This window comes from Pelagimonas sp. (genome assembly GCF_058892305.1).
On record NZ_JBZXVN010000007.1, the window covers coordinates 1 to 57,671 of the forward strand.

Below are 57,671 nucleotides of genomic sequence, written 5' to 3' on the forward strand. Positions count from 1 at the left end.
CGGGCCTGCTGTACAGCCTTATCCAACAGGAAATGGGCACGATCTGCGCCGTCACGCTGGATGACGTCTTCGACCGCCTCCTGCCATTCCTGGGATTCGACCGGATCAATGTCTTGGGAATGATCTGTCATATGTCCTCTCCCTCATATGCGCCGCTGGCGCGTCTAATTGATTTAACATTAAATCAATTGGCGTATTGCCGCGAATACAGGAAGGTTACCCAATGCGAGCACCTTCTGCAATCGCGTTGGGATTGTGATCTAACAGGTCAAGCGACGTTACGGCAGATATGCAGGCGCATAACATCCATGCGCCACGCGCATAGCAATAGTTTAACGTTAAACTTTAGATCATTTCTAAGTCAGGATTTTTCAGGCAATGTCACAACATTGCTTGGTTCGTCTTTTGCCAACTCTTCAAAATCAAAATTATCCAACCGACGCGCACGTTTACCGGCCTTGTCGGAACTGATTTTGATGTCTTCGATATCCTTAGCCGCCTGACCGAAATGCCGATCAAGGTTGCCAACACGCGTTCCCAAGCGCTCAACATCCCCTGACAACAGCCCAAGTTCTTTGCGAATGGCCCCAGCCTGTTCGCGCATGCGTGCATCTTTGAGAATCGCCCGCATCGTGTGCAGAGTCGCCATACATGTCGTTGGTGACACAATCCAAACGCGTGCGGCGAATCCCTCGCGGACCAAATCGGGGAAGTTTGCGTGCAATTCGGCATAGACCGCTTCGGACGGCAGGAACAACAACGCCCCGTCCGCAGTTTCGCCATCAAGGATGTATTTCTCGGAGATATCTTTGATGTGTTTGCGCACCGACGTCTTTAACATCCGCGCCGCTTCGACCACCTGACTGTCCGTCGTTGCATTGCGCAAGGCCTCATACCCCTCGAGCGGGAATTTCGCATCCACCACAATCGGGCCGGGAGGATTGGGTAAATGGATCAAACAGTCGGCCCGCTTGCCATTTGATAGTGTCGCTTGCAGCGTATAGCTATCCTTGGGAAGCGCCTTGGACACGATATCCGTCAGCTGAATTTCCCCAAAGGCACCGCGTGTCTGTTTGTTCGACAAGATATCTTGAAGCGTCAAAACATCCCCGGACAGCTTGGTGATATTTTCCTGCGCTTTGTCGATGGTTTGCAAACGTTCCTGAAGCGCCGACAAAGACGTCGCGGTGTTTTTGGCACTACCAGTTAGCGCGACACCCATCTTTTCTTGCATATCGGTCAAAGAACGCGCCGTCTTCATCTGAAGATCGGCCATATTCTCTTGCAACCGCATTTGATTTTGGCCCAGCGTTTCAGACAGTTTGAGCTGCTGTGCGGCCATATTGTCAGACAAAGACTGCGTCATATGCGCAAGGTTTTCGCCGGTGTTCCGCTGAACTTTGGACAGGTCCTCGTGCAACCTGAGCTGCACCTCTCCAAGACGTTGTTCCATCAAAACAGTCACTTGCGTTGCCGCTTGGGTTTGTTGATGCGCGACGGAATTCAAACTCCCCTCCAACTGCCCCTGACCATTGGCCAGATGTTCAACACGCGTCGACATGTCGGTCAATGCATGCGCCAGCATTTCCGCCGTGTGCGCCGTTTGGCCCGCACGACGCAGGCTAGACATCAGCAGGATCAGCATCAACAGCAAGGCAACCCCTGCTGCCACAACCATTAGAACCAGAGGGTCCTGCAACGAATACGTCTGCTCACCAAGTTGGATCATGTGCGTCCAAACAACCTTTCGATATCGCTCAGCTTGAGCTCAACATACGTAGGGCGACCATGGTTGCATTGGCCGGAATGCGGCGTGGCTTCCATTTCGCGCAAAAGCGCGTTCATCTCTTCGGCGCGCATCCGACGGCCCGACCGGATCGACCCATGACAGGCCACGCGGCTTAAGATCGCTTCGATCTTTTCGCGGACAAGCTGACTTTGCCCGACGTCGGACAACTCATCCAAAATATCAAGGATCAGCGCCTTGGCGTTGACCTCACCCAAAATCGCCGGAGTTTCACGCACCGCGATCGCATCACCACCAAAAGGTTCGATCCTAAGCCCCATTTGGGCCAGATCATCAGCAACCGCCAATATCTGCGCCTGATCATCAGGTGACAGATCAACAACTTCGGGGATGAGCAAAGCCTGAGCCGCCACGCCGTTTTCTGCCATCTGGTTTTTGAGCTTTTCATAGACCAGCCGCTCATGCGCAGCGTGTTGATCAACGATTACCATCCCGGTTTCGGTCTGGGCGATGATATAGTTTTCATGCACCTGCCCTCGCGCGGCCCCTAGCGGCAGACCCTCGTCGTTTTGGATAGCTTGAGGATCAGCATCAACCGGATCAACCACACGGGCCGAATAGCTTTGCGCCAAATCCGAAAAGCCCGGGTTCACCGGTTGCGGGGCCTGCGCCTGATAGGCGGCGGTGCGTGCGCCCAAGGACGGGCGATCCATTTGATACACCCGCGGCTCTGTCACTTCGGGCCGCATCGCCCCCAATGTCATGTCCGCCACAGTCGTCGACGCCCGGTGCCCCGCTTCGGCCAAGGCGTGTCGCAGGCTAGAAACGATCAGGCCCCGCACAATACCGGGATCGCGAAACCGGACTTCGGATTTCGCCGGGTGCACGTTGACGTCAACCTTGTGCGGGTCACAATCGACAAAAAGCGCAACAGCCGGGTGGCGATCACGCGACAGAAAGTCGTGATAGGCCCCGCGCAACGCCCCAATTAGCGTTTTGTCGCGAACCGGGCGCCCGTTGACAAACAAATGCTGCGCCACCGCCGTTCCGCGCGAATAGGTCGGCAAGGCCGCATATCCGGTTAGGCGAAATCCTTCGCGCTCGGCATCAATGGCAAGGGCATTTTCGGTGAATTCTGTTCCCATGACGCGGCCCAAACGCCCCCGCAGCGCATCAAATAGATCGCCGTTTTCGGCCTCAACCCGAAAGGTCACACGGTCTTTGCCCCCCGACACGTCGCGCAACGTAAACCCAACCGAGGGTTCCGCCATCGACAAGCGTTTGATCACATCGGTGATCGCCATGGTTTCCGAACGGTCGCTGCGCAGGAATTTCAACCGCGCGGGCGTGGCGAAAAACAAATCCCGAAGGGTGACTATCGTTCCACCATTGAGCGCACAGGGTTTGACGGCGGACATCTGACCACCCTCAACACTTAGCTCAACGGCGTCAAAGCCATGAGCCCGGCTTTGAATGGTCAAACGTCCAACCGCGCCAAGGCTTGGCAATGCTTCCCCGCGAAATCCAAAGGAGTGGATGTTTAACAAATCCGAGCCGTCGATTTTGGACGTCGCGTGGCGCGACAGGGCCAGCGGCAGCTCATCACCTGTCATCCCACAGCCGTCATCGCTAATGCGGATTAGGGTTTTTCCGCCATCAGCGACTTCAATCTCGACCCGACGCGCGCCTGCATCAATAGCATTTTCCACCAGCTCTTTGACCGCCGAAGCCGGGCGCTCAACCACCTCACCGGCGGCGATACGGTTAATAGCTGCATCGTCCAGCTGGCGGATAACGGGGCGCATATTGGGGGCTTGGGTGTTCATGCCACTAAATTTAGCAGACCCATTGCGATTCTGGAACGCAGAAAGAACAAAACGCGCACTCTATCAAATGGCTCTTGTGGGGGAATGACAGTCCGAAGGTCGCATATCAGATCAAAGATAATTTCCTTAACGTTGTTTTTGTAAGATTTGTAACGAGCAGTGCACAAGCAGGAGCATCCACATGCCAGTTAACTTGATCACCTACGAAGCTATCTCAAATATCTACGGCGCGGCCTTTGCCAAGACATGGTTCCGCCCCTTTTCGCCCGTCCGCAAACCTTAACCGCCTGTTGCCGCCGCATACCAATCCCGGATTGCGGCCCGCTCCTCTTCTTCCATCCATGATAAATTGGCCGGCGGCATCGCCCGGCTAAGCCCGGCATGCATGTAAATTGCGCGGGCATTTGTGGCGATGTGGGCTTCGGTGTCTAAACGAATGCCCTTTGGGGCCCATAGCAGACCGTCCCAATTCGGCTCTTCTGCGTGGCACATGGAGCACCGCCCCATAACAATGTCCTGAACATCCTCAAACCCTTCCGCTTGCGCAAATCGCAACGCAGGGCCCGAGGCTTCTTCGGGGGCGTCCCGCCACATCGGCGCGGTCGACAAGGCCATCACCAAAATGAACAAGATCGCCGTTGCCGCCCATGTCCACCATGGCGTCCCTTTGCGGGAATGCATCGAGTTAAAGAAATGCCGGATTGTGACGCCCATCAAGAAGACCAAACAGGCGATCAACCACGTGTATTCCGTGCCAAAGGACAACGGATAGTGGTTTGACAGCATCATGAAAATAACCGGTAACGTCAGATAGTTATTATGCGTAGATCGTTGCTTGGCAATCTTGCCGTATTTCGGATCAGGGGTGCGCCCGGCAATCAAATCCGCAACAACGATTTTCTGGTTGGGAATGATGATCATAAAGACATTTGCGCTCATCACCGTGGCCGTGAACGCACCAAGGTGAAGCAAAGCTGCACGGCCGGAAAACACGCTGGTGTAGAATATCGCCATTGCGACCAACACCACATAAAGCGCAACCATCAGGGCGGTTTGATTTGCGTTCACAAACAGGTTGCACAACCCGTTATAGGCCAGCCAGCCAAACGCCAAAGACGCAAGGGAAATCGCGATCGCCTGCCAGGCGCTAAGTTCCATGACAGCGGGGTCTATCAAATAGAATTCCGCGCCGAGATAGTAGACCAAGGCCAGCAAAGCAAAGCCCGAGAGCCAAGTCGTGTAACTCTCCCATTTGAACCAAACCAAGTCCGCTGGCATTTGATCCGGGGCAACCAAATATTTTTGGATGTGGTAAAACCCACCACCATGCACCTGCCATTCTTCGCCATCCGCGCCAGTGGCCAGATTGCGGTCACGGTGCAAGCCGAGATCCAAAGCAATGAAATAAAAAGAAGAACCGATCCAAGCCATCGCTGTGATGACATGCAGCCACCGCACAGCAAACTCTGCCCAGGCACCCATTGCAGCCAAATCATACATCGCGGTTCTCCCTTTTGAACCCAAGGCTATACGGATCGACGTTTCAAGTTTATCCATATAATCACAACACACTTTCAATTCTGTCCAGAAAAAGCAGCCCTAAATCGACCATGGCCTATATCGACAACATAAAAATGTTCGTGCGTGTCTATGAATTGGGCAACATGTCCGCCGCCGCGCGCGATCAACGCACGTCGCCGGCGGTTGCCTCGTCTCGCATTGCCGAGTTGGAGCGCCATCTGGGCGTGCGACTTTTCAATCGGACCACGCGCGCCCTTCATGCCACCGAGCACGGGCGGTTGTTCTATGATGGGGCACGCAATATTCTGGAATCAATTTCCGAGGCCGAGGGCACGGTGATGGAGGCGTCGCAAAACCCCCGTGGCACCCTGTTTGTCGCGGCCCCCTTGGGGCTTGGACGGCGGGTGATCGCCCCCGCTATCCCTCAATTTCAACAGCAGTTTCCAGAAATTGACATTCGCCTCCGTCTATCGGATCGGGTCGTTGACGTGACCGCCGAAGGGCTCGACCTCGCCTTTCATCTCGGCCCCTTGGCTGACAGCGACCTAAAAGTGCGCGGTATTGCCGACTGCGAACGCCTGTTGGTCGCCTCCCCAAGCTATGTTGAAGAATATGGGCTCCCTGCGGATGGAGAGGCCCTGATCCGCGATCAACACGCCTGTTTGAACCTCCGGTTTCCTGGCGCTCAGGAGTTTCAGTGGACCTTGGAAACCCCTGACGGACCAAAGCGTTACGACATTTCTGGCCCACTTGAGAGCGACGACGGAGATGTGTTGACGGATTGGGCCATTGCAAGCAGCGGCATCATCCTGAAGCCGCGTTTTGAAATCGCCCATCTTCTGGCCAATGGGAATTTAATCCCCGTCGCCACAGCGACTCCGCCTTATCCTGTGCGGTTGGCCTGCCTGTCACCTTCACGCCGCCATCGCGACCCGAAGGTGCAGGTTTTCACTGAGTTCATGGTGCAACAATGCAAAGAGGCCCTGCGTCAAGCCGAGGTTGTTTAACCCTCAACCATCAACCCTTTCTGCTGTAGAATTGCCAAGGTTTCATCAAGGCTCAAACGGGCGCGGTCGATAAGAATGTCGATCTCTTCGCGCGAAATCACCAAGGGCGGCGAAATGATCATCCTGTCTCCGACGTGGCGCATGATGAGATTGTTATCAAAGCAACGCTCCCGACAGATAAATCCAACGGTCCCGGCCTCTGCGGCAAAAGACGCGCGATTGTCTTTGTTCGGGGTCAAGGCAACCGACCCCATCATGCCAACAATCTTGGCCTCACCCACCAGCGGATGGTCAAGCAAGGTCTCAAATTTTTCCTTTAGATACGGGCCGGTATCGTCCCGAACCTGCTCAATCACCTTGTCCTCTTCCAACAAGCGAAGGTTTTCCAAGGCCACGGCACAGGCCACGGGATGCCCGGAATAGGTGTAGCCGTGGTTGAATTCGACGCTGGCGATCACCTCGGCGACCTCGTCACAGACAAGCGAGCCACCAATCGGTTGGTAGCCTGAGCTTAGGCCTTTGGCGATTGTCATGATGTGCGGACGCAGGCCCAAGGTTTGAGACGCAAACCAATTCCCGGTCCGGCCAAACCCGCAAATCACCTCGTCCGCAATCAACAAGATTCCGTATTTCTCAACGATCCTCTGCACTTCGGGCCAATAGCTATCAGGAGCAACAATAACGCCACCCGCCCCTTGCACCGGTTCGGCGATAAAGGCCCCAACCTTGTCCGGCCCAATCTCAAGAATCTTTTCCTCAAGCTGACGCGCCCGTTCAAGACCGAATTCTTCGGGGCTAAGATCGCCCCCTTCGGCCCACCAGTTGGGTTCATCAATATGTTCGATCCCGTCCAAAACGCCGCCCTGAGCGTGCATCCCTTTCATCCCGCCAAGGCTCATCGCGCCGACGGTCGAACCGTGATAGCCATTCCAGCGCCCGATAATCACGGTCCGCTCCGGCTGCCCTTTGGCCTGCCAATATGTACGAACCATGCGCAAATTTGTATCATTTGCCTCTGATCCGGACCCGGCAAAAAAGACGAGATTCAAGTCACCCGGGGCCAACTCGGCCAGTTTGGCCGCCAGCGCAATCGCCGGCACATGGCTGGTTTGAAAGAAGGTGTTGTAATAGGGCAGTTCCTGCATTTGGCGCGCGGCGGCGGCGGCAAGTTCATCGCGACCATAACCGATATTCACACACCAAAGCCCGGCCATCGCGTCCAAAATGCGGTTGCCATCGCTATCCGTAAGCCAACATCCCTCGGCCCGCGTCACAACGCGCGCGCCTTTTTCACCCAACTCGGCGTTGTTGGTGAACGGGTGCATATGGTGGGCGGCGTCAATGCGGCGCAATTCTTCGGTCGGGGTGTTGGTGGACAAAATGGTCATGAATCGGGCCTCTGATACGGGTCGCGACCAGAATATGATCAAATTCCAAACTGTCAATCTCAGCGATCACCGGAACTATTGCTTTGCGAATTCTCCTACAACGGGTATTCAGCCCGCAACCAAGGATTAACCAGTGCCAAACTCGTCATCAGACCTCCGCCATTGCCTCAGCGCCGTTTTGCGCTGTGCTTTGGTTGTGGCGGTGGCTATTGGTCTTTTGCTGCCGCGCATGTCCGCCGTTTTGGCCGAGGTGCTACCGGGCGTGCAGACCGTGGTTATTTGTACCGGTTACGAAATCACCACGTTGACCCTTGGACCGGACGGCACCCCGATTGAAACCGATGTCATCGCCACACCGCATTGCACCTTGGGTGACGTCGTCGAAACGATGGAAACGCCGACGCCCGATTGGGTGGCTTTGGCGGCTCCGGACACCATTCACCCCCCAGTTTTGTTGCACCCCGAAGCGGATCAGGATCGTCTGAACCAACTTCGCCTGTCACGGGCCCCGCCCCGGTTGAGCTAACTCTCACCTCAACCAACCCCTTAAAATGACAGGAATACCTGATGACCGATGCAACCGTATCGGCTTTGCCCGAGTCGCGTGCGACCACTGGCGGAGCCTTTTATCGACTGGTGTGGAAGTGGCACTTCCTCGCCTCGCTCTATGTCCTTCCCTTTATGATCATGTTGGCGATCACCGGCGGGATTTACCTCTTCAAACCCCAAATCGAAGAGGTGATTTATGCAAGCCGCCTCAACGTCGAAGCGACCGGCGACACATTGCCCTATGAAACCCAAGTCGCCGCCGTCACCGAGGCCGTAGGCATAAAGCGACTGCGCGGCGTAACAATCGAAGACACGCCGGGCCGCACGACATTGATCGAGTTTAACGATGCCAACAACACCCGCAGCTACGCTTGGGTAAACCCCTATACTGCCGAGGTTTTGGCCATCACCCCGCGCGACGAAACCGCGATGCGGATGCTCAAGAAATTCCATGGCGAATTGCTATTGGGAAGCACCGGCACAAAGTTCGTCGAACTGGCCGCGCATTGGGCCATCGTCATGTTCATCACTGGCCTTTATCTGTGGTGGCCACGAGGGCAGCGTAGCCTTGCCAAAGCCGTGTCTTTGCCATCGGGCAAGGGGCGACCCTGGTGGCGGGAAACCCATATGTTCACTGGTTTTTTAGCCGCAATCCTTGTGATCCCCTTGCTGATTTCCGGCCTGCCATGGACGGATGTTTGGGGCGGCGGCCTGTCGTTTGTTCAAGAACAAACCGATCAACAAAGCAAAAGCCTCCGCTTTGGCGGTGGGGCACCGAAATCAACGGCGTCTAGCGGTGAAACGCGAACCTATGATGCGATTTTTGCCGCCGCCAAGTCCGAAGGCCTTGCCGCCCCTTATGAAATGCGCCCGCCCAAAGGCGACTCCGGGGCCTATTGGATCAGATCGGCAAGCCGCGACCGCTATGAGCAGACCGAGTTGGTGATTGATCAATATAGTGGCGCGGTGCTTGCTCGTGTGGATTTCACCGATAATCCCGCAATCGCTCAGGCCGTTGCGCTGGGTGTGTCGTTCCATCAGGGCGAGCTTTATGGCTGGGTCAACCTTGCGCAAAACGTGCTCGCCGCTGTTTTGGCCTTTGTTCTGGCCATTTCAGGCATGGTTGCGTGGTGGAAACGCAAACCCGCAGGGTCGCTTGGCGTTCCTGCCGCGCCGGAACCTGCCTTTGGGTTTGGCATGGCCATTTTGGTCGTTGCCTTGATGATCCTGCTGCCGCTCATGGGGGCGTCTCTGATCATTGCCTTGCTGCTTGATCAGGTTATTTTTCAACGCCTTGGCTGGTTCAAATCCGCCATGGGCTAGTCATTGGGACGCTGGATATGTGTCGCGTAATTCGTAACCGGGCGTGTGGAATTCGTCCCTTCGTCAGTCCCTACGCACCCTTTTTGTGTCACGAGTGATCCAACATCCTAGTCCTGATCCGGCAGAATAGACTGTCGGATCAGGTCCATCCCCTGCACCACATCCTCGCGCATGGCCTGCGCTGTTGCCTCGGCATCCTTGGCTTGCAACGCGGTCAAAAGCTCTTTGTGGCGATCAGGAAGGTTTCGGGTGCCAAATTGCCCGCAAACAATCCGCAATGATGGCCCAAATCGAAGCCACAATCCATCAACCATAGAGGTCAAGATCGGGGCATCGGCAATGGAGTTCAATGCCCCATGAAATGTGTGATTCTCTTTGAGGTAAAGCGGCACGTCTCCCCGTTCAATTGCCTTGTCCAACCGCGCATCAATGGTGGCCAACTCCGAAATTTCTTCGTCCGAAACGCGCAATACAGCCCGTTTCGCCAAGATTGGCTCAAGTGCGAGACGCGCTTCGGTCAGCTCTGAAACTGCGGGCAAATCAAGCACTGGCACCATGATGCGCCGGTTGCCTAACGCTTGGAGTGCGCCCTCGGCCGTTAGGCGGCGAAGCGCCTCACGGACCGGGGTCATACCAGCCTCAAGTTTGGCGACAAGCCCTTGAATAGTCAGAGGTTCCCCAGGTTTAAATTCGCCGAACAAAATCGCATCCCGCAAATCGCGATACACTTTTTCATGCGCCGGAATTCCTGCGGTTTCCACCTTGCCTGCCTCGGAATTCATCACTTGCCGTCCCCCTAGACGATTTACCCTTCGACACCCCTTGCGCCGGTCATTTCTGCGTGGAAGCATCGCCGAAGTTGCTTTGTAACGCAACTTATGATCAAAATATTCAGAGACGGGGCGCGCAACGACCCCGCGACCAACGGGAGAATGAGATGACCAAGACACTCACCACCTTGACCGCCGCCTTGGCACTGGTCGCCGGAATGGCCAGCGCCGACGAGGTTCGGGTTTACAACTGGTCCGACTATATCGACGAAGCTCTACTGAAGAAATTCGAAGAAGAGACCGGCCTAACCCTTATCTATGATGTGTTTGATAGCAACGAGTTGCTGGAAACCAAAATGCTGGCCGGTGGATCCGGATATGACGTCGTCGTTCCCACCGGAAGCTTTATGCAGCGTCAAATTCAGGCGGGCGTGTTCCAACCCTTGGACAAATCCAAGCTCGGCAACTACGGCAACCTATGGGACGTTATCCAAGACCGCACCGCGCGGTTTGACCCCGACAACACCTATTCGATCAACTACATGTGGGGCACAACCGGCCTTGGTGTGAATACCACAAAAGTCAAAGAAGTCTTAGGTGATGACGCGCCAATCGACAGCTTGGCCTTGGTGTTTGACCCGGCAAATATGGAAAAACTCGCGTCTTGCGGCGTACATTTCCTCGATGCTCCGGATGAGCTTTTCCCAGCGGCTCTGACCTATCTGGGTATTGATCCCAACACCCACGAAAAAGCCGATCTTGAAAAAGCCGCCGAGCTGATGGAATCTGTGCGTCCGCATATTCAGAAATTCCACTCGAGCGAATATATCAACGCTTTGGCCAATGGTGACATCTGCGTTGCTGTGGGCTGGTCCGGGGATGTGCTTCAGGCCCGTGGCCGCGCGGAAGAGGCCAAAAACGGTGTCGAAATCGCCTATAACGCCCCCAAAGAAGGTGCGTTGATGTGGTTTGACATGATGGCCATTCCAGAGGATGCGCCTAACGCCGAAGGTGCGCACAAGTTCCTGAACTTCATTTTGGATGCCCAAAACATGGCTGCTGCGTCGAACTATGTGTTTTACGCCAACGGGAACAAAGCCGCGCAAGAGCATCTTGACCCGGCACTGATTGATGACCCCGCAGTTTATCCATCGCCCGAAGCCCTTGAAACCACCTATATCAAGGATCCCTACCCAGCCAAAGTTCAGCGGACGGTCACCCGTCTTTGGACACGCGTTAAATCGGGCGTCTAAGCCTTTGACATGACAAGCCCGCTCCCGGTTTGGGGGCGGGCCATATTGCCGGGAAATCATATGGCGCAGACTGTTTTTGCCCCTTGGGACAATCCCGAGGAAAAGCCCCTGATCGAATTTGTGAATGTGACCAAGCGTTTTGGCGACTTCACCGCAATCGACAACCTGTCTCAGAAAATCTACGCGAAAGAATTCTTCGCGCTTCTTGGTCCGTCGGGCTGTGGCAAAACCACAATGATGCGCATGCTGGGCGGGTTCGAAACACCGACCTCGGGCAAAATTCTTTTGGCGGGACAAGACATTGGGGCGGTACCGCCGAACAAGCGCGCTGTGAACATGATGTTTCAAAGCTACGCGTTGTTCCCACATATTTCGGTCTGGGAAAACATCGCGTTTGGCCTGAAACGTGAAGGCATGGCCAAAGACAAGATCGCGGCCCGCGTCGACGAAATGCTACGCCTGACGCGACTTGAAAAGTTTTCAGGCCGCAAACCACATCAGATTTCTGGAGGTCAACGGCAACGTGTGGCGCTTGCCCGATCTTTGGCGAAAGCACCGAAATTATTGCTTTTGGATGAACCCCTCGGGGCGTTGGACAAGAAACTGCGTCAAGAAACGCAGTTTGAATTGATGGACATTCAGGAAAGCACCGGAACCACCTTTGTCATCGTGACCCACGATCAAGAAGAAGCCATGACCGTGGCAAGCCGCGTGGCGGTGATGGATCACGGCAAGATTGTTCAAGTCGCGACGCCGGATGTGATATACGAGGCCCCAAACTCGGTTTATGTGGCTGATTTCATTGGGGATGTGAACCTGATCGAGGGAACGGCCAAGGCGCGAAAAACCTCAAACACAACCACGCAACCCGCACCCCCCCCCCTTGTTGAATCGGAGGTTTCCTTCGAGCCGGAGCAATCCACAGGTCGCAAACCACAACCGAATGCGCGTGGCGAATGGCTTCACGATAAACTACTAGAACCGGTTTTGGGCAAAAGGGCAGCGGCACAAAAACCCATCGCAACCACGCTGGTTTCCGAAACGACCGCGCCTAAGGTGCCAGTACTAAAACCGTCCGACATTCCGGATGGTGGTATAGAGATAGCTTGGTCGGACAACGACAAACCCCTTATCGCAAGCAACGCAGACCCATCGCTTGTTGGAGCAAAGGTTGTTCTCGCTCTTCGGCCTGAGAAACTCAGCATTTCGACCGAAGAACCCGAAGCCGCCAATGTACTGCGCGGCAAGGTGATCGACATCGCTTATCTCGGCAACATCTCGACCTACTATGTGCAGTTGGAAACCGGCACGATGGTCAAAGCCCAGATCGCCAATACGCGCCGTGTCTCGCGCCGGGATATCACCTGGGAAGATCACGTTTGGCTTAGCTTCACGGCCACAGCGGGTATTGTGCTGGAGAAGGACACATGAGCCCGCTGATTGTAGTATATGGCTCTCTGGCCACCACCCAAATTTCGTGCACGAAATTTGCAAATTCCTTGCAAGGAATTTGGGCACCACGTGCCGCGAGGGGGGCGTAATATGCGGCGGGCTGTCCTTATTGCGGTTCCCTACCTTTGGCTTTTGGCGCTGTTTCTGGTGCCCTTTCTCATCGTCTTCAAAATCTCACTGTCGGACGCGGCGATTGCCCGACCGCCCTACTTCCCTCAGCTTGAGTTGTCCGAAGGTTGGTTAGGCCTAAAAGAGTTTTTTGCCGAGCTGGATTGGGAAAACTACATTTTCCTAGGCGAAGATGTCCTTTATTATCAGGCCTATCTCAGCTCACTCAAAATTGCGCTCATCTCAACGGTACTAACCCTTTTGGTCGGCTATCCGATTGCCTATGGCATGGCGCGAGCGGCCCCCGAATGGCGTCCGACCCTTCTAATGCTGATCATTTTGCCATTCTGGACCAGCTTCTTGATCCGCGTTTATGCGTGGAAAGGCATCCTAAGCACCGAGGGATTGCTAAACCAACTTCTGATGTCGCTGGGGATCATTTCTGAACCGTTGACCATTCTCAACACCAACACGGCCGTTTATATCGGCATCGTCTACACCTACCTGCCCTTCATGGTGCTCCCGATCTATTCGGCATTGGAAAAGATGGATGATTCCTTGCTCGAAGCCGCCAAAGACCTTGGCTGTTCCCGCCTCCAAGCCTTCTGGCTCGTGACCTTTCCCATGTCGCGTGCGGGTGTTTTTGCAGGCTGTTTCCTCGTCTTTATTCCCGCATTGGGCGAATTTGTCATTCCCTCGCTTCTCGGCGGGTCAGACACGTTGATGATCGGCAAGGTGCTCTACGAAGAGTTCTTCTCCAACCGCGATTGGCCGGTGGCAAGTGCTGTCGCGGTGATCTTGTTGTTGATCTTGATCGTTCCGATTGTCCTGTTCCAGCTGAACCAGCAAAAGCAGCAGGAGTCGGAGCAATGAGACGGTTTTCCTGGTTCAACGTCACGTCGCTGACACTTGGCTTTGCCTTCCTCTATCTGCCGATGATCATTTTGGTCGTCTACAGCTTCAACTCCTCACGACTGGTCACTGTCTGGGCGGGTTTTTCGACCAAATGGTACGGCGAGCTTTTGCAAAACGAGGACTTTTTGCAAGCGGCTTGGGTCACCATCAAAGTCGCTTTCTTTGCGTCTTCCATTGCTACGGTTTTGGGCACGATGGCCGCCTATGTCCTTGTCCGAGGCGGACGCTTTCATGGCCGCACATTGTTCTCAGGCATGATTTACGCGCCTTTGGTCATGCCAGAAGTCATCACCGGCCTGTCGCTTTTGCTTCTGTTCATTGGCATCGGCCTTGATCGCGGGGTTTTGACCGTCATCTTAGCCCATACGACCTTTGCTATGTGTTACGTCTCGGTCGTTGTCAGCTCGCGTTTGATAAGCTTTGATAGATCATTGGAAGAAGCGGCGCTTGATCTTGGGTGTTCACCGTTCGAGGCTTTCCGCCTCGTCACCCTCCCCATCATCGCACCGGCGGTGATCTCGGGTTGGTTGCTGGCCTTTACCCTGTCGCTCGACGATCTGGTCATTGCCTCCTTTACCACCGGCCCCGGTGCCACGACCCTACCGATCAAGGTGTTCTCTGCTGTGCGTCTCGGTGTGAGCCCCGAAATCAACGCGCTCTCCACCATCATGATTGGCATTGTCACTATCGGTGTGATCACCACGTCGCTCATCTCCAAGCGCTCGGCAATCAAACAAGCCCGCGAAGAACGCGCCGCAGATCGTAGCACATGAAACGCCTCTACGAACCCGCGGCCTATGCCGAACACAGCGGACGGTTCTGGGAAACCACGATGCCTGCGCAAGACTGGCAGGTTTTGAACACGAATCTCAACGTCGACGTCGCGATCATCGGAGGCGGGTTTACCGGGTTGAATGCCGCGTTGGGATTGGCGCAATCAGGGCTAAACACAGCAGTTTTTGAGGCCATGTCCCCCGCTTGGGGGGCGTCCGGGCGCAACGGTGGGTTTTGTTGCTTGGGCGGTTCCATGCTCCCACAAAAACACATGCGCAAACGGTTTGGCGATGCCGCAACCGACGACTGGCACAAGGCACAAATCGCATCCATCCATCACGTTCAATCCTTGCTTACCGATCATTCCATCGACGCCGATACGCATTCTCAGGGCGAAACCTGCGTTGCCCATTCGGCGCGGGCATGGCGGGCGATGCAGTCCGAGGCAGCCGAGATCGAAACCCATTACGGCCTGTCGCCGACTCTCATTCCCAAGAACGACCTTGCTCAATCTGGGTTGGGCGGCCCATGGTATGGGGCAATGACAACCCCGCTCGGTTTTGCCCTGAACCCACAGAAATACCACAACGGCTTGGCGCAACTGGCCCAAGGCGCCGGGGTGCAGTTGTTTGGCCAATCCCCGATCACGGCGCTTTGCCCGTCCGACACCGGTTGGACCCTAACTTCCGGCCCCCACACCATCACCGCCAAACGTATTGTGTTGGCCACCAATGGCTATTCATCCGATGATCTGCCCGATTGGATTGGCGCACGCTACCTTCCGGTCCAATCCAGCATCATCCTCACCCGCCCCCTAAGCCGAGACGAACAACAAGCAGCAGGCTGGTGGTCGTCTCAGATGGTCTATGATTCACGACAGCTTTTGCACTATTTCAGGCTGCTTCCAGATGGCCGGTTTTTGTTTGGAATGCGAGGTGGGTTGCGGGCCACGCCAGCCGCTCAAGCCAAGATAAACCGGAAAATCCGGCGTGATTTCAACAAGATGTTCCCCGCTTGGGCCCATATCGACATCACCCATGAATGGTCCGGGCTGGTCTCGCTTATGTCCGACCTTGTGCCGTTTGTTGGGCCGGTGCCTGATCATCCCGGTCTTTTTGCCGCCATGGGCTATCACGGCAACGGCGTCGCAATGAGCAGCTATTGCGGACATCTATTGGCCCAACATATGATCAACAACCAACCGCTCCCCAAGGTGTTGTCCCGACCACCAAGTCGCGTACCACTTGGGCGGTATCGGCGATATCTCTTGGCCCCGGCCTACGCCATTTCCGAATTGTTTGACCTTTAACCTTGGGGAGTCAAACCCGGCCGGGCCTTGCCACGTTTCAATCCCAACTGGCGTTCGCGCCAGATGATCAAACCACCGGCCGCCATCACAATTGCCGAACCCGCTAAAACCATCTGTGTCGGCACTTCGTCAAAGAAGACATATCCAAACAGAATGGCAAACAGGATGGACGCATAGTCAAACGGAGCCAAAAGCGCCGCCTCGGCATGTTTGTATGACGCCGTCAGGAAGATTTGCGCAATGCCGCCAACAAGGCCGGACACAATCAACATCACAACCGCCGGCATTCCCGGCCAAGTCCACCCAAAGGGCAGTGAAAGCAGCGAAAACAAGGTTGCCGTAAGCGAGAAATAGAACACGATGGCGGATGTTTCTTCGGTCGCAACGAGTTTGCGGATATGAATCTGAACCAAGGCGCGCAAAACCGCCGAGATCAAAATACAGATCATCCCCAATAAGGCCACATCGTCGATTTCATCGACGGACAGACGCGGCCACATCACCACCACAACCCCAACCAAGCCTAAGACAACAGCCGCCATTCGAAACATTCGCAGGCGTTCACCCAATAAAATTGCGGCGAAAATCACCGTCAACATAGGTGCTGCATACCCAATTGCGGTCACTTCGGGCAAAGGTAGGAACCCCAATGACGCGAAACCGAACCCCATAGCCGTCACCCCAATCGCCCCGCGCCAGAAATGCCCGATGGGGCGATTGACCTTGAACCCGGTTTTCAAATCGCCCCGCAAGGCGAGCCAACCAACAATGATTGGCATGGCAAAAAAGCTTCGGAAAAACACCGCCTCACCGGGCGGCACAAGATCGGCTGTCGCCTTGATCAAGGACGCCATAATAGTGAACAAAAAAACAGAGCATAGCTTTAACGCAATGCCGCGAAACGGGGACATGGTGGCTCCTTGCAGGGGATGTGTGCAAGGTGATCCGATTGTTAGCGCAGGTCAAGCCGCCTCGGGCGACCGCGCGAACAAACAAACAACCGCTCTAGGTTGTCTCAAGGCAATGACGGCGAAACGCCCGTTTGAGCATGTCCAATTCGGCGCGCAGAAGCTCGACCTCGGCGCGAATGTCATCACCAAGAACCTCACCGGCAATCAGGGTGAAGCTATCCAAAACCACATCAGCATTGGCATCGGTGATCAAAAACGTTTGCACGCCTTCGCTCACCGCTTCGATCGGCACCGGAATTTGGATAACCCAGCGCCCCGGCTCATTGGTTTCGCTCATCGTGACGCCACGCACAGGCAGGTCGCGCAGGGTTACGGCGATTTCCGGCTGGGCTGCGTCTTTTTCAATAGCGGTCAAAAGACCTTCCCAAAGGCCTTCGCGAAAGCGGGTTTTGGTGAGGGAAAAGGCACTCATAGCGTCGATGCTCCTGTCACAGTTCCGCCCGCTTGCGGCGGCTAAAGGTCAAATCCCGCAGGATCACCTGATTCATTTGTGGCCCTTCAAAGATCAGATCGAGCCACATTTTCTCGACCCGCTTTTCGTTGAGCTTGGTATAGGCCAGATCAAATTCCACAACGATGTCTTCTTCGTTCAACGGCAGTTCGCGCACGATCTGTTCGGTGTTGGGGCCGTGTTTGATATTAAGTCGGGCAAAGATTTCCAGCGGCTTTTCCATTTCGACAATGGTTTCGATGCGGATCAAATGCTTGCGTAGCAAACCCCGGCTCGCCTCTTCGGGGACATCGACGGCTAGCGACAGATACGAGCCGTCGAACCGGAAGACGTCCATGCGCAACCCAAAGGCGGCCAAATCCTCTTCGCGCATATTGCGGATTTGGCGCAGGGTGAGTTCGGAATGCTGGCAGTCATGAAACAGCGTGACCTCGCTGCCCAGCATCGACTTTGTTTGGACTGACGAAAGGCCCGGCACCGGCAGTGGGCCGCACCACAGCTCAGGTCGCCACGCCCAATCGGCATCGGCGGGCCGTGGGAAAGACTGATTCCCGATATAGGGAAGCGCAAGACGTGATTCAGCGACGTGAATGAGCTGATCGAGATGCTGTTTAAGCTTGCGTGCGCGTGCGCGTTGACTGCGCAGCTCGGCTAGGTCGGTTTTGTCAGCGGCCCGCGATGCCCGCGACCAGCGGCGCAGCGCGCCCTGTTCCAACGAACGATCCAGCCAGCCCTGCTTTTCCCCACTCATGTTTTGCCCCCGCAAATCTGTCGCCTGAAACCGCCCACGACCATTTCGATAGGCCAACGCATTTGGCCCAACAGTAGTATTGCAAATCTTAACGCTTGAATAAACGCCCCAAAAGCGTTTCTTCCTGCGGTTTTTTGGCGGGTTGGGTGGTCTCAGGCTCCGCAGAGCTTCCACTCGGGCTTAGGGATGCGATTTTTGAATGGAGTTTGCGCAATGCACCGCCCCCTTTGACTCCGGCATAGGGGCTTCCTTTGGGGGCATAAAGCGCAAGACCGACAAGGCGATCCCCTTGCAAAAACGCCCCGCGCCAATGCTTTTTGTCGCCGCCCTGCAATTGCGCATCACCACCACCATCAAGGTTGGCAACAACAAACCCGTCGCCGGTTTCGCCGCCCAACAAGGGCGCGCCCGCAGTCACCGCCAATTGTTGTGGTGTCGGCAGGTCAGAAACTTTGCCCTTGGGGCCGACCGTGACCGTGATCAACAAAGGTTCAACCGCTGCGCCAACTTTGCCGTCCGACAGAATGTGGCATGACGCAATCAACGCAAACCCGCGCTCTTGCGAACTTTGTTTGGTCACGGGGTCGATGCAATAGCCATCATGGCCCGCGACCTCTACGTCGCCCCCCGCCAGCGAGACCCGCGCCAAAGGCGGCTTGGATTTGCTAGTCGCACCGGGTGTTTTGTCGTTAGATCCCCCCAAAAGGCCAGACAGGAAGCCATTTGAAGCCGGTTTGGCTTCGGAATCCGGTTTGGAATCCGGGAGTCCACCTTCGCAGGCCATCAAGGACAGCGTCATCATCACCGCAGCACAGAACCGGATCACTCGCATCATGTCGTCACCACCCCCTTGGCGTTTTCTCCCCTATTCGGCAGAGTTTCTCTGGGAATAGCGAAGCGCCGGGGAACGGACAAGGTGAAACCACGGGGAAAGCACGGCCCCGAACATCCAGTCGGGGCCGCGCCAATTGCTAGTCTACACTCACATGTAGTCCCATGAGGCCGGTACAAAGCGGAACCCGTCTCCCGCCTTTTCAACGAAACCAACACCGGGAAACGGCATGTGCATTCCGGCGATTTTCTGACCGCTTTGCACAACGGACGCAAAGGCATCTGCCCGTGTTTTAGCCGCCAGTTCCTGATCGGTATCAAACCCGATGGTTACCTCAGGGCGTGCCATCTGAACCGGGGCCACATGAACCACATCACCCCAAATCAAAAGGCTATCACCACCGGATTCAAGCATCACACCTTGGTGGCCAACCGTGTGACCGGGCATGGGACGTCCAACCAGACCGGGGGCCAGATCGGCTTCGCCTTCGACGATCCGCACCCGATCTTGATAGGCGGCAATCACGCCCATGGCCAAATCAAAGCCACCACGGAATTGCTCGGGTGCTTGGGCTTGGATGTCTTTGGAGGTCCAGAAGTCCACATCGGCCTTGGTCACGACCAGTTCCGCGTTGGGATACATCGCCGCGCCATCCTTGATCGCGCCGCCGACGTGATCGCCATGCATATGGGTCACGATGAGCTTTGAGACATCGCCCGGCATAACGCCCAGCGCGGCCAACACCTCGGCCACATCGCCTAGGGAGGGTCCAAAAACCCCACCCGTTCCGGCATCAATCAACCAGTTTTCGCCGCCCGATTGAACGAGGTAGGCATTGACCGCAGCGCGAAAGTTCTCCGGGTCTTGATAGCCTTGCCTAAGCAGCGCAGCGATGTCATCCGGTCCGGCACCTTGCAACATGCTCAAGGGCATATTGAAATAACCGTCCGAAATCGCGGTGACGACCATATCGCCGACTTTAAATTTCTGGGCGGCAATCACTTGGGCCCCGTGACCATCGGCAGCAACGGCAATGGGAATGATCCCGGCGGTCGCGGCCAAAGCAGCAGCGGCGGGAAAAGTTTTGAGGAATGTGCGGCGTTTCATAGCAGTGTCCTTCTGCGTTTAAACAACGCCCTAAGAATAGGGCGACTTGCCTGAGCGGAAAGGGCCATTCAGTTTTTTTCCCAACCGCTCAAGTCGGTTTCAAGATTAGAGAGCCAAACAGGCCTTGATCGCAGCAACGTCGACGTTGGGAACCGCGCCTTTTTCGACGGAAACTAGGTCATCCACATGAACCCCCAAATCGGGGCTCACACGCGTAACCCATGTCGATCCGTGTTCGGTAAATTCGCGGATGGCCCAGGTGTCGTAGGGTTTGCCATCCAGCCAGTAGTCAACATCTTTGCCGATCACAAAGAACGCGCCGGACTCAGCCGCTTTGCCGGGAGCAAAGGGCCAGATCGCGTCGATCCCGTCTAGGAACGGATTGTAGCCGCCGTCGCATTGCAGGGATGTCGCCCCATAGGTGTAGCGGGCCATGTAGCTTCCGTATTCATGGTGCTCGACCATGCCGACAAAGCTCGTCTCGTCCGATCCCAGCACTGTGATGGTTTCGGTGACGATGGGCACCTCGCCGCCCTCATAGACGCCATATACAAATTTTGTACCGGTGGCCGGGGCGCTATACCCTTGGGCAACCGCCATAGCAGGCAAGGCAAGCACCGCAAAAATCGTCAAACCCATTCTTCGCATCACATCTCTCCCCTGCTTCGCGTTGACCGGAGGGTAGTCAAATAATGCGTTGCGACAACCTTTTAGGCCCTGTCCAAACAAACGCCCCACGAAGAAACCTTCGCGGGGCCCTCATTTTTAGGTTTTTAAATCGACTTAAAACTTACCGATTGACCAGAAAAAGGTCTCGCCGGAGCTATCATCAACACCATCATTGTCGGTGCTGACAAAGGTTGTCCCGTCCTGCAAGATCGCCAAACCTTCAACCTTGTCGGTGACATAGCCACCAAAGGCCTGCAGATCGGGGATAAGATCGCGGACCTCTTCTTTGGACACAACCGGCAGATCACCACCCAGCTTGGCTGGCACCATCTCGGCCAATGGAATGCGGTAGATTTTCTTGGTCACCACATCTGCACCGATTTGGTTGTCACGTTCGATGACATAGACAAAATCGCCATGGGCCACGATCTCTGACAAACCAACCCAACCCTTTTTAGGCTCGGCCTTGGGATAGTGAACAGCGCCCCATTCCTTGGTCTCAAGGTTATAGGACACAAGCTTGACATGGTTCTTGGGGTCGTCTTTCCATTCGCGCTGAACGGCCATCCACAGGGTGTCGCCAACCTTGGTGATCCCTTCGAAACCAAAACGCTTTTCAACCGCCATCAACGCAGCGGGAAGGCCGATTTCCTGCTTGTGGCTTTTGATCAGACCATCAGCCGTAACGTGATAGATCGCATGGGGAATGGCGCGATCAGTCCGCCCTTCGGAGGCGAGATAGAAACCACCTTTGCCGTCCAATGTGATCCCTTCAAGGTCAAGCTTTTGCGCCGGGGCGCCATTGGCGCGGTGAACGCGGATCACGTCAACAATCTTGGCCGGTGTCTGGCTTGGATCAATCTTGAAGATCGACGGTTGGAAGCCGTAAAAGCTGTCATTCACAGCGTAAATCATGCCGTTTTCGTCGGCGACCATGCCCGAAATCGCGCCCCAGCCGATCAACTCTTCGGCCCCTTTTGAGGTTAGGGTTGGATATTGCGCCGCCGCGTCCTGCAATTCGAACAGCATAACATGGGCACGCGGGCCGCCATCTTCGATCAGGTCTTTTTCATTGGCAGACACCAACAGATTACGCTCTGGCAGGGCCACATAGCCCTCTGGGCCGACACCCGATGGCAAAATCTGTTTCAGAACCGGATTGGCCAGATCGGTGACGTCATACACCCCAACGGCGGACCCACGTTCAGAGCCAACAAACACATAAGGCGTGTCACCAAATTTGGCGAATTCAATGCTTTCCGGTTCAACACCTTTGCTATCGGATCGCTTGTCGGGGTAGTGGCCGATCTGAACCAAAGCGTGCTCAAAACTCACGCCGCTTTCATACACAACCGACCCGTCTTTGTGAAAGATCGTCCAGCCGCGCGAACCGCCGTCCATGTCGCCCTCGTTGGCGGTGGCAAAGTGATCACCATCAATCCATTTCACCGCATCCGGTTCACGCACCACAGCCTTTTGGCTTTCGGTAAAGAGAAGCGCGCCGCGTTCATCCGTGGCGTCGATCCCATCAAGGTCAACAGCCCCAGCAGAGAAGTGATTGAGCACCTCACCGTCTTTGGAGACCACAACCAAATGGTTGTTTTCCTGCATGGTGACAATGATTTCACCGTTTTCGTTGATATCAACAAATTCGGGTTCTGGGTCTTCTGGCGACACCTCGGCCAATCCGGTCATCTCAACCTTGTTAAGCGTATCGCAATCCAACACACCTTCGGCGGTCAGACCAATGGTGACCAGAAAACCCGCAGGCAACTGCCCGGTACGCCCATCGCCCAAATCTTCGTCACGCTCGTTTTCTATTGCAACGGCGGCAAAGGAACCGTCCTTGGCAATCGCAACGCTATCGGGTTGTCCGCCAAGATCACAGCGATCGGTTTCAAGACCATCGGCAATGTTGATCGACGCCAAAAAGCCCGACGGATCGGTGTAGCTTTGTGATGTGTTTACGCCCACGATGGCAAACCCACCAGCAATACCAACCGATGTCGGTTCGCCGTCCAATGCGATATTGCCAAGCGGCTTGGGGTTGCTGGCGTCGGTGATGTCGATGCGACCCAAAACGCCAAGCGGGCTATCGGTATACACCAATGTATTGCCATCCGCCGTGGCTGCGATGATCTCAGCCGAGGTTTCGACACCACGTCCGTCGGCATCGGCGATGTTCAATGGTGTGGCAAAGCTGGCGATGCGGTTGAAATTCATATCCGCCAGCGCAGAGTTGGCACAAAGCGCCAAGGTGCTGGTCAGGCAAAGCGTACGAAAAGGCATAGGATCCCCCTGTCATGTGGTCCACACGCGGCAATCGTTGGAATTCGTAACAGGGGGATGACGCTTTTGTAACCGTGTGTTGAATTGTTAACGCGACAGACTCTCGCCCAAGCGCATTAGGGTGATCGCCTCTTGGCGATATCCATAGGGGTCCGCGCCCTTAGCCCCTTGCGCCAAGGCGATAGCCTCACCAAAGGACCAATCACCAATAAGATCAGACCCACGTAGGATTTGCCCGAACCCGGCAATCGCCAGAGCGAAATTAGCATCTGGCAAGGGGGGCGTATCGGCCAAAATCGGGGCTTCGATCAGCTGGCTTTTATCCTCGCCCGGCGCTTTGTAGCGCAAGCGCAAGAACCCCAACTCATTGCTGTTTGCTGGTTCTGGCGCTGTGCCATAGCGCAGCGGATCAGTGAGCCGCGCATCGGACCCGACCGGCGTGATCTCATAGATCGCCGTGACCTGATGGCCCGCGCCAATCTCTCCGGCATCCACTTTGTCATTGTTAAAATCTTCGCGGTTGAGCGCGCGGGTTTCATAGCCAATTAGGCGGTATTCGGCGACCAAAGCCGGGTTAAACTCGACCTGAATTTTCACATCATCGGCAATCGGCACCAAGGTCCCGGTGAGCTGATCCACCAGCACCTTTTGCGCCTCGGCCAACGTATCGATATAGGCCGCCATGCCATTGCCGGTTTGGGCCAGTGCCTGCATCGTTGCATCATCCAAATTGCCGCGCCCAAAGCCCAGAACCGAGAGGTAGGTGCCGCTATCGCGTTCCTTGGCGATATAGGTTTCGAGTTCATCAGGATCATGAATGCCGATGTTGAAATCACCATCGGTGGCAAGGATCACACGCGATACCTCACCCTCCTCAGCCATCTCCTTGGCGGTGGCATAGGCCTGTTGCAAACCGGCCTGCCCAGCGGTGCCGCCACCGGCGTGCAGGTTGTCCAGTGCCGCCAAAATAGTGTCGCGATCTGTGGCCGGGGTCGGGTCCAACACCCGCCCAGCGCTCCCGGCATAGGTGACAATCGAGACGCTGTCGTTTTCGGAGAGCTGCCCCAGCATCAGGCGAAAACTTTGCTTCAAAAGTGGCAGTTTGTTGGGTTGATCCATGCTTCCCGAGGTGTCGATCAGAAAGACAAGGTTCATCGCCGGGCGTTCGGCCGGCATCGTCCCTTGAAGGCCGATATGAACGATCTGAGTGCCGTCTTTCCACGGTGTATCGGACACGCCAATGCTGGCCTTAAACGGCTGATCGCCAGTTGGCGCCGGGTAATCGTAGGAAAAGTAATTCACCATCTCCTCGATCCGCACCGCGCCTTCAGCGGGCAAAGTGCCATAGGTCAGCGAGTTGCGAATGATCGACCAACTGGCGGTATCGACATCAATCGAAAAGGTCGACACCGGGTCTTCTGCCGTGACTTTCAGCGGGTTGTCCTCGGCCTCGGGGAAGGCTTCGGTGTCGGCTTGGGGCGCAACGATCATGTCGCGTAGCGGTTTCGCCAAATGCGCCGGTGCTCCAGCGGCAACACGCGATTTGGCCATCGGTGACGGGGACGGCGCAAAGGTGACGTCCATGTCTGTGGAAAATTGCGTATCAGCGACCTCGTCTCTTACAATGCCAATTTCGGCAGCTCCACTCAAAGCAATCCCATCCGATTGTGCTGCTGGGGCCTCTTCGACCTCAATCAATGGCGCGTCGGGGCGAGCCTTACTTTCGGCGACTACCAAGTCGGAGCCGGTTGGCATATTGTCCCGCAGCACCGGCACAAACACCACCAATCCCAAGGCGGCCAAAGCCGTGGAGGCGGTCAAAATCCCTTTGGTTGAAAAATGGGCAATCATGTTTCGTACTCCTCTAAACAGCCCCGTTTGGGGGTCTTCAGAGGTCAGACGCGCGTCATTTCCATTTCCTTGGCGAGAAAATTGTAAATCATCAAAATTTTCTAGGGCGAGCGCAAAATTCTCGGCTTTGCGGGTGGCATCCGGCTCGGGCGTGGCCGCATCCAGCGCAGGTTTGAGATCGTCAAATTCACTCATAGCTCGGCCTCCTTCATCGCTTTTAGCTTCTTCTTTGCCTCGGACATGCGCCAGCTTATCGTGCCTTCGGAGACACCCAAAATCTCGGCCACTTGCGCGTGATTTAATCCTTCAAGCACCAACACAAGCGTTTCGCGCAGCTCGGGCGGGGTGAGCGCATCCATCGCAAGCCGCAACCAATCGGTGCGCTCTTGTGCTTCGGCCTCGGCGGCGCGGCGCGACACTTCCCAATCTCCCCAACCACTTGCGGCTTTGGCATGGGTTGATCGACGCCGATGCCGATCGCGCGCAGCGTTCACGACTATCCGGTACAACCATGTCGTGACCCGCGCATCACCGCGAAAATTAGACAGTTTCGCAGGCAAGGCGGCACAGACATCCTGCACCAAATCCTCGGCCTCAGCCCGATTGCCAGATAGCTTGAACGCCAAGCCAAACATGCGATCATAGACACGGGACAAAAGCGTTCCAAACGCCTCCCGGTCTCCATCTGCCGCCGCAAGGGCCAAGTCTTCATCACTCGTTGTCATACGCATCATGTGCATTGGACGCAGCCCACTGCACAATCCTTGGAAACCTTACCAAATTTTTTCGATCTTTGTGATCAGCCCAGCAAATCGCGGGTCATATCGCTGTTGAGATTGGCCAGCGCCTCGATCACATCAAAATGGTTTCGTCCGGTCACAACCTGATGGCCACACCCCCAGGCCTCGGCCAACCAACGCGCTTGATCCAAGAACACAGGTCTTTCATCGCCACCGACCCAAACCGTGACGGGCGCGGTTGGTTTTGGTTGGAAAATCGGGCTTTCGGCTTGGGCTTCGGCCTCATCAACGCGCAGATCGCTGTTCATTGTGAGTTGCATAAGGGGGCGCAAATCGGACACCGGCGAAATCGGCTGAACCTTGGCCAAGCGGGCGGCGATATCATCGGGCAACACCCCCGGCGCGCACATCCGCGCCACCAAATGACCACCGGCAGAATGCCCCGACAGGCGCACAGGCCCGTCAATTTCCCGTGCCGCGACCGTGACGGCATTGGCGATCTGGCGAGTGATGTCGCCAATACGCACCCGTGGACACAGATCATACGACGGCATCGCAACGGCCCAGCCGTTAGCCTGTGCACCCGCCGCCAGATGTGACCAATAGGACCGGTCAAATTTCATCCAATACCCACCATGCACAAAGACAACCAAACCCTTGGGCGTCCCTTCTGGCATGAACAAATCCAAAACCTCGCGCGTGCCATGACCATACATCAGGCCAAGCCGCGCCCGCCCGGTTAACGCCTGTGATTTGCGAAAGGCATCGGCCTCCGCCTCCCATTTTGCAGGGTAGCTTTCCCCGTTCGGAATATACGGGGCATTGGCATAGGCGTCATCTAGGTCCATCGGGTCTTCTCATTTGGCTATATACATTCACTTCACCAGATGCTCTGCCTCTTGCCAAGCAAGAAACGTCCCAAGGAACTGACATGACCACCAACCTAAAAAGCCTGCTCAAAGATCCGTCGCTGTTGGAAACCCGCGCCTACATCAATGGTGCATGGGTCGACGGCCAAGGTCAGATTGACGTCGACAACCCGGCGCGCGGTGACATCATCGCACAGGTGGCCGATCTGTCACGCGACCAAGTCGCCGGGGCCATTGACGCCGCCTATGTGGCGCAAAAAGAGTGGGCGCAATGGACGGGCAAAGAGCGCGCCAATGTGCTGCGCAAATGGTTTGATCTTTTGATGGCGAACCAAGACGACCTTGCCACCATCATGACCGCGGAACAGGGCAAACCACTGGCCGAGGCCAAGGGCGAGGTCGCCTATGGCGCGTCTTTCATCGAGTTCTTCTCCGAAGAGGCCAAGCGCATCTACGGCGAAACAATACCGGGCCACATGCGTGACAAACGCATTATGGTGATGAAGCAGCCGATCGGCGTTGCGGCCTCGATCACCCCGTGGAACTTTCCCAACGCGATGATCACTCGCAAGGCCGCACCTGCGCTGGCGGCTGGCTGTGCCTTTGTTGGCCGGCCCGCGTCGGAAACCCCGCTGTCGGCTTTGGCTTTGGCGGTTTTGGCGGACCGCGCGGGCATCCCCGCCGGTGTGTTCAACATCCTTCCCGGTTCCGACGCGTCAGGCATCGGCAAAGAGTTCTGCGAAAACACCAAGGTGCGCAAGCTGACCTTTACCGGCTCGACCGGCGTTGGTCGTATCCTTTTGGCCCAAGCCGCGCATAACGTGATGAAATGCTCGATGGAGCTGGGCGGCAACGCGCCGTTCATCGTGTTTGACGATGCCGATGTGGATGCCGCCGTTGACGGGGCCATCATCTGCAAATTCCGCAACAACGGCCAAACCTGCGTCTGCGCCAACCGCATCTATGTGCAATCCGGCGTCTACGACGAATTCAGCGAAAAGCTCGCTGCGAAGGTGTCCCAAATGAAAGTCGGCGACGGGCTAGAAGCCGGTTCCGAACTCGGGCCTCTCATCACCCCGGCGGCGATCCAAAAGGTTCAAGATCACATCGCCGACGCCAAAGCCAAGGGTGGCGAAGTTGTCTTTGCCGGCGAAACCCCGCAATCGCCGGGCAACTTCCTCGCCCCGACCATCATCAAGGGCGCAACCCGCGACATGGCCGTGTCGACCGAAGAAACCTTTGGCCCGCTTGCCCCGATCTTCAAGTTCGAGAGCGAAGACGAAGTTATCGAGCTTGCCAATGACACCATCTTTGGCCTCGCCTCCTATTTCTACGCCAAGGACCTAAGCCGCGTTTACAAGGTTGCCGAGGCGCTGGAATACGGGATCGTTGGCGTGAACACCGGCCTCATCTCAACCGAAAATGCCCCCTTTGGCGGCGTTAAACAATCCGGTTTGGGGCGCGAAGGCAGTCACCATGGCATCGAGGATTACCTCGAACTGAAGTACGTCTGCCTGACGGTCTAATCTTTGTGGCCAGCCGGGGTTTTCTCTGGCTGGCTGTTTCCAAGACGGGACCGTTACAGCCCTTTAGCACTCACTAAAGTTGACATTGCTAAGCGCCCCTTCCTCAGGATAACAGGTGACCAACAACCGGCCTATTCTGCGCCTGTAATCACAAAGGCCCACCCAATGTCTGATGAGCGCATGAAAATCGTATTGGTCACCCCGGACATTCCGTACAACACCGGTGCCATCGGGCGGACGTGTTTGGCGCTAAATCTTGAGCTGATTTTAATCAAACCCTATGGATTTTCCATCGAAGAAAAGGCCGTGCGTCGGGCCGGGATGGACTATTGGAAACATGTTGAGCTAAGCGAATACGACGATTGGGACAGCTTTGTAGAGGTACGTAAACCAGCCCGCGATCGGTTGTATTTCTTTGAAGAGCACGGCGCGCAAACCATATACGAGCCGCACTACCATAAAGATGCTTACCTTGTTTTCGGCTGTGAAACCAAGGGGCTGTCTCCGGAAATCCTTGCCGGCAATGACGATCGGGTCTTTAACTTGCCGATGCTTAACACGCGTGTTCGATCGCTAAATTTGGCCAATGTTGCGACGGCCGTCATCTATCAGGCCATGCGACCCCAGCTTGGGGGCTAATGTCCGCTCCAAACTTGATCGCTCGGACATCAACGGCCTGTGACGTTGCGCTTTTGGGTCGAACCCACTTGCCAAACCGAATGTCCTCGGTCACCATCACGACCGGGTAGACGATGGCGTCGTCAGTTATATGCCCCTTTCCGTCCTGCACGCCGGGACCTTGCTTTGCCAACTGGCGGGGGAAGGTTCCCCAGCCAATCACAGGAGGGTTTCATGGAACGTCCCCAACAGTATCGTTTTCACCAGGGTGAAAAAACGCGTCCCTTTGCCGACGCGGAATATGATTCACGCTTGGCGAAACTGCGCGCCGAGATGACCGCCCAAGGCGTTGACACCTGCGTTTTCACCTCGATGCACAACATCGCCTACTATTCCGGGTTTCTCTATTGCAGCTTTGGCCGCCCCTATGGCCTCGTCGTCACACCAACCGAAAGCGTCACGATCAGCGCGGGCATCGACGCTGCTCAGCCGTGGCGGCGCAGCCATGCCGACAACATCACCTACACCGATTGGCAGCGGAACAATTATTGGCGCGCGATCCTATCCGTTACCGGGCCGGGCAAGGTTATCGGTTATGAAGGCGACCACCTGACCCTTGCTCAAAACGCGCTGCTGAACGAATTCCTGTCCCCAAGCGCGACGCATGACATCGCTCCTTCCACCATGCGCCAGCGGATGCATAAATCGGCGGCTGAGATTGATCTGATCCGGCATGGTGCGCAGGTTGCCGATGTGGGCGGCTTTGCAATCCGCGACGCGATCAAACCGGGCCTCCGTGAGATCGACATCGCCATGGCCGGTCGCGATGCAATGGAGTTGGAAATCGCCAAACGGTTCCCCGATGCGGAGTACCGCGACACATGGGTGTGGTTCCAATCGGGCATCAACACCGATGGGGCGCATAACCCTGTGACGGCACGCGCATTGCAACGTGGCGATATCCTGTCGCTCAACACATTCCCCATGATTTCAGGCTATTACACCGCTCTTGAACGCACGCTTTTTGTGCAAGAGGTCGACGCCGCCAGCCTGAAAATTTGGGAGGCCAATGTCGCCGCGCATGAATATGGGATGTCCTTGCTGAAACCCGGAGCGAGTTGCAGCGACATCACCGAGCAAATCAACACCTTCTTTGCCGAACGCGATTTGCTGCAATACCGGACCTTTGGCTACGGCCATAGTTTCGGCGTTCTGTCCCATTATTATGGGCGCGAGGCCGGGCTGGAATTGCGCGAAGACATCGACACAGTCCTAGAACCCGGCATGGTGATCAGCATGGAACCCATGTTGACCATTCCAGAAGGCCAACCGGGGGCCGGAGGATACCGCGAACACGATATTCTGGTGATTACCGAGGATGGCAACGACAATATCACCGGCTATCCCTATGGCCCTGAAACCAACGTGGTTGGCTGATCTACTGACCAAGGCGGCCAAGCTGACCCATCTTGGCCGCCCATTTATCGACCTGTCCGGGCTTGGGTGATCCAGCTTGGGCGAGCCAAGTAAACCGCGTCGGTTTGATGCCCACAAAGTCCATCACCTGTTTTTTGATCTGCTTCTGAAAAGCATCGCCATATACAAGTCGCTGAAAGATGCGCGGCGTATCAGAGGTGATGATCACCCGCCCGGAGCGCCCAGTTAGCATTGGGCCCGGTAGCCCAAGGAAGTTGGGGTTGCGGGTGTCAAACGCCCGCCCGGTCATCAGCGCCCGATCAAACAAAGCCTTGGTTTTGGCCGGATAACTCCCCCACCACATCGGCATGGTCATCACCAAATGATCGGACCATTCAATCCCCTGCATAAAACTTTCCAAATCCGGCTCTAGCGGTTTGGTGTGTCGGTAATGTGTTTGTCCAAAGTCTGGATCAAACGACATTTGTGACAATGACATCGCTCGGACATCATGGCCGCCGCTTTGGGCTGCGGCTTGGTACGTGGTCGCCAAATGCGCGTTCAGCGTGTTGGCAACGGGGTGGGCATCAAAGACGAAAATTTTGTGTGACATGGGGCTCTCCACTAAAATGACTACGGTCAATATTCATCAAAAATGACCACGGTCAATAACAAATTTGACCATGGTCACAAAATCGTGCAAAGGTGACGCCATGACCAAGACCATCCAAAAACGCACCCTAAAGACTCGTGCCAAACTGCTTGATGCTGCGCGGCAAGTTGTTGAAGACATGGGATATCCCGGATTGCGCACCGAAGAGGTCGTGAAACGTGCCGGCACAGCCAAAGGGACATTTTTCGCCCATTTTCCCGACAAGGACGGGCTACTCGATCATCTGATTGGCGCGGATATGGATGATATTTTGGAAAAGATGCAGGCAAAAGATGCGCCTCAAACGGTTCAAGACCTCATTGATTCGCTCATGCCCTTGGTGCGCTATATGGCGGCCGAACGGGTGGTATTTGACGTGATTATTCGTCGCTCAGGGGCCGCCGCTATCAAAGATATTGGGCCGATTGCCGTGACGTTTGAACGGCAATTCATCTTGTTCACAGATTGGATGCGAACGCCGCAGTTTCGCCAGGATGTTGCGCCAGAATTGCTTGCCGAAGGGGTGCAGGCCTTTATTGTTCAGGCGATCGCTCTGAACTTTTGCGCGCTCCACAATACCGTCGACCTACCCGATCGCCTTGGCCCCTATTTGGTGGCTTGGCTCACGCCCGGTGCCTGACCCACAGGCCTTTGCTATCCTAGCGGACCGAGAGGATTTTGATCCCTTAGCTGGTCATGCGGGCGGTTTCGGGGGGCGCTTCTGCCAAAAACGGGGTGAGACTGTCGACAAAGGCGTCGATGAAATCCAGCACAACCGGAGTACGCGCGCCGGTGGCGGGTCGCAAGATCGACAAGCGGTGATAGATTTGCGGATAAAACGGCCGGATCACCAAACCGCGCCCGCGAAATTGTTCGGCGTCTAGGGCGCTAACCACCGACGCGCCCATGCCTTCGGCCACCATTGTGCAGGCGGTTGTGAACTGGCGCACTTCGATCAGGCTGTTTATTTCTAGTCCTGCATCGGAAAATGCCCGACTAAGGCGATAGTAAAACCGACTGTCCCGACGCGTGTGAATCAACCGCTCATCAGCCAAATCTACCGGGCTGATCCGCTGTTTTTCCGCCAAAGGGTGGCCGTTGGGCAGAATGCAGACCGACTTGATATATAAATCTTGGCTTTCGGTGGCCGGGTGTCCGGCAAACCCATCGGTCAGCCCACAATCGTATTGTTCGCCGATGATCCATTCCAAAATCCGCTCTGGCCGATCCGGTTCCAATGTCACCGTCACACCGGGCCGGTCATGCAGAAAATCGACCAACACTTTGGGCAAATGGCTGGTAGCGAAACCGGGCAAACAGGCAATTCGGATGTGTCCGGCGGTGCGTTCGGTTAGGTCACGGCGCAAGTCTTCGAGGTGATCCAACCCATCCAGAATACGGTTCACTTCGGTCAACAAATAGCGCGACTCACTTGTCGGTTCGAGCACCCCGCGCCGCCGCTCAAACAACTCAAATCCGATTGATTTGGCAAAATCCGATAGCAAACGGCTCACCGCGGGCTGTGACACGCCTAAATTTTTTGCAGCCCGTGTAATGTTCCCGGCTTCTGCCACGGCGCGAAACGCTTCCAGCTGTCTTAGTTGAAATTTCAATGACTTACCCCCCTTTTCACCGCCTTAAATCAAGGCACTCTCACCCCATAACTATAATATCATGTTATGTCAGATTTACAAATGTTTCACTTGAATTATCTTTTCGCTTAGCAAATGCTCAGTTTCACAACGACATTTTGTTGCTGTCAGGGAGAGACACAATGACCTTCACCAAATCGCTTTTGGCGAGCACCGCATTCATGGGTGCCCTCGCCAGCGCTGCCTATGCGCAAACCGAAGTCACATGGTGGCACGCTATGGGCGGGGCCAACGGCGAACGCGTTGATAAAATCGCCGCCGATTTCAACGCGAGCCAGTCCGACTATGTTGTGACACCCGCCTACAAAGGCAACTACACCGAAACCATGACCGCTGCGATTGCCGCCTTCCGCGCGGGTGAACAGCCGCACCTGGTTCAGGTTTTCGAAGTTGGCACCGCAACCATGATGGCCGCCAAAGGCGCAATCTATCCGGTTGAACAGCTGATGTCAGACGCGGGTGAACCATTCAATGGCGACGATTATCTGCCGGCGGTTGTGTCCTACTACGAAACGCCCGAAGGCCAATTGCTGTCGATGCCGTTCAACAGCTCAACGCCGGTTCTGTGGTACAACGCCGACGCGCTCAAAGCCGCCGGTGTAGAAGCACCGACCACATGGGATGAGGTTGAAACCGCCTCTGCCGCTCTGGTTGCCAATGGCATGAAATGCGGAATTTCCTTTGGCTGGCAGTCCTGGGTTATGCTGGAAAACTACTCCGCATGGCACAACATGGAGCTGGGCACCAAAGAAAACGGCTTTGCTGGGTTTGACACCGAATTCACCTTTAACAACGACAAAGTTGCGGCGCGTTTGCAATCGGTTGCCGACATGCAGGCCGACAACAAATTCGTTTACGGCGGGCGTCGCGGTGACAGCCTTCCGATGTTCACCAACGGTGAATGTGGCATGTGGATGAACTCGTCTGCCTATTACGGCTCGATCAAATCGCAAGCCAAGTTTGAGTTTGGTCAGACAATGCTGCCGCTCGACACCAAGCTGGCGGATGCGCCGCAAAACTCGATCATTGGTGGCGCGACCCTTTGGGCGCTGGCCGGTCACGAGGCTGACGAATACAAAGGTTTGGCCAAGTTCCTGACCTACCTGTCTTCGCCAGAGGTTCAGGCTTGGTGGCATCAGGAAACCGGTTATGTGCCGATCACCAAAGCCGCCGCAGAGCTGAGCGCCGAGCAAGGGTTCTATGAAAGCAACCCCGGCACCGACACCGCGATCAAACAGCTGAGCTTGAACACACCGACGGCCAATTCGCGCGGTCTGCGCTTTGGTAACTTTGTTCAGGTCCGCGACGTGATCAACGAAGAAATGGAAGCTCTCTGGGCTGGCAATATCTCGGCGCAAGAAGCGCTGGACAACGCCGCCAAGCGTGGCAACGAATTGCTGCGCAAGTTCGAGCGCTCCGCCAAGTAACTCACCGCCCTCCCGGTGAACCGGCCCGGCGACCCTTGTGTTGCCGGGCCATTTTCCACTCTGATCAATCCGAGACACGATGCTCAAGCGCGTTCACTTTCCGGCCTCCGTCCTGCCTTATCTGCTGGTCGCGCCGCAGGTCATCATCACGGTGATCTTCTTCATCTGGCCCGCCAGTCAAGCGGTGTATCAGTCGTTTCTGATCGAAGACGCCTTTGGCCTCTCGACCGAATTCGTCTGGTTCGAAAACTTCGAATATCTGTGGGGCGATAGCCACTACAGAAGCGCCTTTGGCCGGACGATCTTTTTCTCTGCGGCTGTGGCCTTTCTCTCGATGAGCTTTGCGCTCATCCTTGCCGGGTTTGCCGATCGTATCGTGCGCGGAGCCACCGCCTATCGCACCTTGCTGATCTGGCCCTATGCGGTTGCCCCGGTTCTGGCTGGCGCGCTGTTCCTGTTCATGTTCAACCCGACCATCGGCATCTTTCCCTATGTGCTCGATATGGTTGGATATGATTGGAATCATTACCTAAATGGCTCTCAAGCCATGTTCCTCGTCATCCTCGCCGCCGCGTGGAAACAGGTTGCCTATAACTTCCTCTTCTACCTCGCTGCAATGCAATCAATACCCAAATCGATCACCGAAGCCGCCGCCATTGATGGCGCGGGTCCGATCCGCCGCTTTGCGACGATCATCTTCCCGCTGATCTCACCCACCACCTTCTTCTTGTTGGTGATCAACGCCACCTACGCGTTCTTTGAGACCTTCGGCATCATCCACGCCGTGACCCAAGGCGGCCCGGCCAATTCGACCACCACGCTGGTCTACAAAGTGTTCAACGACGGGTTTGTCGGCCTCGATCTTGGCGGGTCGGCTGCCCAATCCGTCATCCTGATGATCCTGGTGATCGGCATGACCGTCATCCAGTTCCGCTTTATCGAGAAAAGGGTGCAATACTGATGATTGAGAACCGCCCCCTCCTCGCGATCTCATCGCATCTCATCCTCTTGCTTGGGGTGGCCATGGTCGCCCTACCGGTCTGGATCACCTTTGTTGGTGCCAGCCACGAGGCCGAGCGTATGCTGCAAACCCCGATCCCCATGTGGCCGGGCGACCAGTTCTTTGTGAACCTCAAACAAACGTTCTGGGGCTCGGGCCTGTCGGGGACCGCGACCGCGCCGGTCTGGATGATGATGTTCAATTCGCTGATCATGGCGCTGATGATTGCGATCGGAAAAATCGCCATCTCGCTTTTGTCGGCCTTTGCGATTGTCTATTTCAAGTTTCCCTTCCGCATGGGTTTCTTCTGGATGATCTTCATCACCCTGATGCTCCCGGTTGAGGTGCGCATCCTCCCAACCTTCGAAGTCATCGCCAACCTCGGCATGCTCAATAGCTATTGGGGCCTCACCGTGCCGCTGATCGCGTCGGCCACGGCGACCTTTATGTTTCGCCAAGTCTTCCTCACCATTCCCGATGAAATGCTGGAAAGCGCGCGGATTGATGGGGCCGGACCGATGCGGTTTTTCTGGGACATCGTGATCCCGCTGAGCCGCACCAATATCGCCGCGCTCTTTGTGATCTTGTTCATCTACGGCTGGAACCAATACCTCTGGCCGCTCTTGGTTACCACCGATAGCGACATGTCGACAATCGTGGTTTCGATCAAGCAAATGCTTGAAGCGGCTGAACAATCTCCGCAATGGAATATCATCATGATGACCGCCCTCCTCGCAATGATCCCTCCGATCTTTGTGGTCATCGCAATGCAAAAGCTCTTTGTGCAAGGGCTTACGGAAACCGACAAATAGGACGACGCAGCAATGGCTGGTATCAAGCTAGACACACTTACGAAATCCTACGGTGACACCGAGGTCTTGCACCACATCGACGCAGAGATAAATGACGGCGAATTTGTCGTCATTGTCGGCCCGTCGGGCTGCGGGAAATCCACGCTTTTGCGTATGGTGGCGGGGTTGGAATCCGTCACATCCGGCGATGTCTACATCGGCGACAAGCGGGTCAATGATCTAGAGCCAGCGGATCGCGACATCGCAATGGTGTTCCAGAACTACGCGCTTTATCCGCATATGAGCGTGCGCCAAAACATGGCCTATGGGCTGAAAATCCGCAAGCTTTCCAAGGATGAAATTGACCGCCGCGTGCGTGAGGCAGCCGATATTCTTGAGATTGGCCAATACCTTGACCGCAAACCTCGTCAATTGTCCGGCGGTCAACGCCAGCGCGTTGCCATGGGCCGCGCCATTGTCCGCGACCCACAGGTTTTCCTATTTGACGAACCCCTGTCCAACCTCGACGCCAAGCTGCGCGTGCAGATGCGGCTCGAAATTCGCAAGCTGCAAAAACGCCTTGGCGTGACCTCGATCTTTGTGACCCATGACCAAGTCGAAGCCATGACGTTGGGGGATCGTTTGATGGTTTTGAACGCTGGCTACGTCGAACAATTCGGCACGCCGATTGAGCTTTATGAACGCCCGGCATCGGTGTTTGTTGCCGGTTTCATCGGGTCACCGGCGATGAATTTCATCCCCTGCAACGCGTCGGGAACAAGTTTGACCATGCCCAACGGCATCGGCCTCGACACAAGACAAACCGCCACTGGCAAGGTTTTACTTGGTGTGCGCCCCGAACATCTGACGCCCGATGCCACCGGTCATTTTAAAATGACCATCGAGATGCTCGAACACTTGGGCGGTGTTACCCTTTTGCACGGGATATTGGACGGCACAGACATCCAAATTGTTGCGAGCCTAGAAGGCATTACCCAGCATCAGATTGGCGAAGTGCTGACTTTGTCAGCGCCAACAGAAAAGCTACATCTCTTTGATGAGGCGACTGAAAAACGGATCGGAGACTGATATGTCCGACCCTCTTGCCCCCCTGCGCAAAGCGCCCGGAATTGTCCGTCTGCACGGTCATCGCGCCGCGCGCGGCATCTTGCCGGAAAACACGATGATGGCATTCCAGCACGTGTTTGACACCGGGGTTCAGGTGGTCGAACTGGATGTGTTATCAACCGCTGACGGCGTTCCCGTCATCACCCATAATCCGCGTCTAATGGCTGCCTCGACTCGTGGCCCGGATGGGCAATGGTTGGCGGGCGAAGGGCCCCGGATTTACGATCTGACCTTTGAAGAGCTGCAACGCTATGACATCGGCGGATTGCGGGCCGGAACCGATTACGCCAACCGCTATCCCGATCAGGCCTTTTTGACCGGTCAAACGGTGCCAAAATTGACTGATTTGGCCGAGATGGTGACCCAACCGAGCTATGGCGACATCTGGCTGAACCTTGAGGTCAAAAGCCACCCCGATGAGCCGGAAAACACGCCACCGTTGATGGAATACACCGCGTCGATCATCGACGTTTTGGAACGGCACGACCTCATGAAGCGTGTTATTTTTCAAAGCTTTGATTGGCGCATCCTAAGTTGTGCAAACAACATCGCCCCCAATCTGCCTCGTTCTCATCTCAGCTATGAGGCCAAACCAAATGCCCCGATGGACGCCAATATCATCGACGGATCTGACTGGATGGCGGGGGCGTCGCGGGCCGATCACGGTGGGTCCCTTCCGCGTTTGATCGCGGCCATGGGTGGCTCGGTTTGGTCGCCCTATTTTGCCGATATTCGCGCCGATGAGGTCGCGTTGGCCCAAGAGCTTGGCCTGATCGTCAACGCCTGGACGGCCAATGAACCCGCCGATGTTCAAGCTGCGATTGATGCTGGTGTTGACGGGATAATCACCGACTATCCCGGCCGGGTTCAGCGTCAATTATTGGCGCAAGGGCTAAGTTGGCGTGAGGATTTCCGTCCTTTCGCGCAAGCAGGTTAACCTTTGGATTTTACGAAAGAAATATCCACGGATTGGGCCTTTGATCGCTACGAAAGCATCCGCCCGCGCCTCCCGGTTGCCACATGTCCCAAAACCTCACGCCATGCAGACAACCTTGCCGACTTGGCCGAGCATTTTGACGCCTTCGTCCTTGATGCCTTTGGGGTTCTCAACCGGGGTGAAGAACCGATTCCCGGCGCGCCCAACCGCATTGCTGAACTCCGCAAGATGGGCAAAAAGCTTGTCGTATTGACCAATGCAGCCAGCTATACGCGCAGGCAACTGCTTGAAAAATATCACCGTTTGGGGTTCGACTTTACCGCGGCCGAAGTCGTTTCAAGCCGTGACGTTGCGCTCGCCTCGCTCCCCCTTCTTCTCGATGGTCGCCCATGGGCGGCAGCCTCACTTGCAAATGATACCTTTAGCGACAGCCCCTTTGCTCTGCAGTCCTTGCATGACGACCCCGACCTTTATGAGCGCGCCGGTGGGTTCATTTTGCTCTCAAGTGGCCGTTGGACCGATGCCGATACCAACCGTCTTATCGACGCACTAAGACGCGAGCCGCGCCCGTTGATCGTAGCCAATCCGGACCTAGTTGCGCCACGCGACACAGGGTTGAGCATTGAACCGGGCACCATCGCCCATGACATCGCGGATGCGACCGGTATCCAGCCGTCTTTCTTTGGAAAACCCTTTGGAAACGCCTTTCATGTCGCTTCTTCGCGATTGCAGGGCGTTCCAAGTCGTCGCATTGCCATGGTTGGCGATACGCTGCACACAGATATTCTAGGTGGGGCCGCCGCCGGGTTCGGCACGGTTTTGATCACTGATCATGGGTTGTTTCAAGGGCGTGACACCGCGCCTTTCATCACCCGCTCGGGCCTTTGCCCCGATTGGATCGTCCCCACAACCTGAGGCCGCTGGCCCCGCACTAACAACGACAAGAGGCACGAACGCCCTGATTACATTCCTGATTCATATCGCCGGAGCCGCAGCGCTTTTGATCTGGTCCGTGCGCCTTGTGCGCACCGGGGTTGAGCGCGCCTTTTCCGTGCAACTGCGCCTATGGTTGCGCCGCTCGTCCCAAAGCCGCATCCTTGCCGCCGCCACCGGAATGGTGGCCGCCATGATGTTACAAAGCTCAACGGCCGTGGCGATGTTGGTGTCCAACTTCGCTGCCAAAGGGGCGCTGACCGGGGCGGTTGGTTTGGCGATATTGCTGGGGGCTGATCTAGGATCGGCCATTGTGGCTCAACTCCTGCTGGTCAAACAAACCTTGCTGATCCCGGCTCTATTGCTGGTTGGTACTGTCCTTTTTCTCAAGTCAAGTCAACGCCGTCTGCGCCAAACCGGGCGCATCTTGATCGGTTTGGCGCTGATCTTTGTCTCGCTCGATATGCTGCGTGCCGCCACCGCCCCGATTATGGATAGCCCCGGCGCGCTCAGCATCCTGACCTATCTTCAAGGCGATCTTTTGTCGGCCTTTGTGATCGGAGCGCTTTTTGCATGGATGGTGCATTCTAGCGTCGCCGCCGTGTTGGTCTTTGTCACAGCCGTGAGCCAAGGCGCGCTTCCGGTTGAGGCGGCGATGGCTATGGTTCTGGGGGCCAATCTAGGTGGGGCGATGATCGCCGTTATCCTGACCCTCGCCGCGCCGATGCCCGCCCGTCAAATTGTCATGTCAAACCTTGCCCTGCGCGGCGGCGGGGCGGTCCTTGCGCTTGCCGCTTTGATCTTGACCCCAACCACGTTTGACTGGCTCGGGCAATCGGGGGGCGGCCGTGTTGCCAATCTCCACCTGGCTTTCAACGCTTTGCTTTGCATTCTGGCCCTGCCATTCACTCAAAGCCTGCACCGGTTGGTCAGCCGGCTGATGCCGCATTCCTCACCGGATGACCAAGTTCGCGCCACGGCGCTTGACGACGCGGCGCTGGCGCATCCAAGCCGCGCGCTTGGCTGTGCGGTGCGGGAATCTTTGCAAATGGGTGTGCGGATCGAGGACATGTTGACAGCTGTCAACTCTCTCTACATCTCGTGGGATAACACAACGCGCGCTACCATTCATGCGCATGAACAGGCCGTGCGCCACATTCAGAAAGATGTAAAACTTTACCTCGCCAAACTGAACCGCCAAGAGCTTGATGATGAGATCATCAAGGGTGCGATGGACCTGTCTCTATTGACAACCAACCTTGCGGCGGCGGCGGATTTGGTTGGGAGGCGCATGGTTCAACTGGCGTCAAAAATGGAACATGAACAGCTTAGCTTTTCTGCCGAAGGGCAACGCGACATTGCCGATTTCTATGACCGTGTTCTGGCCAATGTGCAGCTTGCTCTTAACGTGATGATGACCCGCAACCCCGACGAAGCCCGCGAGCTGGTGGCCGAAAAGGACAACATTCGCCGGATCGAACAAGAGCTGCAACTCAAACACCTCGGCCGTCTCAACCACGGGCAAATCGGCAGTATCGAAGCCAGCAATATCCATCAGGAAACCCTGCGCGTTTTGAAACAGGTCAACACCTGTTTCGCCATGACGGGCTATCCGATTTTGGAGGAAACAGGCGACCTTTTGGAAAGCCGCCTGACCGATACGCAGGTTTCGCGCTAATTACATCCGCTGACCCGCGTCATCAAAGAAGAAGCGTTTTTCAGCTGGGGCCGAAACACGTAGTTCATCCCCGATCCGCGCGCCATGTTGTCCAAACAAGCGCAGGGTGATGTCATGATCCCCGGCCTTGAGGATCACATTGGTGTCGCCCCCCAAAGCTTCGACATGGGTGACGGTGCCACTGATGTCTCCGACGGCATCAACACGCAGATCCTCGGGGCGAATGCCAAGGGTGCGCGGGTCAGCGCCATCCACCAGAGAGGCCGGCAGAAAGTTCATCGACGGGGCCCCGAGGAAACCGGCGACAAACTGATTGGCGGGGTTGTTGTAAAGCTCCATCGGGCTGCCGACCTGTTCGACGCGACCATCGCGAAGCACGACGATTTTGTCGGCAAGGGTCATGGCTTCGGTCTGATCATGGGTCACATAGATCATCGAGGCCGACAGTTGCCGGTGTAGGTTTGAGATTTCAATCCGGGTATTCATCCGCAGCGCCGCGTCGAGGTTCGAGAGCGGTTCATCGAACAAGAATAACTTGGGCTGACGGACGATGGCGCGGCCAATCGCGACACGTTGACGTTGCCCCCCCGAGAGTTCCGAGGGGTAGCGAGTGAGATACTCTTCGAGGTTGAGCATACGCCCCGCTTCGGCCACACGGGCGTCGATTTCCTCTTTGCTTTGGCCCTCTTGCTTGAGCGCGAGGGTCATGTTGCCCCGCACGTTGAGATGCGGATAAAGTGCGTAGCTTTGGAATACCATGGCGATGCCACGCTTGGCCGGAGGGGTGTGATTGACCACCTCGCCACCGATTTCAACGGTGCCGGAACTGGCGTCTTCTAGCCCGGCGATGACGCGCAGCAAGGTGGATTTACCGCAGCCCGAGGGGCCGACAAAGACGACAAACTCACCGTCTTCGACCTCAAGGTTGATGTCTTTGAGCACATGGGTTTTGCCAAAGGATTTGTTGACGTTTGTGAGGGACAAGGCGGTCATTGGGTGGTCTCCTTGAGCGGGGCAGATAGCGCAACAGGCGCGCCCGTGCGGATGCTTTGATCGGCGGCAAGGCAAATCGCCAGCGATTGCACCGCGTCATTCATGTGTCGGGTTAGGTCGATGTCTTCGGCAATGGCGCGGATCATATAGGCCTGTTCGGCGTCACATAGATCTTGATGACCCGGTTCATCGGGCAGGTCGATCAGCGTGTCACCATCGGGGCGATGCACCAAAAGGCCACCCACGGCGGTGTGCCCGTCAATATCGGCCGAGGCCCCCTTGTTGCCATCGGTGATCGACACCGAGCCATTTGGGCTCACGACGTCTTTGACGAAAAACGCGGTTTCCGACATCATCGGGCCCCAGCCCGCTTCGTACCAGCCAACCGATCCATCATCGAATATGACCTGAAACTGGCCGTAATTGTACATATTGGGGTCGATCTCATCCGACAGGCGCAGGCCCATGCCATGCACGCGCACCGGCGTGGCGTCGGTGATCTGACACATGACATCGACGTAGTGCACACCACAATCCACGATAGGAGATGTGGTGTGCATGAGCGCTTTGTGCGTTTCCCATTCCGCGCCAGAGCTTTGTTGATTGAGGTTCATGCGAAAGACAAACGGGCCACCCAAATTGCGCGCCTCTTGGATCAGACGGACCCAAGATGGGTGATGGCGCAGGATATAACCGACCACCAATTTGCGCCCTGTTGCCTTGGCCTTGGCGGTGACGCGGGCGGCGTCGGCTACGGTCATCGCCAGAGGTTTTTCGACAAAGACATGCGCCCCGGCCTCCATCGCGGCAATGGCAAAATCGGCGTGGGTTTCGGTGTAGGTGGCAACAACGACAAGATCGGGTTTGGTATCGGCTAGCGCCTGATGGAAGTCCGCAAAGATTGGGTAAGATTGCAGATCGCGATGGCCAACGGTGCCCGAGCGGCTTACCAGCCCCACAATCTGGGAATCTGGGTTAGCATGGTGGGCCAAGGCATGGCTGGCCCCCATATTGCCAAGCCCGGCGATGAGAACGCGTAGGGTCATTTCACCACCTCGGGGTCATTCAGGCAGCTAATCATCTGATTACCATATAGAATGTGTTTGGCCCGGGTCGCGCACATCGCCCGTAAAACCGTGTTGTAAACCGGGATCATACGCCGATCACATTCCGGCTTCTTGGGGTCCACAACCGCAACAACTTCGACACTATGGTTGCCAAAGAGCCATTTCTGACCGCTGTTCGATTGGTCTTTGGCACAGGGACAAACAAGGGCAACAACGCGTTTGGTCATTTCACCGCCCCCGATGTCAGGCCGCGGATCAGCTGGCGGGAGAAGATCACATAGAGGATCAGCACCGGTAGGATCGCCATCGACAAGGCCGAGAGCACCGCGTTCCAGTCGGTGACAAACTGGCCGATGAAGACTTGTGAGCCGAGGGTGAGGGTTTTGACCTCTTCCGCCGGGGCAAGGATCAGCGGGAACCACAGGTCGTTCCAGATCGGGATCATGTTGAACACCGCGACGGTGGCCATGGCCGGGCGCACGAGGGGCAGGACGAGGCGGAAGAAGATGGTGTATTCGGACAAGCCGTCAATACGACCGGCGTTTTTGAGGTCTTCGGAAACCTGCCGCATGAATTCCGAGAGGATGAAGACCGCGAGCGGCAACCCCTGGGCCGTGTAGACAAGGATCAGCGCCCAGAGCGTGTTCACCAGCCCAGTTTGCACCATCATTTCAAGGATGGCGACGGTGCCGATACGGATCGGGATCATGATGCCGAGCGCCAGATAGAGACCCATCAACATGTTGCCTTTAAAGCGATATTCGCTAAGCGCATAGGCGGCCATGGCCCCGAAAAGCAGAATGAAAAATAACGAGCCAACGGTGACGATAAAGCTGTTTTGAAAGTAGAGAAAGAAATCGCCCTGTTTCAGAACGGTTTGATAGCCAACCAGTGAAAAGCTTTCGGCATCTGGCAGGGCCAGCGGTTCGCGAAAGATCTTTTTGCGGGTCTTGAAGCTATTGATCAGGATCACAAAAACCGGAAACAGCGCGATGAGCGTGTAGGCGATCAAGGCACCATGCATGGCGATGGCGTTGAACGGATTTGAGCGTGCTTTGTTCATCTTTTCGCCTCCTTACAGCTGATACCGGCGCATCCGGGTTTGGATGCCGAAGAGATAGATACAGACACCCACCAGAATGATCGCGAACATGGCGCTGGCGATGGCAGAACCCATATGCGGATCACCAAGCTGAAGCTGGAAGCCAAAGAAGGTGCGATACATAAAGGTGCCGAGGATGTCGGTTGAGAAATCCGGCCCAGCAAGCGCGCCTTGCACGGAATAAATTAGGTCGAAAGCGTTGAAATTGCCCACAAATGTCAGGATTGAGATGATCCCGATAGAGGGCAGGATCAGCGGCAGTTTGATCTTCCAAAAGGCCGAGGCCCCGGTGACGCCGTCAATTTCACCCGCTTCCAAAACCTCTTCTGGAATGGTCAGAAGGGCCGCATAGATCAGCATCATCGGGATGCCGACATATTGCCAGACCGAGATCAGCGCGAGGGTGGTCAGCGCGTATTCCTCTTTGCCGAGCCACGGGGCGAACAGGAATTTCAGGCCAACCGCGTCAAGCATCGACGGCGCAATGCCCCAGATCGGCGAGAGGATCAGTTTCCACGCAAAGCCGACAATTACAAAGCTGAGGATGGTTGGAATGAAGATGGCCGAGCGATAGAGCGCGGCAAAGCGCAGGCGCGGATGGCTTAGGACGGCGGCCAATGCGACCCCGATGGGGTTTTGCACCAGCATATGGACGACAAAGAACCAGAAGTTATTGCCCAAGGCGTTCCAAAATTGGTCCGACCAGATCGGATCAAGGAACAGGCGTTGGAAGTTTTCCAAGCCGACAAAGACGCGTTCTTGGTCGATCTTGGAATAGAGCGCCAAGCGTAACGTGTTGAAAAGCGGGAAAATCATCACAGCGGTGTAGACCAGCACGGCAGGAGCCAGAAACACGACAATGTGCCAGCGAAAGCGAGGGCGATCCATGGGGAACCTCCGGTTAGAGTGGTCCGGGCAGGGAAACCCCGCCCGGATCGTCAGCAGTTAAGGGGAGGATTTACTGCTGTGGTGCGTACCAAGATGCGAGGCCGTCTTGCAATTTGGCGCCAAGGTCCGCCGGAGCCGAGGTGCCTTTGATCGCGGCGACGGACGCGCCCCAGGTGTCATTTTCCAGGTTCGGCGTGCCACGCGACAGGATTTGATAGGTGGAGCGGATGGTGCTTTCGCATTCACCGCGCCAGCTTACAAATTCCTTGGCGAGCGGATCTTCGAGGTCAACAGGTGTGTTGGACAGCGGGAAGAAACCCGGAAGGGCGTTACCAAAAATCGACGCGAATTCAGGCGATGCCACCCAAGTCAGGAAGGCTTTGGCCGCCTCTGGGTTGGCCGTCGCAGCGTTCATACCGATGCCGATATCTGTGTGATCCGAAATGTAGCAGGTGTCGCCAGCCGCCATGACCGGGGCCTTGAACGCACCCATTTCGAAATCGGCCTGCGTGTTGAAACCAGAGATTTCCCAGCTGCCCGCCGGATAGATCGCGGCACGGCCAAGGGTAAAGAGGTTTTGGCTATCGGGATAGGTTTGCGCCTCGTAACCGTCGCCCAGATAAGGGGCCCATTTCGCCAATGTTTCATAGGGTTTGGTCCATGCGTCATCGGTCAGCTTCTGCTCACCTTTGATCAGCGCAAGACGCCCTTCTTCACCTTTCCAGTAGTTTGGACCGATGTTGTTGTAACCCATTGTGGCGGCTTCCCACTGGTCATTGGTGCCCATGGCCATCGGGATATAGTTGCCGTCTTTTTGGAAGGCATCCAAAGCGGCAAAGAACTCGGCTTCGGTGGTAGGAACCTCGACACCGACCTCGCTAAAGGCCTCTTTGTTATAGATAAATCCGTGGATAACCGAGGCCATTGGCACACAGAAGCTTGCCGAGCCATCATCGGTTTGCCAAGCAGATTTCGCCACATCCGAGAAATTGCCCATGGCTTCCATGTCGGCGAGGTTGGCGAGATGACCAGCATCATAAAGCGCCAGAGATGCGTCAAATGGGCGACAGGTGATCAAATCACCGGCGGACCCAGCGTCGAGTTTGGAATTCAAAACCGCGTTGTATTCGGTTGGGGCCGACGGGGTGAAATTGACCTTGATGCCGGGGTTGGCGGCCTCAAAGGCCGGGATGATCTTGTCCTGCCACAGGGTCAGGTCATCGTTGCGCCAGCTTTCGATGTTAAGCGTGACATCCTCGGCCATCACGCTTGTCGCGGTTAGGGCCGTGCTGGCCAATGCCAATAGTAGAGCCTTGCGTTTCATGGTTTTCCTCCCAGTTATTTTGGTATCGTGTCGTGTGAGTGTAGCCGCGCGATAGCGGGACCAAGGTGACCCTGCGATCGTATCAATGCGGCGCGGGCCAGTTCGGGTGATTGCGCACCCAAAGCGAGAAGGCAGGCGATTTTGACATCACCGCCGGAGCGGGTCAAAGCCGATGCTGCGGTGGCCTCATCAACCTGAGTGACTTGGCGCACGATGCCGCGCGCTCGGGCCAAAAGCTTGATATTGTCGGCCTTTAGATTGACCATCAGCCCCTGATAAACATGGCCCAGCTCAACCCCCATGAGGGTAGACAGCGTGTTGAGCGCTATTTTCTGGGCTGTCCCTGCGCCCATGCGGGTCGATCCCGAAAGGACTTCGGACGGGGAGTCGAGGGCGATGGCATGGTCCGAGGTTTCGAACAACAATGCCTGTGAATTATTGGCGATACCAATGACGGTCGCACCGCCCGCACGGGCCAATTCAGCGGCGCGCAATGTGTAGGGCGTGCTGCCGCTGGCGGTAACGGCGATCAGGCAATCACGATCCGAGATGTTGGCGAGAAGGACAGGCAGCTTGTCGACCTCATCCTCGACATCACCGGGCATATGCGCCGTGGTCGGGACACCGCCCGCCATGAGGATTTCGATCTGCGCCACTGGAATACCAAACGTGCCACCAAGCTCCATCGCATCGGCGGCAACCATCAGGCCCGACGACCCCGCCGCGACATAGTAAAGCGTGCCACCGTTGCGAAGTGTTATCGCCATGGCGCTGGCACCGGCACGGATCACGTCGCGACAGGCCGAAACGCAACCCGCCGCATCCACCTGATTGGACACAAGCGCGTCGGCCGCCGCATCAAGCGTGGCGACATCAAGTGTAGATGCAAGTGCGTGCAGCTGTTCCGTCTTGAGCGTCAAAGCGCGATTCCCCCTCAGTTGACCATAAGCATACCCTTTGAATACCAATTGTCTACCATTTTTTCGCATATTGGTTTTTCCACCCCATTTCCCCCTATTTTCGGCAACTTGGTATTCTTTCGGCCTTTCATTTCCCATAAAGGTATTATATAGGTAGCATCATGACCAGACCACCCGAGATACTTGCCATTGATGGTGGCGGCACCCGATGCCGCGTCGCCTGTGAGGTAAACGGCCAAAGATTCCAGTTTGAATCCGGCAGCTGCAACGTGACCTCTGACCTTGATGGGTCCGTCACGCAAATCATGCGCGGATTGAACGGCTTGGCCGCTGAGATAGGCACCGAGGAAGCCGATCTTTTGAACATTCCGTGCTACCTCGGGCTGGCCGGCGTCACCGGCGCTGAGAAAGCTCAAGAGGTTGCCGACCGCCTTCCGTTTCAACATGTGCGAATCGAAGAAGACCGGGCACCCGCCGCGCGTGGTGCCCTTGGTCGCCAAGATGGAGCCTTGATCCATTGCGGCACCGGGTCGTTTCAAGCCGTTCAAGTTGATGGGCATGCCCGGTTCGCCGGTGGCTGGGGTGCGCGTTTGGGGGATGAGGCCTCGGCGCAATGGGTTGGGCGGCTGGCGTTGTCGGTGACGCTCGAAGTTCAGGATGGATTGCATCCGGCCAGTGATCTGACCCGTGGTTTGATGGATCATTTCGGCAATGCCACCGAGATCGTCGCCTTTGCCGCCGCCGCAGATGCCGCCGCATTTGGCCGCCTAGCACCCCAGGTTACCAAAGTCGCCGCCGAAGCCGACCCTTTGGCACAAAATATCATGCAACGCGGGGCGGATCGGCTGGCCTTTGCGCTCACACATCTGGGATGGACATCGGACATGCCTGTGATGCTCACCGGCGGGATCGCCCCTAGCTTTGCCCCCTATTTTGACGCCCCGCTGCAAGCGGCGCTGACCCCGGCGAATGGCACGCCAATCGACGGTGCCATTTCACTGGCCCATGACTTCAGAAAGGAGATCACGGGATGACAGTTGCGGAGTTTCTCGCCCCCGACGCTTGGCTTTCGACCACCGCTGGCCCGCGCTATGTTCAACTGCGCCGCCGCTTGGAACAGGGCATCGACGAAGGTGTTTTGCCTGCCAATAGCTCGCTCCCTCCGGAACGCGAATTGGCGGATATGACCGATCTGTCGCGGGTCACCGTGCGCAAAGCCATCCATGAGCTGGTCAGCAAAGGGTTGATCGTGCAACGGCAGGGGTCCGGTTCCTTTGTGCGTGAAGCCGAGGCCAAGGTTGAACAATCCCTGTCACATCTGACGTCATTCACCGAAGATATGAGCCGGCGCGGCATGGAAACAACGTCAAGCTGGTTGGAACGCGGGATTTTCATGCCCTCGCCCGACGAAGTCATCGCGCTGGCCTTATCGACCGGCGACTCGGTGGCGCGGATCACCCGTTTGCGCGAAGCAGGGGGGCGGCCGATGGCGATTGAACGCGCCGCCTTGCCTTTGGACATTCTACCCAATCCGCTTGAAGTCACCACATCGCTTTATGAGCTGCTCGAAGCCAGCGGACACCGCCCCGTGCGCGCGGTTCAAAAGATTTCGGCGATCAACCTGTCGGCCAAAGATGCCGAGCTACTTGGCGTGGCCGAAGGCAATGCCGGGCTGAGTATCAAGCGCACCTCTTTTCTCGAAAACGGGCGCGTGGCCGAATACACCCAGTCGCTTTATCGCGGCGATGCGTATGATTTTGTTGCCGAATTGCGGCTCTCCAACTCTTCCAACGGGCGAGGTTAACCATGTCCACCACACAAACCCAAATGCGTCGTGAGATCGAAGATATCCCGGCGGCGGTTGATCGTCTTTTGTCTTCGGGCGCAGGCGCCATTGAAACCGCGATCCGTAAAATCGGCGATGACGTGCCGTTTTTGATGTCGGTGGCGCGGGGCTCATCGGACCACGCCTGTGCCTTTTTGAAATATGCCTGCGAATTGGAACTGGGCCTTCCGATGGCGTCGGTCGGACCTTCGGTGGCGTCGATTTATGGGGCCAAGCTTCGGGTGCCAAACGCGGTCTGCATTTCGGTATCACAATCGGGCAAAAGCCCCGACATTGTCGAACTTACGCGGGCAATCACCGAAGGCGGGGCCACGAGCGTCGCGATCACCAATGATGCCACGTCGCCCCTTGCCAACACCGCAACCGCGACCTTGCCAATATGCGCCGGGCCCGAGCTTAGCGTCGCCGCGACCAAGACATTTGTGACCTCGCTCGTGGCCGGGCTATGGTTGCTTGCCGAGTTTAAAGGGGACCAAGAGTTGGTCAAAGCCATTCGCGCCCTGCCCGAGCATTTGGAAAAAGCCATTGCCTGTGACTGGACCGTTGCGGCCAATGCGATCACCGGTCAATCGGTTCTGACGCTTGGGCGCGGGCCGTCCTTTGCGATCTCGAATGAGGCGGCGTTGAAGTTCAAGGAAACCTGTCAAATTCACGCCGAAAGCTATTCTTCGGCTGAGGTTATGCATGGCCCGGTGTCGATCGTGGAACGCGGGTTCCCGGTGATCGGGTTTGCCGCAAGTGATGCCGCCGAAGAGTCGTTGATTGAGGTCGCTGATGCGTTGACCGAAAAAGGCGCTCTGGCCTTTGTCACCAGCAAAAAAGCCAAGAAAGCCATCTGTTTGCCGCATCAACGTACCGATCATTGGCTCACCGATCCGATTTCAACCATTGTGTCGTTTTACACGATGGTCGAAAAGGTCTCGACCGCGCGCAATATCAACCCGGATGCACCGCGCCACCTAAATAAAGTGACCGAAACGGTATGACCCAGACGCGCCAGATTTTCCGCGGCGGCCCGATTTTTGACGGCGACCAGATGCTAATGGATCACCGGTTGATTGTTGCCGGTGACACAATTGTTGCGCTGGAACCGGACCGGGGGGATGGCGTGGCTGGTGATGTGGTTGAGTTGGGCGGTGATGTTTTGTCGCCCGGCTTTGTTGATCTTCAGGTCAATGGCGGCGATGGGATCATGTTCAATGACGCGCCTGAGGTCGAAACCCTTCGGCGCATGGGTCGGGCACATGTTGGTTTGGGCGCGACGTCAATTTTGCCAACGCTGATCACCGACACCGCCGACCAGACGCGCGCCGCCATTGACGCGGCCAAAGCAGCGATCGCCGAAGGCGTGCCGGGCATCGCCGGATTGCACCTTGAGGGGCCGCATTTGTCGGTCACCCGCAAGGGTGCGCATTCCGCCGGGTTGATCCGAGAGATGGAGCCGGGGGATTTGGACGCCTTGCTTGCCGCGGCCCGTGACTTGCCCGCATTGATGATCACCGTTGCGCCGGAAAATGTTAGCTTGGACCAGGTCGCAGCGCTTGCCGGGGCGGGGGCGGTTGTCTCATTGGGCCATAGCAACGCAGATTTCGCCACCTGTTCAGAGTATGTTCAGGCCGGGGCGCGCTGTGTCACGCATTTGTTCAATGCGATGAGCCAGATGGGCAATCGCGAACCCGGATTGGTTGGCGCGGCGCTCGCCCATGGCGATTTGTCCGCCGGGCTGATTGCTGATGCCATTCATGTGCATCCGGCAACGATCCGCGCGGCATGGGATGCCAAACAAGGGCCGGGTGAGATTTTCCTTGTAAGTGATTCAATGGCTTGTGCGGGTAGCAGCGCGCAGAGTTTTGAAATTGACGGGCGCAAGGTGTTGCGCCGCGACGGGCGTTTGACGCTGGAAGATGGCACCTTGGCGGGGGCCGATCTGGATTTGGTCACTGCGATACGTGTGATGGTACAAGAGGTGGGCGTTCCGCTAGACGATGCGCTGCGCGCAGCAACATCCGTTCCGGCGAAATTGGCCGGATTGGACGCCGGACATTTGACGCCCGGAACCAACGCGGACCTCATCCGCATGACACCGGATTTCACGTTGCGCGCCTAACACCCGCTTGACCGCCCCGCGCATCGGCCCCATCTTTCGATCATGTTTCTGGAACTTGCCCTTCCCAGCTTGGCCTTGATGGTTTTGGCCGTGGCGATCCCGCGTGTGATCGAGCCGTTTTTACCCGAGACCCTGCCCGGTATGGCCGTTTTGGTTGTGATCTCGGCGGTGTTCTTGTGGCTTGCGTCGGCCATCGGATTTGCCCTTCTTTACCGATTGGAAAATCCGCAGGTTGCCCAACTGCTGTTTTCCAACTCCGATGGCACACGGCATTTTCTTACCTTGGGGGCCAAAGCCGGGGTGATTTGGGGGCCGATCCTTGCCCTTGTTGCGTCCACAACGCCACGCCGCTGGAAAACCAACACTTGGTAACCCGCCACATGGTTGAATTTGGCCAAACCTGCTATCACCTGACTAGGTGAAGGGGAAAGCCATGGTCGCGCTTGGGCGTTTGTTGATAATCGGGCTGGTGGTGCTGTCGGTGGTTTACGTGATCACCCTGCTCCGGCTGCGCGCGCAAAAACGCGCCGAGCTCGAAGACGAATGGCACGATGTCGGGCAACCCGGTGATTTGGACACATATGTCGACGCAGGCCTTGAAAAACATCAAAAACTGCGGCGCTGGTCGCTGTTTGCGCTGGTCTATGGGCTGCCAATCTGCATTGTGGCGATCATCATCTATCTGACGAATTTCCACTAAGAGGGGCTGGGTATGGCATATATAAAATGGGCGTTTATCATCGTGTTTTGGGTCTTTGTCGCGGCCTTTTTACACTACACCCTACCCCAACATGACATCGTGCGGATCACCGACACCTATGAAAAGCGTGTTGATCCCGGTGAAAACAGCCTGTTTTGGGCGCAGGCCGATGTGGGCAGCGACGGGACGCTACCGACACGCGACGTGTTCTTTATCCAGACGGTCGATGTTGATGGCGACATCATGGTCTATCGCAACGAAGACACAGGTTGGGGCTGGCCACCGTACTTCAAGTTCGACACCTCCAACCTCTATGCCGAGGCAAGCGACATGAAGTCGACCGCCGACGCACCGCGTTGGGTTGCCGTTCGTCACTATGGGTGGCGCAACGAGTTTATCTCGATCTTCCCAAATGCTTTGTCCGTGCGCGACGTCGAAAGCCCCGACACGCGCATCATTCCTTGGATGAACATTGCGGTCCTTGTGACCTTGTTCGCTCTTTTCTGGGCCGTTCGGGTGCGTTGGAAACGCTTCCAAGCCAAGCGGATTGCCCCGGTTGTCCAGAGCGTTGAAGATAAAATCGACGACGGTGGCGATTGGTTGAAAGAGACCTTGGGTACCGACAAGAAGAAGACATAAAGCCCCTAAATGTCCTCTTGGCAAACCTCCCGGTCGATCTGCATCAGTTCGACCGGGGCACCGTTGACCTCAATAAAGGCGACGGTTAGGCCCGGAATTGGATCATTGGGTTCTATGATGACCTTTTGGCCCAATAGCGCGGTGGCAAGGTCTTGGACCTCAAACGCCACATGGGCAACGGTTTTGACCAGATCGGGATAGGGCGCGCCATCATCGTAGCGCTGCCATTGAATGCCGAACGGATTGTTCTTGTGATCGCTGACCGTCATCGCCAGATCAGGCAGAGGAATTTCGCCCTCAAACCGATCTGTCGTCGGAATACCAACATGGTTGAACTTCATCACACCGCCCCCAAGGTTTTATGCACCCTAACGGCAGCACGGCACGGTGCAACACGCCGGCCCTCGCGTCTCCGTTAACGTTTGCCGTAATAGAGGCCAACAACGTGTTCGGCCTGCGCAAAGAACAACCAACGCGCCACAACAACCCCGGCCAGATGCGACAAGACCGCAATGATAGCCAAGAGGTGATGCGGGTTTGTCAGCAAGATAAGCAACGGCAAAACCGCCATCAGGCCCAAAGCAATCAGGCGTAGTTTATCGCCATGCTTGCGCCCGACCACATAGACAAATTCGTTGAGCAGATAGTTGGTGCCGGTGTGAGGCGGTTCAAAGGCGCGGACCTTGCCACGATCACCAAGGCCGGTGGCGGTCCCCATGGTCGAACCAGCCTCGTCAAAACGTTGATCCCCCTGCCAGAACCAATAGGCCTGAACGCAACCGGCAACCGCGATCAGGAAAATCGCAGTTGAGATTTTGCCCGCCAAGAGCGCGCCGCCGCCAAGCGACAGCGCAAAGAACAAGATCGGCGTTGACCAATGGTGCCAGCGCGGCACGGTTTTAAGCTGGGTATAGATCATCGACGTGGTGCCGACCGTCGCCAAACAAGCCAACGCCCCGAGCCAGCCCAAGATGGCGATATGCGTGTCGAAGATGATCAGGAAGAAACCATAAAGCCCCATCAAAACAAGGGCGGATACGGCGGCCCATGCCTCGCGGCTAAGCCAGCTTGAGCGCCACTGGCTAAATGCCTTGAGCGCGCGTTCCGGGCGACCAAGGTGAAAGGTTGAGGCCATGAGCCCGCCGATGGTCAGGGCGAAGGCAATCAGGAAAAAGGTAAAACCAACCCAGCCACGGCTCGGGTCGGGGTCAATACCCAGCCAGAACAACAAACCAAGGCCTAGGCCGGACAGGGTGGTAAAGACGATAACGGAGGGAGCTGGATGCATCAGAGTTTCTCCAGTGCTTTGTCGAGCCACCCAAGGAAGCCCTGTGGTTCCTGTGCGACGGGTTCAAGCCATGGGGCAAGCACGTCGACCTCGCCCTCCCAACTGTCTTTGGGACGTGGGGGCAGGTATTTGTTGACCGGCTTGGTGCCCTGTTCGGGCATCAAATCCATGCCGCCGCGTTCGGCGCTAAGTTTCGAGACGTTGCTGTCTGGATCGGCGAAATCACCAAAGTGGCGCGCCCCGGCCGGACAGGTCCGAACGCAGGCCGGTTCGCGATCTTCCTCGGGGAGGTTTTCATTGTAGATGCGGTCAACGCAGAGGGTGCATTTTTTCATCACCCCTTCGGCGGCGTCGAGTTCGCGGGCCCCATAAGGGCAGGACCACGCGCAAAGGCCACAGCCGATACAATCGCTTTCGTTGACCAAAACGATGCCGTCTTCGACGCGCTTGTAGCTTGCCCCGGTCGGGCAAACGGTCACGCAGGGGGCATCGTCGCAATGCAGGCAGGATTTGGGGAAATGCACCAATTGCGCAGCGCCCTGATCGGGCTGGACCTCGTAACTATGGACGCGGTTGAGAAAGGTGCCAACCGGGTCGCCCCCATAGGGGTCTTGATCCGAAAGCGGTGCCCCGTAGTTTTCAGTGTTCCAACCTTTGCAGGAGATCACACAAGCATGGCAACCGACGCAGGTATCAAGGTCAATAACAAGGCCAAGCTTGCGCGTTGTGGTTTCGGGAAGTGAGGTCATTGGTCGGCCTCCGGTGTTGGCTGTGTTGCGATGTGGCGCACGGGGGCCAGCCCCCGAACCCCCGGAGTTTTCTTGGCAATTTGAGTCGATAGGATCATTTGCCCACCTTCCAGCGCAGTTCTTTTGGACCTTGGCCGACGGGGGATTTTTGCGGCGGCACGCTGGGTTGGCTTTCCTCAATCGGGGCCGTGGTTTTCTCGATCCGGACCTTGAGGTCAAACCACGCGGCTTGGCCGGTGATCGGGTCGGAATTAGCCCAACGTTGCCCATCACCGCGCGGCGGCAAAAGTTCGTTGATCAGGTGGTTAAGCAAAAACCCTTTGGTGGCTTCGGGGGCGTCATTGTCGAGCGCCCAAGCGCCTTTGCGTTTGCCAATGGCGTTCCATGTCCAGACGGTGTTTTCGTTGAGCGCTGCCATTTCCATGACCGGCACCGTGATTTCCCCATGGGCCGAGCTTACCCGCGCCCAATCGCCATCGGACAAATCATGTTCGCGCATCAGTTTTGTTGGCAAATAGAGCGGATTGCGGCCATGGAGCTGGCGCAGCCATGCGTTTTGCGTGCCCCAACTGTGATACATCGCCATCGGACGTTGGGTCAGAGCGTGGACCGGGTAGCGGTCGGGATCAACCATGGTGCCTTCGAAGGGTTCGTACCATTCGGGCAGCGGTTGCATGACCTTTTTGAGGCGCTCGCGCAAGTGATCGGGCGGCTGGTGGTCGCCGTGGCCTTCGGCGGCGCGTTGGAATTTGCGCACCGGTTCGGAATAGAGCTGAAATATATAGGGCGTCGGCGCGTCATAGAGGCCAAGATCAACCGCCCAGTCCTGATAGGCAGCGTTCCACGGTTTGAAATAGCTGGCTTCGGCCGGGATGTGATGAACGTGAAAGCCACCGTTTTCGATGTAGCTATCCAGTTGCGCGTCATTCGGGGCGCCGCGCCCGGTGTTGAATCCGTCTTCGCCGATGCGCCAACCGGTGAGCGGGCCGATGCCCGGCTTACGTTCGTGATTGGTGATGTAATCGGCATAGTCGGTGTATTTGGCGCTGCCGTCTTCATTGATAAAGGCCGGGAGACCAAGTTTGACCCCCAGCTGGATCAGCGCCGTTTGGAAGCCGCGCACATCGCGGTCAGGTTCGACCACCGGCCAGCGGATCGCATCGGCGGCACCATCAGGTTCGGAGATCGGGCGATCGAGCATCGAGATACAATCATGCCGTTCCAGATAGGTGGTATCGGGCAGGATTAGATCGGCATAGGCCACCATTTCCGAACTATAGGCGTCGGAATAGATGATGTTTGGAATGACGTAATTGCCGTTTTCATCCTTGTCCGTGAGCATCTTCATGACGCCGGACGTATTCATCGACGAATTCCACGACATGTTCGCCATATAAAGGAACAGCGTGTCGATCTTATACGGATCACCGGCGTGGGCATTGGCGATCACCATATGCATCAACCCGTGCGAGGACATCGGGTTTTCCCAGGTAAAGGCTTTGTCGATGCGGGCGGCGCTACCGTCCTTGTTGAGCATCAAGTCCTCGGGGCCGCGCACAAATCCGAGATGAGGACCGTCAAGCGGTTGGCCGGGAACCACACCGCAATGGGGTTTGGGGTGGGCCTCGACCGGTTTGGGATAGGGCGGTTTGAAGCGGAACCCACCGGGGGTTTCGACCGCACCAAGCAAGATTTGCAGAACGTGCAGGGCACGGCAGGTTTGGAACCCGTTCGAATGCGCCGAAATTCCGCGCATGGAATGGAAGGATACCGGACGACCAATCATTTGAGCGTGGGTTTCACCCCGGAAATCTGTCCATTCGCGATCAAGAACCACAGGCTCTTCGAAGGCGACACGGGCAAGTTCAGCGGCCAGTGCGCGAATGCGGGTCGCGGGGATGCCACAGCGTTCGGCCACTGCTTCGGGCGCATATTGCGGATCAAGGTACTTTTCCGCCATCTGATGCATAACGGCATGGTGCGTGACACCGGCGCGGCGGATATGGCCGGTTAGGTCGGGCATGATACCGGGTTTGTCAAAGGCAACCAGCTCTTTGGTTTTGCGATCAATGACCTGTGGTTTGCCATCGTCATCGCGCAAGAACAGGCCAAAGTTGTCCGATTTTGGATCGCAATCCAAAAGGACCGGCGCATTGGTGTAGCGCGCCAGATAGTCGAGGTCGATCCGCCCCGCCTTGAGCAGCTCATGCACCATCGAAAGGATGAACAACCCATCGGTGCCCGGCGTGATCCCAACCCATTCGTCGGCCACCGCGTTATAACCCGAGCGGATCGGGTTAACGCCAATCACCTTGGCACCGCGACCTTTGATTTTGCCGATGCCCGCCTTGATCGGGTTGCTGTCGTGGTCTTCGGCGACGCCGAAAATCATGAAAAGCTTGGTATGCTCCCAATCCGGCTGACCAAATTCCCAGAATGCACCACCCATCGTGTAGATGCCCGCAGCCGCCATGTTGACCGAACAAAAGCCGCCATGCGCCGCGTAATTTGGCGTACCGAAACTTTGTGCCCAGAGGCTTGTGAAGCTTTGAGATTGATCGCGACCGGTGAAAAACGCGAGTTTTTCGGGCGCCTTTTCACGCAAAGGTTCGAGATGAGAGGCCGCGATGTCAAAGGCCTCGTCCCAGCTGATCTCTTCGAACTCACCCGAGCCACGCGGCCCGACCCGTTTCATCGGCGCGCGCAGCCGCGATGGCGCGTTGTGTTGCATGATGCCAGCGGACCCTTTGGCACAGAGCACGCCCTTGTTCACGGGATGGTCGCGGTTGCCTTCGATATAGGCGACCTTTCCATCCTTCATGTGCACGTTGATCCCGCAGCGACAGGCGCACATATAGCAAGTGGTTTTGCGGACCTCGTCCGAAACCTTGGGGCTGGTGTCTAGTTCAGGTTGCTGGAATGTCATCTGGCGCCCTTGTTCTGCTGCGGTTTGATCAGGTGATGAGACGGATCCCCAAAAGGATGAAAGCCCCGATAAAGAGTGTTTCGACCACAATCAGGGCAATGGCTGCGGCTCCGACGCCAAGCACCTGTTTGAGGTTGGTTTTCATGCCCACGGCGGCGATGGCGATCAGCAAAAGCCAACGTGATGCTTGGCTTAGAAATTCTGCCAATGCAGCCGGGATAAGATGCGCCGAATTCAGGCCAGCGAGGATGAGGAAGGCCAGCACAAAGACCGGTAAAAGCGGCGGGCGGGTTTCACCCGGTGTCGCCGACGCCATCGAGCGGATCGCGATGGAGGCAACAAGGACAACCGGGGCCAACATGGCAACGCGGATCAGTTTAACCAAGGTCGCGGTATCGCCAGTTTCGACAGAGATCGAAAACCCGGCACCGACAACTTGGGCCACGTCATGAATTGTGCCGCCAATGAACACCCCGGCTTCGGTCGTGTTCAATGCCAGCATTTCGGCCAAGATTGGGTATAGGATCATCGCCAAGGTGGACAAAACAGTAACGCCGACAACCGTGAAAATAAGCCGTTCTTCGGAACGCTCATCGCGGGGCAGAATAGCGCCGATGGCCATGGCGGCACTTGCCCCACAGATGGCAACGGACCCCGCCGTCAGCAACGAAAACCGCCATTTGTGACCAAAGAACCGCCCAACCGCGAGGCCAAAGGCGATGGTCGCCAAAACGCCACCGATCACCAGCGCGATCAGCGGACCACCAAGCCCGACAAGCAAGTCGATGCTGATACGCGCGCCTAAGAACGCCACCCCAACACGCAGAACGGTGCGGGCCGAAAAGGCGATACCGGGGGCGCATTTTTCGTCTTCGGCCAGAAAATGGACCGC

Annotated in this window: 56 protein-coding genes (1 of these 56 running past the window's edge); 26 read left to right on the forward strand and 30 right to left on the reverse strand. The window is 56.4% G+C overall.

Annotated elements, in window-relative coordinates; all coding sequences use genetic code 11:
* The 4 genes from AC5EFR_RS03085 to AC5EFR_RS03100 form a co-directional block, all read right to left on the reverse strand.
* The coding region (locus AC5EFR_RS03085) for a hypothetical protein (RefSeq protein ID WP_493574603.1) at positions 1–131 on the reverse strand (131 nt) is incomplete at its 3' end.
* Between the two features lie 230 nt (positions 132–361).
* Positions 362–1,729, reverse strand: coding sequence for a DNA recombination protein RmuC (locus tag AC5EFR_RS03090; RefSeq protein WP_493574499.1), 1,368 nt, complete (start codon positions 1,727–1,729; stop codon positions 362–364).
* Positions 1,726–3,573, reverse strand: coding sequence for a DNA mismatch repair endonuclease MutL (gene mutL / locus AC5EFR_RS03095; protein ID WP_493574500.1), 1,848 nt, complete (start codon positions 3,571–3,573; stop codon positions 1,726–1,728). The genes AC5EFR_RS03090 and mutL overlap by 4 nt, the downstream gene beginning before the upstream one ends.
* 279 nt (positions 3,574–3,852) lie before the next feature.
* Positions 3,853–5,073, reverse strand: a complete 1,221-nt coding sequence (locus AC5EFR_RS03100) for a urate hydroxylase PuuD (protein ID WP_493574501.1) — start codon at positions 5,071–5,073, stop codon at positions 3,853–3,855.
* Positions 5,074–5,183: 110 nt separating this feature from the next.
* Here AC5EFR_RS03100 and AC5EFR_RS03105 point away from each other — a divergent pair, with 110 nt between their 5' ends.
* Positions 5,184–6,101 carry a LysR family transcriptional regulator gene (locus AC5EFR_RS03105; protein WP_493574502.1) on the forward strand — a complete coding sequence of 306 codons (918 nt, stop codon included), beginning with the start codon at positions 5,184–5,186 and terminating at the stop codon, positions 6,099–6,101.
* On the opposite strand, the gene AC5EFR_RS03110 is transcribed toward AC5EFR_RS03105, so the two are convergent.
* Positions 6,098–7,489, reverse strand: a complete 1,392-nt coding sequence (locus tag AC5EFR_RS03110) for an aspartate aminotransferase family protein (RefSeq protein ID WP_493574503.1) — start codon at positions 7,487–7,489, stop codon at positions 6,098–6,100. The genes AC5EFR_RS03105 and AC5EFR_RS03110 overlap by 4 nt on opposite strands.
* A gap of 133 nt (positions 7,490–7,622) precedes the next feature.
* On the opposite strand from AC5EFR_RS03110, the gene AC5EFR_RS03115 reads away from it, so the two are divergent.
* On the forward strand, positions 7,623–8,015 hold the full coding sequence (locus tag AC5EFR_RS03115) for a hypothetical protein (RefSeq protein WP_493574504.1): 393 nt from the start codon (positions 7,623–7,625) through the stop codon (positions 8,013–8,015).
* 41 nt (positions 8,016–8,056) lie between these two features.
* Entirely contained in the window at positions 8,057–9,361 is a 1,305-nt protein-coding gene (locus AC5EFR_RS03120) for a PepSY-associated TM helix domain-containing protein (RefSeq protein WP_493574505.1), read from the forward strand.
* 107 nt (positions 9,362–9,468) lie between these two features.
* Here AC5EFR_RS03120 and AC5EFR_RS03125 read toward each other — a convergent pair whose 3' ends face one another.
* The gene (locus tag AC5EFR_RS03125) at positions 9,469–10,143 is read right to left on the reverse strand and encodes a GntR family transcriptional regulator (RefSeq protein WP_493574506.1); all 675 of its coding nucleotides are present in this window, start codon (positions 10,141–10,143) and stop codon (positions 9,469–9,471) included.
* A gap of 155 nt (positions 10,144–10,298) precedes the next feature.
* On the opposite strand from AC5EFR_RS03125, the gene AC5EFR_RS03130 reads away from it, so the two are divergent.
* From AC5EFR_RS03130 to AC5EFR_RS03150, 5 genes are all read left to right on the forward strand, one after another.
* Positions 10,299–11,384, forward strand: coding sequence for a polyamine ABC transporter substrate-binding protein (locus AC5EFR_RS03130; RefSeq protein ID WP_493574507.1), 1,086 nt, complete (start codon positions 10,299–10,301; stop codon positions 11,382–11,384).
* Positions 11,385–11,444: 60 nt separating this feature from the next.
* Positions 11,445–12,815: an ABC transporter ATP-binding protein gene (locus AC5EFR_RS03135; protein ID WP_493574604.1), complete on the forward strand. Its 1,371-nt coding sequence runs from the start codon at positions 11,445–11,447 to the stop codon at positions 12,813–12,815.
* A 111-nt stretch (positions 12,816–12,926) separates the two neighbouring features.
* Positions 12,927–13,817 (forward strand): ABC transporter permease subunit, encoded by an 891-nt coding sequence (locus AC5EFR_RS03140; RefSeq protein ID WP_493574508.1) that lies wholly within the window; start codon positions 12,927–12,929, stop codon positions 13,815–13,817.
* Complete coding sequence (locus tag AC5EFR_RS03145) at positions 13,814–14,632, forward strand: ABC transporter permease (RefSeq protein ID WP_493574509.1); 819 nt, start codon at positions 13,814–13,816, stop codon at positions 14,630–14,632. Before AC5EFR_RS03140 ends, AC5EFR_RS03145 begins: the two co-directional genes overlap by 4 nt.
* A complete protein-coding gene (locus AC5EFR_RS03150) occupies positions 14,629–15,942 on the forward strand; it encodes an NAD(P)/FAD-dependent oxidoreductase (protein WP_493574510.1) in 1,314 nt (437 codons plus the stop codon). Before AC5EFR_RS03145 ends, AC5EFR_RS03150 begins: the two co-directional genes overlap by 4 nt.
* Here AC5EFR_RS03150 and AC5EFR_RS03155 read toward each other — a convergent pair.
* From AC5EFR_RS03155 to AC5EFR_RS03200, 10 genes are all read right to left on the reverse strand, one after another.
* Positions 15,939–16,853 carry a DMT family transporter gene (locus AC5EFR_RS03155; protein ID WP_493574511.1) on the reverse strand — a complete coding sequence of 305 codons (915 nt, stop codon included), beginning with the start codon at positions 16,851–16,853 and terminating at the stop codon, positions 15,939–15,941. The genes AC5EFR_RS03150 and AC5EFR_RS03155 overlap by 4 nt on opposite strands.
* A gap of 94 nt (positions 16,854–16,947) precedes the next feature.
* Positions 16,948–17,325, reverse strand: a complete 378-nt coding sequence (locus AC5EFR_RS03160; RefSeq protein WP_493574512.1) for a hypothetical protein — start codon at positions 17,323–17,325, stop codon at positions 16,948–16,950.
* A gap of 16 nt (positions 17,326–17,341) precedes the next feature.
* Positions 17,342–18,115, reverse strand: a complete 774-nt coding sequence (locus AC5EFR_RS03165) for a DUF6478 family protein (RefSeq protein ID WP_493574513.1) — start codon at positions 18,113–18,115, stop codon at positions 17,342–17,344.
* A gap of 88 nt (positions 18,116–18,203) precedes the next feature.
* Positions 18,204–18,950: a dihydroxy-acid dehydratase gene (locus AC5EFR_RS03170; protein WP_493574514.1), complete on the reverse strand. Its 747-nt coding sequence runs from the start codon at positions 18,948–18,950 to the stop codon at positions 18,204–18,206.
* Between the two features lie 147 nt (positions 18,951–19,097).
* Positions 19,098–20,054 (reverse strand): MBL fold metallo-hydrolase, encoded by a 957-nt coding sequence (locus tag AC5EFR_RS03175; protein ID WP_493574515.1) that lies wholly within the window; start codon positions 20,052–20,054, stop codon positions 19,098–19,100.
* Positions 20,055–20,159: 105 nt separating this feature from the next.
* Positions 20,160–20,702 (reverse strand): hypothetical protein, encoded by a 543-nt coding sequence (locus AC5EFR_RS03180; RefSeq protein WP_493574516.1) that lies wholly within the window; start codon positions 20,700–20,702, stop codon positions 20,160–20,162.
* A gap of 135 nt (positions 20,703–20,837) precedes the next feature.
* Positions 20,838–23,012 (reverse strand): esterase-like activity of phytase family protein, encoded by a 2,175-nt coding sequence (locus AC5EFR_RS03185; RefSeq protein ID WP_493574517.1) that lies wholly within the window; start codon positions 23,010–23,012, stop codon positions 20,838–20,840.
* 87 nt (positions 23,013–23,099) lie between these two features.
* Positions 23,100–25,058, reverse strand: coding sequence for a vWA domain-containing protein (locus tag AC5EFR_RS03190; protein WP_493574518.1), 1,959 nt, complete (start codon positions 25,056–25,058; stop codon positions 23,100–23,102).
* Positions 25,055–25,597 carry an RNA polymerase sigma factor gene (locus tag AC5EFR_RS03195; RefSeq protein WP_493574519.1) on the reverse strand — a complete coding sequence of 181 codons (543 nt, stop codon included), beginning with the start codon at positions 25,595–25,597 and terminating at the stop codon, positions 25,055–25,057. The genes AC5EFR_RS03190 and AC5EFR_RS03195 overlap by 4 nt, the downstream gene beginning before the upstream one ends.
* A gap of 65 nt (positions 25,598–25,662) precedes the next feature.
* Positions 25,663–26,451 (reverse strand): hormone-sensitive lipase, encoded by a 789-nt coding sequence (locus tag AC5EFR_RS03200; protein WP_493574520.1) that lies wholly within the window; start codon positions 26,449–26,451, stop codon positions 25,663–25,665.
* 83 nt (positions 26,452–26,534) lie between these two features.
* On the opposite strand from AC5EFR_RS03200, the gene AC5EFR_RS03205 reads away from it, so the two are divergent.
* The 3 genes from AC5EFR_RS03205 (at position 26,535) to AC5EFR_RS03215 (ending at position 30,053) form a co-directional block, all read left to right on the forward strand.
* The gene (locus AC5EFR_RS03205; protein ID WP_493574521.1) at positions 26,535–27,998 is read left to right on the forward strand and encodes an NAD-dependent succinate-semialdehyde dehydrogenase; all 1,464 of its coding nucleotides are present in this window, start codon (positions 26,535–26,537) and stop codon (positions 27,996–27,998) included.
* 165 nt (positions 27,999–28,163) lie between these two features.
* Positions 28,164–28,637, forward strand: a complete 474-nt coding sequence (locus tag AC5EFR_RS03210; protein ID WP_493574522.1) for a tRNA (cytidine(34)-2'-O)-methyltransferase — start codon at positions 28,164–28,166, stop codon at positions 28,635–28,637.
* Positions 28,638–28,850: 213 nt separating this feature from the next.
* Positions 28,851–30,053: a M24 family metallopeptidase gene (locus tag AC5EFR_RS03215; RefSeq protein WP_493574523.1), complete on the forward strand. Its 1,203-nt coding sequence runs from the start codon at positions 28,851–28,853 to the stop codon at positions 30,051–30,053.
* Between the two features lies 1 nt (position 30,054).
* Here AC5EFR_RS03215 and AC5EFR_RS03220 read toward each other — a convergent pair whose 3' ends face one another.
* Entirely contained in the window at positions 30,055–30,645 is a 591-nt protein-coding gene (locus AC5EFR_RS03220; RefSeq protein ID WP_493574524.1) for an NAD(P)H-dependent oxidoreductase, read from the reverse strand.
* A gap of 100 nt (positions 30,646–30,745) precedes the next feature.
* Between AC5EFR_RS03220 and AC5EFR_RS03225 the strand changes: the two genes are divergently transcribed.
* Entirely contained in the window at positions 30,746–31,324 is a 579-nt protein-coding gene (locus AC5EFR_RS03225) for a TetR/AcrR family transcriptional regulator (protein ID WP_493574525.1), read from the forward strand.
* 46 nt (positions 31,325–31,370) lie between these two features.
* On the opposite strand, the gene AC5EFR_RS03230 is transcribed toward AC5EFR_RS03225, so the two are convergent.
* Positions 31,371–32,297 (reverse strand): LysR substrate-binding domain-containing protein, encoded by a 927-nt coding sequence (locus tag AC5EFR_RS03230; RefSeq protein ID WP_493574526.1) that lies wholly within the window; start codon positions 32,295–32,297, stop codon positions 31,371–31,373.
* Between the two features lie 161 nt (positions 32,298–32,458).
* Here AC5EFR_RS03230 and ugpB point away from each other — a divergent pair, with 161 nt between their 5' ends.
* From ugpB to AC5EFR_RS03265, 7 genes are all read left to right on the forward strand, one after another.
* Complete coding sequence (gene ugpB, locus AC5EFR_RS03235; RefSeq protein ID WP_493574527.1) at positions 32,459–33,763, forward strand: sn-glycerol-3-phosphate ABC transporter substrate-binding protein UgpB; 1,305 nt, start codon at positions 32,459–32,461, stop codon at positions 33,761–33,763.
* 79 nt (positions 33,764–33,842) lie between these two features.
* The gene (gene ugpA / locus AC5EFR_RS03240) at positions 33,843–34,724 is read left to right on the forward strand and encodes a sn-glycerol-3-phosphate ABC transporter permease UgpA (protein WP_493574528.1); all 882 of its coding nucleotides are present in this window, start codon (positions 33,843–33,845) and stop codon (positions 34,722–34,724) included.
* Positions 34,724–35,575 (forward strand): sn-glycerol-3-phosphate ABC transporter permease UgpE, encoded by an 852-nt coding sequence (gene ugpE, locus AC5EFR_RS03245; protein WP_493574529.1) that lies wholly within the window; start codon positions 34,724–34,726, stop codon positions 35,573–35,575. Before ugpA ends, ugpE begins: the two co-directional genes overlap by 1 nt.
* A gap of 12 nt (positions 35,576–35,587) precedes the next feature.
* Complete coding sequence (locus AC5EFR_RS03250; protein ID WP_493574530.1) at positions 35,588–36,643, forward strand: sn-glycerol-3-phosphate import ATP-binding protein UgpC; 1,056 nt, start codon at positions 35,588–35,590, stop codon at positions 36,641–36,643.
* Position 36,644: 1 nt separating this feature from the next.
* Positions 36,645–37,619, forward strand: coding sequence for a glycerophosphodiester phosphodiesterase family protein (locus tag AC5EFR_RS03255; protein WP_493574531.1), 975 nt, complete (start codon positions 36,645–36,647; stop codon positions 37,617–37,619).
* A 3-nt stretch (positions 37,620–37,622) separates the two neighbouring features.
* Positions 37,623–38,534, forward strand: coding sequence for an HAD-IIA family hydrolase (locus AC5EFR_RS03260; RefSeq protein ID WP_493574532.1), 912 nt, complete (start codon positions 37,623–37,625; stop codon positions 38,532–38,534).
* Complete coding sequence (locus AC5EFR_RS03265; RefSeq protein ID WP_493574533.1) at positions 38,452–40,230, forward strand: Na/Pi cotransporter family protein; 1,779 nt, start codon at positions 38,452–38,454, stop codon at positions 40,228–40,230. The genes AC5EFR_RS03260 and AC5EFR_RS03265 overlap by 83 nt, the downstream gene beginning before the upstream one ends.
* On the opposite strand, the gene AC5EFR_RS03270 is transcribed toward AC5EFR_RS03265, so the two are convergent.
* From AC5EFR_RS03270 to AC5EFR_RS03300, 7 genes are all read right to left on the reverse strand, one after another.
* Entirely contained in the window at positions 40,231–41,223 is a 993-nt protein-coding gene (locus tag AC5EFR_RS03270; RefSeq protein ID WP_299938009.1) for an ABC transporter ATP-binding protein, read from the reverse strand.
* A complete protein-coding gene (locus tag AC5EFR_RS03275; RefSeq protein ID WP_493574534.1) occupies positions 41,220–42,269 on the reverse strand; it encodes a Gfo/Idh/MocA family protein in 1,050 nt (349 codons plus the stop codon). The genes AC5EFR_RS03270 and AC5EFR_RS03275 overlap by 4 nt, the downstream gene beginning before the upstream one ends.
* Positions 42,266–42,517 (reverse strand): hypothetical protein, encoded by a 252-nt coding sequence (locus AC5EFR_RS03280; protein WP_493574535.1) that lies wholly within the window; start codon positions 42,515–42,517, stop codon positions 42,266–42,268. Before AC5EFR_RS03280 ends, AC5EFR_RS03275 begins: the two co-directional genes overlap by 4 nt.
* A complete protein-coding gene (locus tag AC5EFR_RS03285) occupies positions 42,514–43,353 on the reverse strand; it encodes a carbohydrate ABC transporter permease (RefSeq protein ID WP_299938001.1) in 840 nt (279 codons plus the stop codon). Before AC5EFR_RS03285 ends, AC5EFR_RS03280 begins: the two co-directional genes overlap by 4 nt.
* Positions 43,354–43,365: 12 nt before the next feature.
* On the reverse strand, positions 43,366–44,280 hold the full coding sequence (locus tag AC5EFR_RS03290) for a carbohydrate ABC transporter permease (protein ID WP_493574536.1): 915 nt from the start codon (positions 44,278–44,280) through the stop codon (positions 43,366–43,368).
* A 70-nt stretch (positions 44,281–44,350) separates the two neighbouring features.
* Positions 44,351–45,604 carry an ABC transporter substrate-binding protein gene (locus AC5EFR_RS03295; RefSeq protein WP_493574537.1) on the reverse strand — a complete coding sequence of 418 codons (1,254 nt, stop codon included), beginning with the start codon at positions 45,602–45,604 and terminating at the stop codon, positions 44,351–44,353.
* A gap of 14 nt (positions 45,605–45,618) precedes the next feature.
* Positions 45,619–46,524, reverse strand: coding sequence for an N-acetylmuramic acid 6-phosphate etherase (locus AC5EFR_RS03300; RefSeq protein WP_493574538.1), 906 nt, complete (start codon positions 46,522–46,524; stop codon positions 45,619–45,621).
* Between the two features lie 161 nt (positions 46,525–46,685).
* On the opposite strand from AC5EFR_RS03300, the gene AC5EFR_RS03305 reads away from it, so the two are divergent.
* From AC5EFR_RS03305 to AC5EFR_RS03335, 7 genes are read left to right on the forward strand one after another with little or no spacing between them, the layout of a single operon-like run.
* Entirely contained in the window at positions 46,686–47,558 is an 873-nt protein-coding gene (locus tag AC5EFR_RS03305) for a glucosamine kinase nucleotide-binding domain-containing protein (protein ID WP_493574539.1), read from the forward strand.
* Positions 47,555–48,328, forward strand: a complete 774-nt coding sequence (locus AC5EFR_RS03310) for a GntR family transcriptional regulator (protein ID WP_493574540.1) — start codon at positions 47,555–47,557, stop codon at positions 48,326–48,328. Before AC5EFR_RS03305 ends, AC5EFR_RS03310 begins: the two co-directional genes overlap by 4 nt.
* Before the next feature lie 2 nt (positions 48,329–48,330).
* Complete coding sequence (locus AC5EFR_RS03315; protein WP_493574541.1) at positions 48,331–49,356, forward strand: SIS domain-containing protein; 1,026 nt, start codon at positions 48,331–48,333, stop codon at positions 49,354–49,356.
* On the forward strand, positions 49,353–50,477 hold the full coding sequence (gene nagA, locus AC5EFR_RS03320; protein WP_493574542.1) for an N-acetylglucosamine-6-phosphate deacetylase: 1,125 nt from the start codon (positions 49,353–49,355) through the stop codon (positions 50,475–50,477). The genes AC5EFR_RS03315 and nagA overlap by 4 nt, the downstream gene beginning before the upstream one ends.
* A gap of 42 nt (positions 50,478–50,519) precedes the next feature.
* Entirely contained in the window at positions 50,520–50,849 is a 330-nt protein-coding gene (locus AC5EFR_RS03325; protein WP_493574543.1) for a hypothetical protein, read from the forward strand.
* 46 nt (positions 50,850–50,895) lie between these two features.
* Entirely contained in the window at positions 50,896–51,177 is a 282-nt protein-coding gene (locus tag AC5EFR_RS03330) for a hypothetical protein (protein ID WP_493574544.1), read from the forward strand.
* A gap of 12 nt (positions 51,178–51,189) precedes the next feature.
* A complete protein-coding gene (locus AC5EFR_RS03335) occupies positions 51,190–51,816 on the forward strand; it encodes a DUF1523 family protein (RefSeq protein ID WP_493574545.1) in 627 nt (208 codons plus the stop codon).
* Positions 51,817–51,821: 5 nt separating this feature from the next.
* On the opposite strand, the gene AC5EFR_RS03340 is transcribed toward AC5EFR_RS03335, so the two are convergent.
* From AC5EFR_RS03340 to AC5EFR_RS03360, 5 genes are all read right to left on the reverse strand, one after another.
* Positions 51,822–52,157, reverse strand: a complete 336-nt coding sequence (locus AC5EFR_RS03340) for a VOC family protein (protein ID WP_493574546.1) — start codon at positions 52,155–52,157, stop codon at positions 51,822–51,824.
* A 74-nt stretch (positions 52,158–52,231) separates the two neighbouring features.
* Positions 52,232–53,104: a dimethyl sulfoxide reductase anchor subunit family protein gene (locus tag AC5EFR_RS03345; protein ID WP_299926947.1), complete on the reverse strand. Its 873-nt coding sequence runs from the start codon at positions 53,102–53,104 to the stop codon at positions 52,232–52,234.
* A complete protein-coding gene (locus AC5EFR_RS03350; protein ID WP_493574547.1) occupies positions 53,104–53,853 on the reverse strand; it encodes a 4Fe-4S dicluster domain-containing protein in 750 nt (249 codons plus the stop codon). Before AC5EFR_RS03350 ends, AC5EFR_RS03345 begins: the two co-directional genes overlap by 1 nt.
* Before the next feature lie 94 nt (positions 53,854–53,947).
* Positions 53,948–56,779 (reverse strand): molybdopterin oxidoreductase family protein, encoded by a 2,832-nt coding sequence (locus AC5EFR_RS03355; protein WP_493574548.1) that lies wholly within the window; start codon positions 56,777–56,779, stop codon positions 53,948–53,950.
* A gap of 28 nt (positions 56,780–56,807) precedes the next feature.
* On the reverse strand, positions 56,808–57,671 hold the 3' portion of the coding sequence (locus tag AC5EFR_RS03360; protein WP_493574549.1) for a YeiH family protein. It continues 174 nt past the right edge of the window; 864 of the gene's 1,038 nt are visible here — the last part of the coding sequence; its start codon lies off the right edge, out of view — the gene reads right to left on this strand; it ends in the stop codon at positions 56,808–56,810.

Coding starts and splice junctions, on each gene's coding strand:
- AC5EFR_RS03130 (WP_493574507.1), top strand. CDS start 10,299: ATGACCAAGACACTCACCACCTTGACCGCCGCCTTGGCACTGGTCGCC.
- AC5EFR_RS03155 (WP_493574511.1), bottom strand. CDS start 16,853: ATGTCCCCGTTTCGCGGCATTGCGTTAAAGCTATGCTCTGTTTTTTTG.
- AC5EFR_RS03125 (WP_493574506.1), bottom strand. CDS start 10,143: ATGAATTCCGAGGCAGGCAAGGTGGAAACCGCAGGAATTCCGGCGCAT.
- ugpB (WP_493574527.1), top strand. CDS start 32,459: ATGACCTTCACCAAATCGCTTTTGGCGAGCACCGCATTCATGGGTGCC.
- AC5EFR_RS03340 (WP_493574546.1), bottom strand. CDS start 52,157: ATGAAGTTCAACCATGTTGGTATTCCGACGACAGATCGGTTTGAGGGC.
- AC5EFR_RS03140 (WP_493574508.1), top strand. CDS start 12,927: ATGCGGCGGGCTGTCCTTATTGCGGTTCCCTACCTTTGGCTTTTGGCG.
- AC5EFR_RS03270 (WP_299938009.1), bottom strand. CDS start 41,223: ATGACCGCCTTGTCCCTCACAAACGTCAACAAATCCTTTGGCAAAACC.
- AC5EFR_RS03120 (WP_493574505.1), top strand. CDS start 8,057: ATGACCGATGCAACCGTATCGGCTTTGCCCGAGTCGCGTGCGACCACT.
- AC5EFR_RS03210 (WP_493574522.1), top strand. CDS start 28,164: ATGTCTGATGAGCGCATGAAAATCGTATTGGTCACCCCGGACATTCCG.
- AC5EFR_RS03205 (WP_493574521.1), top strand. CDS start 26,535: ATGACCACCAACCTAAAAAGCCTGCTCAAAGATCCGTCGCTGTTGGAA.
- AC5EFR_RS03110 (WP_493574503.1), bottom strand. CDS start 7,489: ATGACCATTTTGTCCACCAACACCCCGACCGAAGAATTGCGCCGCATT.
- AC5EFR_RS03345 (WP_299926947.1), bottom strand. CDS start 53,104: ATGCATCCAGCTCCCTCCGTTATCGTCTTTACCACCCTGTCCGGCCTA.
- AC5EFR_RS03265 (WP_493574533.1), top strand. CDS start 38,452: ATGGGTTGTTTCAAGGGCGTGACACCGCGCCTTTCATCACCCGCTCGG.
- AC5EFR_RS03165 (WP_493574513.1), bottom strand. CDS start 18,115: ATGAGTGGGGAAAAGCAGGGCTGGCTGGATCGTTCGTTGGAACAGGGC.
- AC5EFR_RS03355 (WP_493574548.1), bottom strand. CDS start 56,779: ATGACATTCCAGCAACCTGAACTAGACACCAGCCCCAAGGTTTCGGAC.
- AC5EFR_RS03315 (WP_493574541.1), top strand. CDS start 48,331: ATGTCCACCACACAAACCCAAATGCGTCGTGAGATCGAAGATATCCCG.
- AC5EFR_RS03150 (WP_493574510.1), top strand. CDS start 14,629: ATGAAACGCCTCTACGAACCCGCGGCCTATGCCGAACACAGCGGACGG.
- ugpE (WP_493574529.1), top strand. CDS start 34,724: ATGATTGAGAACCGCCCCCTCCTCGCGATCTCATCGCATCTCATCCTC.
- AC5EFR_RS03350 (WP_493574547.1), bottom strand. CDS start 53,853: ATGACCTCACTTCCCGAAACCACAACGCGCAAGCTTGGCCTTGTTATT.
- AC5EFR_RS03105 (WP_493574502.1), top strand. CDS start 5,184: ATGGCCTATATCGACAACATAAAAATGTTCGTGCGTGTCTATGAATTG.
- AC5EFR_RS03215 (WP_493574523.1), top strand. CDS start 28,851: ATGGAACGTCCCCAACAGTATCGTTTTCACCAGGGTGAAAAAACGCGT.
- AC5EFR_RS03170 (WP_493574514.1), bottom strand. CDS start 18,950: ATGATGCGAGTGATCCGGTTCTGTGCTGCGGTGATGATGACGCTGTCC.
- AC5EFR_RS03135 (WP_493574604.1), top strand. CDS start 11,445: ATGGCGCAGACTGTTTTTGCCCCTTGGGACAATCCCGAGGAAAAGCCC.
- AC5EFR_RS03100 (WP_493574501.1), bottom strand. CDS start 5,073: ATGTATGATTTGGCTGCAATGGGTGCCTGGGCAGAGTTTGCTGTGCGG.
- AC5EFR_RS03180 (WP_493574516.1), bottom strand. CDS start 20,702: ATGCGAAGAATGGGTTTGACGATTTTTGCGGTGCTTGCCTTGCCTGCT.
- mutL (WP_493574500.1), bottom strand. CDS start 3,573: ATGAACACCCAAGCCCCCAATATGCGCCCCGTTATCCGCCAGCTGGAC.
- AC5EFR_RS03225 (WP_493574525.1), top strand. CDS start 30,746: ATGACCAAGACCATCCAAAAACGCACCCTAAAGACTCGTGCCAAACTG.
- AC5EFR_RS03335 (WP_493574545.1), top strand. CDS start 51,190: ATGGCATATATAAAATGGGCGTTTATCATCGTGTTTTGGGTCTTTGTC.
- AC5EFR_RS03220 (WP_493574524.1), bottom strand. CDS start 30,645: ATGTCACACAAAATTTTCGTCTTTGATGCCCACCCCGTTGCCAACACG.
- AC5EFR_RS03175 (WP_493574515.1), bottom strand. CDS start 20,054: ATGAAACGCCGCACATTCCTCAAAACTTTTCCCGCCGCTGCTGCTTTG.
- AC5EFR_RS03250 (WP_493574530.1), top strand. CDS start 35,588: ATGGCTGGTATCAAGCTAGACACACTTACGAAATCCTACGGTGACACC.
- nagA (WP_493574542.1), top strand. CDS start 49,353: ATGACCCAGACGCGCCAGATTTTCCGCGGCGGCCCGATTTTTGACGGC.
- AC5EFR_RS03190 (WP_493574518.1), bottom strand. CDS start 25,058: ATGAGTGAATTTGACGATCTCAAACCTGCGCTGGATGCGGCCACGCCC.
- AC5EFR_RS03280 (WP_493574535.1), bottom strand. CDS start 42,517: ATGACCAAACGCGTTGTTGCCCTTGTTTGTCCCTGTGCCAAAGACCAA.
- AC5EFR_RS03285 (WP_299938001.1), bottom strand. CDS start 43,353: ATGAACAAAGCACGCTCAAATCCGTTCAACGCCATCGCCATGCATGGT.
- AC5EFR_RS03200 (WP_493574520.1), bottom strand. CDS start 26,451: ATGGACCTAGATGACGCCTATGCCAATGCCCCGTATATTCCGAACGGG.
- AC5EFR_RS03305 (WP_493574539.1), top strand. CDS start 46,686: ATGACCAGACCACCCGAGATACTTGCCATTGATGGTGGCGGCACCCGA.
- AC5EFR_RS03325 (WP_493574543.1), top strand. CDS start 50,520: ATGTTTCTGGAACTTGCCCTTCCCAGCTTGGCCTTGATGGTTTTGGCC.
- AC5EFR_RS03160 (WP_493574512.1), bottom strand. CDS start 17,325: ATGAGTGCCTTTTCCCTCACCAAAACCCGCTTTCGCGAAGGCCTTTGG.
- AC5EFR_RS03090 (WP_493574499.1), bottom strand. CDS start 1,729: ATGATCCAACTTGGTGAGCAGACGTATTCGTTGCAGGACCCTCTGGTT.
- AC5EFR_RS03295 (WP_493574537.1), bottom strand. CDS start 45,604: ATGAAACGCAAGGCTCTACTATTGGCATTGGCCAGCACGGCCCTAACC.
- AC5EFR_RS03290 (WP_493574536.1), bottom strand. CDS start 44,280: ATGGATCGCCCTCGCTTTCGCTGGCACATTGTCGTGTTTCTGGCTCCT.
- AC5EFR_RS03255 (WP_493574531.1), top strand. CDS start 36,645: ATGTCCGACCCTCTTGCCCCCCTGCGCAAAGCGCCCGGAATTGTCCGT.
- AC5EFR_RS03195 (WP_493574519.1), bottom strand. CDS start 25,597: ATGATGCGTATGACAACGAGTGATGAAGACTTGGCCCTTGCGGCGGCA.
- AC5EFR_RS03185 (WP_493574517.1), bottom strand. CDS start 23,012: ATGCCTTTTCGTACGCTTTGCCTGACCAGCACCTTGGCGCTTTGTGCC.
- AC5EFR_RS03310 (WP_493574540.1), top strand. CDS start 47,555: ATGACAGTTGCGGAGTTTCTCGCCCCCGACGCTTGGCTTTCGACCACC.
- AC5EFR_RS03275 (WP_493574534.1), bottom strand. CDS start 42,269: ATGACCCTACGCGTTCTCATCGCCGGGCTTGGCAATATGGGGGCCAGC.
- ugpA (WP_493574528.1), top strand. CDS start 33,843: ATGCTCAAGCGCGTTCACTTTCCGGCCTCCGTCCTGCCTTATCTGCTG.
- AC5EFR_RS03145 (WP_493574509.1), top strand. CDS start 13,814: ATGAGACGGTTTTCCTGGTTCAACGTCACGTCGCTGACACTTGGCTTT.